The 55969-nt window shown below is 60.5% G+C and carries 53 protein-coding genes and 1 tRNA gene (1 of these 54 only partly in view); 16 read left to right on the top strand and 38 right to left on the bottom strand.

Translation table 11 applies throughout. From position 1 onward, the window contains the following. Both AB3X39_RS08505 and AB3X39_RS08510 read right to left on the bottom strand, forming a co-directional pair. On the bottom strand, nucleotides 1–1060 hold a 1060-nt coding region (locus tag AB3X39_RS08505), incomplete at its 3' end, for a tetratricopeptide repeat protein (RefSeq protein ID WP_369416935.1). Then, complete coding sequence (locus tag AB3X39_RS08510; protein ID WP_369416936.1) at nucleotides 1032–2366, bottom strand: hypothetical protein; 1335 nt, start codon at nucleotides 2364–2366, stop codon at nucleotides 1032–1034. The genes AB3X39_RS08505 and AB3X39_RS08510, both read right to left, overlap by 29 nt. A gap of 107 nt (nucleotides 2367–2473) precedes the next feature. Here AB3X39_RS08510 and AB3X39_RS08515 point away from each other — a divergent pair, with 107 nt between their 5' ends. Beyond that, nucleotides 2474–2935 (top strand): YidB family protein, encoded by a 462-nt coding sequence (locus tag AB3X39_RS08515; RefSeq protein WP_369416937.1) that lies wholly within the window; start codon nucleotides 2474–2476, stop codon nucleotides 2933–2935. A gap of 5 nt (nucleotides 2936–2940) precedes the next feature. Here AB3X39_RS08515 and AB3X39_RS08520 read toward each other — a convergent pair whose 3' ends face one another. From AB3X39_RS08520 to AB3X39_RS08550, 7 genes are all read right to left on the bottom strand, one after another. After that, on the bottom strand, nucleotides 2941–3660 hold the full coding sequence (locus tag AB3X39_RS08520) for a sulfite exporter TauE/SafE family protein (protein ID WP_369416938.1): 720 nt from the start codon (nucleotides 3658–3660) through the stop codon (nucleotides 2941–2943). A 20-nt stretch (nucleotides 3661–3680) separates the two neighbouring features. Beyond that, nucleotides 3681–6890, bottom strand: coding sequence for a PAS domain S-box protein (locus tag AB3X39_RS08525; protein WP_369416939.1), 3210 nt, complete (start codon nucleotides 6888–6890; stop codon nucleotides 3681–3683). Nucleotides 6891–6896: 6 nt separating this feature from the next. Further along, entirely contained in the window at nucleotides 6897–8027 is a 1131-nt protein-coding gene (locus tag AB3X39_RS08530; RefSeq protein ID WP_369416940.1) for an HD domain-containing phosphohydrolase, read from the bottom strand. A 30-nt stretch (nucleotides 8028–8057) separates the two neighbouring features. Continuing rightward, nucleotides 8058–9383: a TAXI family TRAP transporter solute-binding subunit gene (locus tag AB3X39_RS08535; RefSeq protein ID WP_369416941.1), complete on the bottom strand. Its 1326-nt coding sequence runs from the start codon at nucleotides 9381–9383 to the stop codon at nucleotides 8058–8060. 16 nt (nucleotides 9384–9399) lie between these two features. Beyond that, complete coding sequence (locus AB3X39_RS08540; protein WP_369417015.1) at nucleotides 9400–10782, bottom strand: TAXI family TRAP transporter solute-binding subunit; 1383 nt, start codon at nucleotides 10780–10782, stop codon at nucleotides 9400–9402. Nucleotides 10783–10876: 94 nt separating this feature from the next. After that, complete coding sequence (locus AB3X39_RS08545) at nucleotides 10877–11905, bottom strand: MBL fold metallo-hydrolase (RefSeq protein ID WP_369416942.1); 1029 nt, start codon at nucleotides 11903–11905, stop codon at nucleotides 10877–10879. Nucleotides 11906–11977: 72 nt separating this feature from the next. Continuing rightward, entirely contained in the window at nucleotides 11978–12559 is a 582-nt protein-coding gene (locus tag AB3X39_RS08550) for a phasin family protein (protein WP_369416943.1), read from the bottom strand. A 156-nt stretch (nucleotides 12560–12715) separates the two neighbouring features. On the opposite strand from AB3X39_RS08550, the gene AB3X39_RS08555 reads away from it, so the two are divergent. Beyond that, nucleotides 12716–13237, top strand: coding sequence for a DUF1993 domain-containing protein (locus AB3X39_RS08555; protein ID WP_369416944.1), 522 nt, complete (start codon nucleotides 12716–12718; stop codon nucleotides 13235–13237). Nucleotides 13238–13247: 10 nt separating this feature from the next. On the opposite strand, the gene AB3X39_RS08560 is transcribed toward AB3X39_RS08555, so the two are convergent. Beyond that, nucleotides 13248–14060, bottom strand: a complete 813-nt coding sequence (locus tag AB3X39_RS08560; protein WP_369416945.1) for a ChaN family lipoprotein — start codon at nucleotides 14058–14060, stop codon at nucleotides 13248–13250. A gap of 117 nt (nucleotides 14061–14177) precedes the next feature. On the opposite strand from AB3X39_RS08560, the gene AB3X39_RS08565 reads away from it, so the two are divergent. Further along, on the top strand, nucleotides 14178–14780 hold the full coding sequence (locus tag AB3X39_RS08565; RefSeq protein ID WP_369416946.1) for a Crp/Fnr family transcriptional regulator: 603 nt from the start codon (nucleotides 14178–14180) through the stop codon (nucleotides 14778–14780). A 21-nt stretch (nucleotides 14781–14801) separates the two neighbouring features. Here AB3X39_RS08565 and AB3X39_RS08570 read toward each other — a convergent pair whose 3' ends face one another. The 10 genes from AB3X39_RS08570 to AB3X39_RS08615 form a co-directional block, all read right to left on the bottom strand. Next, nucleotides 14802–15305 carry a copper chaperone PCu(A)C gene (locus AB3X39_RS08570; protein ID WP_369416947.1) on the bottom strand — a complete coding sequence of 168 codons (504 nt, stop codon included), beginning with the start codon at nucleotides 15303–15305 and terminating at the stop codon, nucleotides 14802–14804. A 15-nt stretch (nucleotides 15306–15320) separates the two neighbouring features. Further along, nucleotides 15321–15959 carry an SCO family protein gene (locus AB3X39_RS08575; RefSeq protein WP_369416948.1) on the bottom strand — a complete coding sequence of 213 codons (639 nt, stop codon included), beginning with the start codon at nucleotides 15957–15959 and terminating at the stop codon, nucleotides 15321–15323. Continuing rightward, on the bottom strand, nucleotides 15949–16464 hold the full coding sequence (locus AB3X39_RS08580) for a copper chaperone PCu(A)C (protein ID WP_369416949.1): 516 nt from the start codon (nucleotides 16462–16464) through the stop codon (nucleotides 15949–15951). Before AB3X39_RS08580 ends, AB3X39_RS08575 begins: the two co-directional genes overlap by 11 nt. Before the next feature lie 92 nt (nucleotides 16465–16556). Then, nucleotides 16557–17954 carry a fibronectin type III domain-containing protein gene (locus AB3X39_RS08585; RefSeq protein ID WP_369416950.1) on the bottom strand — a complete coding sequence of 466 codons (1398 nt, stop codon included), beginning with the start codon at nucleotides 17952–17954 and terminating at the stop codon, nucleotides 16557–16559. Nucleotides 17955–18074: 120 nt separating this feature from the next. After that, nucleotides 18075–20261, bottom strand: coding sequence for a TonB-dependent receptor (locus AB3X39_RS08590; protein ID WP_369416951.1), 2187 nt, complete (start codon nucleotides 20259–20261; stop codon nucleotides 18075–18077). After that, on the bottom strand, nucleotides 20261–21433 hold the full coding sequence (locus tag AB3X39_RS08595; protein ID WP_369416952.1) for an MbnH family di-heme enzyme: 1173 nt from the start codon (nucleotides 21431–21433) through the stop codon (nucleotides 20261–20263). The genes AB3X39_RS08590 and AB3X39_RS08595 overlap by 1 nt, the downstream gene beginning before the upstream one ends. 10 nt (nucleotides 21434–21443) lie before the next feature. Then, nucleotides 21444–23108, bottom strand: coding sequence for an MbnP family copper-binding protein (locus tag AB3X39_RS08600; protein ID WP_369416953.1), 1665 nt, complete (start codon nucleotides 23106–23108; stop codon nucleotides 21444–21446). A gap of 66 nt (nucleotides 23109–23174) precedes the next feature. Further along, nucleotides 23175–24050 carry a hypothetical protein gene (locus AB3X39_RS08605; RefSeq protein ID WP_369416954.1) on the bottom strand — a complete coding sequence of 292 codons (876 nt, stop codon included), beginning with the start codon at nucleotides 24048–24050 and terminating at the stop codon, nucleotides 23175–23177. Between the two features lie 96 nt (nucleotides 24051–24146). After that, the gene (locus AB3X39_RS08610) at nucleotides 24147–24521 is read right to left on the bottom strand and encodes a DUF2946 family protein (protein WP_369416955.1); all 375 of its coding nucleotides are present in this window, start codon (nucleotides 24519–24521) and stop codon (nucleotides 24147–24149) included. Between the two features lie 229 nt (nucleotides 24522–24750). After that, the gene (locus AB3X39_RS08615; protein ID WP_369416956.1) at nucleotides 24751–25323 is read right to left on the bottom strand and encodes a phasin family protein; all 573 of its coding nucleotides are present in this window, start codon (nucleotides 25321–25323) and stop codon (nucleotides 24751–24753) included. Nucleotides 25324–25455: 132 nt separating this feature from the next. On the opposite strand from AB3X39_RS08615, the gene AB3X39_RS08620 reads away from it, so the two are divergent. Together AB3X39_RS08620 and AB3X39_RS08625 are read left to right on the top strand one after the other, a co-directional pair. Next, the gene (locus AB3X39_RS08620; protein WP_369416957.1) at nucleotides 25456–26166 is read left to right on the top strand and encodes a nitroreductase; all 711 of its coding nucleotides are present in this window, start codon (nucleotides 25456–25458) and stop codon (nucleotides 26164–26166) included. Next, entirely contained in the window at nucleotides 26138–27163 is a 1026-nt protein-coding gene (locus AB3X39_RS08625; RefSeq protein WP_369416958.1) for a 2-hydroxyacid dehydrogenase, read from the top strand. Before AB3X39_RS08620 ends, AB3X39_RS08625 begins: the two co-directional genes overlap by 29 nt. Here AB3X39_RS08625 and AB3X39_RS08630 read toward each other — a convergent pair. Continuing rightward, nucleotides 27102–28562: a DEAD/DEAH box helicase gene (locus tag AB3X39_RS08630; RefSeq protein ID WP_369416959.1), complete on the bottom strand. Its 1461-nt coding sequence runs from the start codon at nucleotides 28560–28562 to the stop codon at nucleotides 27102–27104. The genes AB3X39_RS08625 and AB3X39_RS08630 overlap by 62 nt on opposite strands. A 361-nt stretch (nucleotides 28563–28923) precedes the next feature. Between AB3X39_RS08630 and AB3X39_RS08635 the strand changes: the two genes are divergently transcribed. Continuing rightward, the gene (locus AB3X39_RS08635; protein WP_369416960.1) at nucleotides 28924–30126 is read left to right on the top strand and encodes an ammonium transporter; all 1203 of its coding nucleotides are present in this window, start codon (nucleotides 28924–28926) and stop codon (nucleotides 30124–30126) included. 96 nt (nucleotides 30127–30222) lie between these two features. Continuing rightward, entirely contained in the window at nucleotides 30223–30786 is a 564-nt protein-coding gene (locus AB3X39_RS08640) for a cyclic nucleotide-binding domain-containing protein (protein ID WP_369416961.1), read from the top strand. Here AB3X39_RS08640 and AB3X39_RS08645 read toward each other — a convergent pair. The 5 genes from AB3X39_RS08645 to AB3X39_RS08665 form a co-directional block, all read right to left on the bottom strand. Next, complete coding sequence (locus tag AB3X39_RS08645) at nucleotides 30706–31116, bottom strand: DUF6691 family protein (RefSeq protein WP_369416962.1); 411 nt, start codon at nucleotides 31114–31116, stop codon at nucleotides 30706–30708. The genes AB3X39_RS08640 and AB3X39_RS08645 overlap by 81 nt on opposite strands. A 28-nt stretch (nucleotides 31117–31144) precedes the next feature. Further along, the gene (locus tag AB3X39_RS08650; RefSeq protein WP_369417016.1) at nucleotides 31145–31588 is read right to left on the bottom strand and encodes a YeeE/YedE family protein; all 444 of its coding nucleotides are present in this window, start codon (nucleotides 31586–31588) and stop codon (nucleotides 31145–31147) included. Between the two features lie 116 nt (nucleotides 31589–31704). After that, nucleotides 31705–33012: a sensor histidine kinase gene (locus AB3X39_RS08655; protein ID WP_369417017.1), complete on the bottom strand. Its 1308-nt coding sequence runs from the start codon at nucleotides 33010–33012 to the stop codon at nucleotides 31705–31707. A 100-nt stretch (nucleotides 33013–33112) separates the two neighbouring features. Further along, nucleotides 33113–33847 carry an osmolarity response regulator transcription factor OmpR gene (ompR, locus tag AB3X39_RS08660; RefSeq protein WP_369416963.1) on the bottom strand — a complete coding sequence of 245 codons (735 nt, stop codon included), beginning with the start codon at nucleotides 33845–33847 and terminating at the stop codon, nucleotides 33113–33115. Between the two features lie 155 nt (nucleotides 33848–34002). After that, entirely contained in the window at nucleotides 34003–34773 is a 771-nt protein-coding gene (locus tag AB3X39_RS08665; protein ID WP_369416964.1) for a 3-hydroxybutyrate dehydrogenase, read from the bottom strand. A gap of 105 nt (nucleotides 34774–34878) precedes the next feature. Between AB3X39_RS08665 and AB3X39_RS08670 the strand changes: the two genes are divergently transcribed. The 4 genes from AB3X39_RS08670 to phaR all read left to right on the top strand — a co-directional run bounded on the left by AB3X39_RS08670 (nucleotide 34879) and on the right by phaR (nucleotide 38766). Further along, nucleotides 34879–35766, top strand: a complete 888-nt coding sequence (locus AB3X39_RS08670) for an alpha/beta fold hydrolase (RefSeq protein ID WP_369416965.1) — start codon at nucleotides 34879–34881, stop codon at nucleotides 35764–35766. A 17-nt stretch (nucleotides 35767–35783) separates the two neighbouring features. Further along, on the top strand, nucleotides 35784–38012 hold the full coding sequence (locus AB3X39_RS08675) for a RelA/SpoT family protein (RefSeq protein WP_407069609.1): 2229 nt from the start codon (nucleotides 35784–35786) through the stop codon (nucleotides 38010–38012). A 68-nt stretch (nucleotides 38013–38080) separates the two neighbouring features. After that, a tRNA-Val gene (locus AB3X39_RS08680) sits at nucleotides 38081–38157 on the top strand. 99 nt (nucleotides 38158–38256) lie between these two features. Beyond that, the gene (gene phaR, locus AB3X39_RS08685; RefSeq protein WP_369416966.1) at nucleotides 38257–38766 is read left to right on the top strand and encodes a polyhydroxyalkanoate synthesis repressor PhaR; all 510 of its coding nucleotides are present in this window, start codon (nucleotides 38257–38259) and stop codon (nucleotides 38764–38766) included. Here the strand turns inward: phaR and AB3X39_RS08690 are convergent. Then, a complete protein-coding gene (locus tag AB3X39_RS08690) occupies nucleotides 38723–39466 on the bottom strand; it encodes an arylesterase (protein WP_369416967.1) in 744 nt (247 codons plus the stop codon). The two genes, phaR and AB3X39_RS08690, sit on opposite strands and share 44 nt — an antisense overlap. Here AB3X39_RS08690 and AB3X39_RS08695 point away from each other — a divergent pair. The 4 genes from AB3X39_RS08695 to AB3X39_RS08710 are packed head-to-tail and all read left to right on the top strand — an operon-like array spanning nucleotide 39465 to nucleotide 42484. Next, nucleotides 39465–40163, top strand: a complete 699-nt coding sequence (locus AB3X39_RS08695; RefSeq protein WP_369417019.1) for an ABC transporter ATP-binding protein — start codon at nucleotides 39465–39467, stop codon at nucleotides 40161–40163. The two genes, AB3X39_RS08690 and AB3X39_RS08695, sit on opposite strands and share 2 nt — an antisense overlap. Nucleotides 40164–40206: 43 nt before the next feature. Then, nucleotides 40207–40983, top strand: coding sequence for a 23S rRNA (guanosine(2251)-2'-O)-methyltransferase RlmB (rlmB, locus tag AB3X39_RS08700; protein ID WP_369416968.1), 777 nt, complete (start codon nucleotides 40207–40209; stop codon nucleotides 40981–40983). 17 nt (nucleotides 40984–41000) lie between these two features. Then, nucleotides 41001–41348 carry a hypothetical protein gene (locus AB3X39_RS08705; RefSeq protein ID WP_369417020.1) on the top strand — a complete coding sequence of 116 codons (348 nt, stop codon included), beginning with the start codon at nucleotides 41001–41003 and terminating at the stop codon, nucleotides 41346–41348. A 2-nt stretch (nucleotides 41349–41350) separates the two neighbouring features. Next, nucleotides 41351–42484 (top strand): MFS transporter, encoded by a 1134-nt coding sequence (locus AB3X39_RS08710; RefSeq protein WP_369416969.1) that lies wholly within the window; start codon nucleotides 41351–41353, stop codon nucleotides 42482–42484. Nucleotides 42485–42506: 22 nt separating this feature from the next. Here the strand turns inward: AB3X39_RS08710 and AB3X39_RS08715 are convergent, their stop codons facing one another. The 11 genes from AB3X39_RS08715 to AB3X39_RS08765 form a co-directional block, all read right to left on the bottom strand. Continuing rightward, entirely contained in the window at nucleotides 42507–43148 is a 642-nt protein-coding gene (locus tag AB3X39_RS08715; RefSeq protein WP_369416970.1) for a cytochrome b/b6 domain-containing protein, read from the bottom strand. After that, nucleotides 43120–43629: a diheme cytochrome c gene (locus AB3X39_RS08720; protein WP_369416971.1), complete on the bottom strand. Its 510-nt coding sequence runs from the start codon at nucleotides 43627–43629 to the stop codon at nucleotides 43120–43122. Before AB3X39_RS08720 ends, AB3X39_RS08715 begins: the two co-directional genes overlap by 29 nt. After that, entirely contained in the window at nucleotides 43626–43964 is a 339-nt protein-coding gene (locus tag AB3X39_RS08725; RefSeq protein ID WP_369416972.1) for a DUF1924 domain-containing protein, read from the bottom strand. Before AB3X39_RS08725 ends, AB3X39_RS08720 begins: the two co-directional genes overlap by 4 nt. A gap of 90 nt (nucleotides 43965–44054) precedes the next feature. Beyond that, nucleotides 44055–48059: an EAL domain-containing protein gene (locus tag AB3X39_RS08730; protein WP_369416973.1), complete on the bottom strand. Its 4005-nt coding sequence runs from the start codon at nucleotides 48057–48059 to the stop codon at nucleotides 44055–44057. A gap of 42 nt (nucleotides 48060–48101) precedes the next feature. After that, nucleotides 48102–49646: a DHA2 family efflux MFS transporter permease subunit gene (locus AB3X39_RS08735; RefSeq protein WP_369416974.1), complete on the bottom strand. Its 1545-nt coding sequence runs from the start codon at nucleotides 49644–49646 to the stop codon at nucleotides 48102–48104. Further along, nucleotides 49643–50737 carry an HlyD family secretion protein gene (locus AB3X39_RS08740; protein WP_369416975.1) on the bottom strand — a complete coding sequence of 365 codons (1095 nt, stop codon included), beginning with the start codon at nucleotides 50735–50737 and terminating at the stop codon, nucleotides 49643–49645. The genes AB3X39_RS08735 and AB3X39_RS08740 overlap by 4 nt, the downstream gene beginning before the upstream one ends. Then, entirely contained in the window at nucleotides 50734–52170 is a 1437-nt protein-coding gene (locus AB3X39_RS08745; RefSeq protein WP_369416976.1) for an efflux transporter outer membrane subunit, read from the bottom strand. The genes AB3X39_RS08740 and AB3X39_RS08745 overlap by 4 nt, the downstream gene beginning before the upstream one ends. Then, nucleotides 52167–52661, bottom strand: coding sequence for a MarR family winged helix-turn-helix transcriptional regulator (locus tag AB3X39_RS08750; RefSeq protein WP_369416977.1), 495 nt, complete (start codon nucleotides 52659–52661; stop codon nucleotides 52167–52169). Before AB3X39_RS08750 ends, AB3X39_RS08745 begins: the two co-directional genes overlap by 4 nt. A 112-nt stretch (nucleotides 52662–52773) precedes the next feature. Next, nucleotides 52774–53352 carry a YceI family protein gene (locus tag AB3X39_RS08755; protein WP_369416978.1) on the bottom strand — a complete coding sequence of 193 codons (579 nt, stop codon included), beginning with the start codon at nucleotides 53350–53352 and terminating at the stop codon, nucleotides 52774–52776. Nucleotides 53353–53391: 39 nt separating this feature from the next. Further along, on the bottom strand, nucleotides 53392–54018 hold the full coding sequence (locus AB3X39_RS08760; RefSeq protein ID WP_369416979.1) for a YceI family protein: 627 nt from the start codon (nucleotides 54016–54018) through the stop codon (nucleotides 53392–53394). A gap of 12 nt (nucleotides 54019–54030) precedes the next feature. Beyond that, nucleotides 54031–54564, bottom strand: coding sequence for a cytochrome b (locus AB3X39_RS08765; protein WP_369416980.1), 534 nt, complete (start codon nucleotides 54562–54564; stop codon nucleotides 54031–54033). Nucleotides 54565–54772: 208 nt separating this feature from the next. Between AB3X39_RS08765 and guaB the strand changes: the two genes are divergently transcribed. After that, nucleotides 54773–55969 carry the 5' portion of an IMP dehydrogenase gene (guaB, locus tag AB3X39_RS08770; RefSeq protein WP_369416981.1) on the top strand. 270 nt of this gene lie beyond the right edge of the window, so only the first 1197 of its 1467 coding nucleotides appear in the window; it begins with the start codon at nucleotides 54773–54775; the stop codon falls past the right edge of the window.

Consider the following 55969-nt stretch of genomic DNA (forward strand, 5'->3'; position numbering starts at 1 on the left):
GGCGTTCAGGGGTTCTACCAAAGTCAGCGACCAAGGAGCGAGTGAGCTGCTCGCTCTCGCGGTAGGCTTGTTGTGCTTCATCCAGCCGCCCTAACGCTTGGGCTACATTGCCCAGTTTTCCCATGGAAACCGACAGATCGCGCATGCGATCAGGCGACTTGCCAAAGTCAGTCATCAAGGTGCGGGTGAGCTGCTCGCTCTCGCGGTAGGCCTGTTGCGCTTCATCCAACCGTCCCATTGTTTGGGCCACATCGCCCAGTTTGTGCAGGGCAACCGCCAGATCGCGCATGCGCTCAGGCGACTTGCCAAATTCAGCGACCAAGGTGCGGGCGCGTTGGGCCGTTTCCTGTGCCATGGGCCAAGCTAGTTCGCTGTGACCGGAGGCCAAGGCTGCTTCAATGGCTTGCGCGGCATCCCACGGGGATACGGCCTGACCACGATCTTGGCCGGCTTGCCAGCGCAGCACTGCCGCAGGCAAATCGCGACTGGGAGGGCTGTGCAGGGCGGCTACTGGTGTTGAGACTGATGAGACCACTTGGACCGACGAAGGGGGCTGCTGCGCAAAGCCTTGCGTCTCTGGTGGTTCTAAATAGACCGAGGGTTGGCGGATCGTCCAAAGGTCTGGGGCCGCCTCGGCCGTTGGTTTGGTCCAATCCAGTGGCAACGCCAGAACGACGGTACGGCCGTGCTCACGGACGAGTGCAGCTCGCCGTTCATTGAGGCGGTGCAGAAATTCTCGTCTAGCCTCATCCCAGCTTGCCGCGCCGGGATGACCATCCAAGTCAAGCCACAAGGGCATGCCCACGTCAACGTGGACGCTGGCTGGGTTGATCGCAATGGGCAGTAAACACTGGATCAGATCGGTAGCTTGGCGTGCTTCAGGCCGTTGGAAGGGCCGAACCTGCGTTTGCATGAGGTCATTGGCCCGTTGGAACAGCGCCTGTTTGGCATCCCTGTCGCTACAGAAGACGAAGACAAGCCCAAATTCCTGAGCCCACTCCAAACTGCTGCGCAGCGTTTGCCAAGCCGCCTCAAGGGGCGGGAGTTTTGGGTGGTTCATCCAAGCGGTCAATCAAGGGCCAAAGCAGCGGGTGGATATCGAACCACTCTGCTCCATTGCGGTAGTTCAGGATCACGCGTGTATCAAAGAGGCGGGCCAACGTGCGCAAGGAATCGCCTCGGTCTGCCGCAATAGCGTTATGGCTGCGGGCGATGTCCGCCAGCAAAGGCCATTCGCTTTTCACGGTGAGGCGTTCGGTTTCGCCCTTGTTCTCATCCATGACCTGTTGAACCACAGGATCGTCAGCGCGCAACGGCAAACGATCCAAGGCAAACAGTGCCTTGCCGACCACGCCTGAAACCAAGCGCTGCATAAAGTGCCGAAGATCACCACCCGAGGCCTGTGCCAAGGCATCCAGTGCCGAGCTATCCAGCACCTGCGCCCAAGCCGCATAGCGCCGCTCAATCAGGCTGCGCATTTTCTCCAAACCTTCCGGACGGGGCTGGCGTCGATAGGCCGTCGGGGTGCCGTTCGCGATGGGTTTGGCATAGACCCGCACCGAAGCCAGTGCGTGGCAGGTCACGAAGTTGCGCACATCGGACAGCAGTGCCAAGTAGGGCGGTACGGAATACACGACGCTGGCACTTGGAATGCGCAGGCGGTCAAAGTCCCCAGCAAAGGTGGTGACCACGTGCTGGAACATGGCATCTTGATCGGCCCCGGACACCCCGCGTAGCCGTTCGAGCGAATCCACAATGACCACCACCCGTTCACGGCGAGTTTGCAGCCGGATGAATTCGACGATCTCACCGGCAAAGCTTTGGACCTTCTTGGTCCACTCTAGGGGGGTCGAAAGATCGCGAATCTTCTTGGCCACCGAGACCTGCTGCTCTTTGAGCTTGAGCTTGAGCCCATGGGCGGAGACTTCGCTGAGTTCGATGTCTGTTTGCAGCCATGCCGCAAAGCGCGTCCACGCGCTTGACGTCAAGAAATCTTTTTTGCACTTCTCATCCGCCCATGCCGCCAAGCCTGCGGTGACCAAGAGCAAGATGCTTTCAACCGGCACCTTTTCGGTTTCAGTGATGAAATCAAGGCTGTCAAACCGGATCACTTGAGCGTGTTCACCCAGCAGCATTTGCTCCAGCCTGCGAAGTTCCGTACTTTTGCCCGTGCCGCGTTGCCCGGTGAAGTAGAAAAGTTGGCTATCGAGGCGTGGGCGGGCCAGGATTTCTTCAAACAACGCACTGATGACATCTTCCTCAGGCGTTCCATGCAAATCGGGAACGTACCGCTGATCATCCGGAGTCATGGCGATATCCGTTTCGACCAATGCGGTGCGAAATTGTCGAAGTTGCTGTTTATCCATGGCGGCCATTGTCGTATACGGGCCAAGAGGTGGTCCACCAAGTGGGCCGTCTGCGCACCTGTTATGGTGCTCACCCACATTGACTTCACCAAATCAAGGAACTGACCATGGGACTTTTCGACGCTATCGCCTCGCAGGCCGTCGGCGCACTGACACAAGCTGCCGCGACCCATACATCCGCTGCTGCTGCACAGCCAGCGTCACCCGATCTGATGGGTGCCGTCATGGGCCTGATCGGTGGTGTGCAGGGTGGGGGTATCGCTGGGCTGGTGAGTGCTTTCCAGGCCCAAGGGCTGGGCAGCATCATCGCGTCATGGATGGGCGGTGGCGAGCATCTGCCAGTGTCGGCGCAGCAACTGCTGGCCGTGTTGGGCAACGAACAAGTGCAAGCCATCGCCCACAAATTGGGCCTGCCGCCACTGGATGCTTCGCAAGCCATGGCCAGCCTCTTGCCGTCGGTCATCAGCAGCTTGGCGCCCAGCTTGGCGGCTAACGGCACGTTGCCGGCCGGTGGCGATCTGCTCAGCCAAGGGTTGTCGATGCTGGGTGGGTTTGGCCACAAAGGCTGAGCCTTTCATCCACGCCCGAAAAACACCCCCGCCATCACCACCCCGGTGAGGATCACCACGCTGCGGACCACGGTGGTGGGGAGTTTTCGGGCTAGACGGGCACCGAAGAAGCCGCCGATGGTGGCGGCCAGCATCATGAGCAAGGCTTGGGGCCAAGCGATGGCACCTGCCCAAGCGAAGGCCATGACGGAGAGCAGGGATAGCACCAGCGAGTTGAGGTTTTTGAGGGCGTTGGCGGTGTGCAGGTCGCGCTCGCCGCTGAGGGTGTAGAGCGCCATCAGCAAGATGCCCAGCCCACCGTTGAAGTAGCCGCCGTAGATGGCCACCACCAGAAGGCCGAGCTGCCGCGCCAGCGGATGAGTGGCGCTGTTTTGACGCCGAGCAAGCAGTCGGGGTGCGATGGCAAAGAGCCCGGTGGCAAAGAGCAGTAGCCAAGGCACCACGGTGCTGAAGAGTTTGGCGGGGGTCACCAACAACGCGGCCGCACCCAGCAGGCCTCCCAACGCGCAGATCAATCCTTCTTGCACCAAGAGCCGTCGTGGCAGGCGGGCCAATTCGGCTTGGAAACCCAAGGCACTGCCCAAGTAACCGGGACTCACAGCCACCGCGCTGGTGGCGTTGGCCGTGATGGGGGCGATGCCGGTAAAAACCAAGGCTGGGAAGGTCAGAAAGCTGCCGCCTCCAGCCATGGCGTTGAGCACCCCCGCAGCGAAAGCCGCAGCCATGAGCAGTAAAACCTCCAAGATCACTCCGTGGGCTGTGCTCGGTGTTTGAGTTTGACCAACAACCGCAGCGCCGAGCCGTGGTCGAAAGCTTCGATCTTGCGCAGCAAGTCATCGACGTCCGAGCCCAGCGCTTGGCGCAGGGTGGGCGCTGCGGTGCGGATCAGCCGGTTGGCTTGGATATCGCCGGCTGTGAGCAAGTGCTCAAGCTGTTTCAACACGTCCCGAATGGGTATCCAGTTGACCTGCGGCGAGGCGCCTGGGACGAGATCAAGGGTGCTTGGGCGGGGGGCTGATGAGGTTGTTTGTGGGGATGGCGATCCTGATGATCCCAAGGGGGGCTGTGCGGCGGGGCGTGTCGAGGGCGTGGCGCTGGTCTCGATGGTGATGGCGTGTACAGCTTGAGCGAATTGGTGTTGTACCTGCTCAAAGTGAGCCAGTTGAGACAACAACACCGCCATCGGAGCTTGATCGCGAATGGCGTGGTTCAGGTCGGTGGTGATTTGATACAAATGGGTCAACGCCAAGGTGCCGGTGGCCCCTTTGAGGCTGTGGGCAACCCGTTCAGCGCTGGAGAGGTGGCCCTCGCTGAGATGGGTCCGCAGTCGTTCGGCGTCGGTGGCGTGGTGATCGACGTAGAGACGCAGCAACGCCGCGTAGCGCTCAGGTTTCCCTCGGGTGACTTTCAGGCCTGCTTTGAGATCAATGCCGGGCAGGGTGCTGAGTTGTGCGTGCAACACGTCTGTCTCACTGAGTTGAAGCATGGTGGGAGCGGGAGGCTGCTGGGTTGGCAGGGGCTTGAGCCATGTATCGAGTGCTTTGAACAAGGCTTGCGGCTCCACCGGCTTGGCCACGTGGTCATTCATGCCGGCATCCAAGCAGTGTTGGCGATCTTCGCCAAAGGCGTTGGCGGTCATGGCCAAGATCGGGAGCTGTGCGGTGTCGGGCAGGGCCCGAATTTGCCGGGTGGCCTCCAAACCATCCATCACGGGCATTTGCATGTCCATGAAGATCAAGTCATAGCGTTCGCGTTGCACGCATTCGACCGCCATGCGACCGTTATCGGCCAGATCGACGTTCAGACCCACGCTTCGCAACAGCTCCAAGGCCACTTCTTGATTGATGAGGTTGTCCTCGCACAGCAGAACTTTGTAGCCTTTGAAGCGTTGTTCGGGCTGCGAGCCATGGCTGCTGTAGGGCAGCGTCGAAGACGACAACCAAGGCGCCAATTCGGCGTGTTGCCGAGGCAGGCTCTGGGCGCGTGCCAATCTGGCGGTGAACCAGAACGTGCTGCCTATGCCGGGTTGACTGGTGGCCCCCGCTTGACCATGCATCAACTCGGCCAAACGTTGGGTGATGGTCAATCCCAAGCCCGTGCCACCATGGCGACGGGTGGTGCGTCGGTCCACTTGCTCAAAGGGTTGGAACAAACGGCTCAGATCTTCGGCGTTGATGCCGATGCCGGAATCTTGCACTTCGAAGTGCAGCAGCGCGTCGGTTTCCGTGATTTCTAGCGAACGGACCCGCAAGGTGACATGGCCTTTTTCAGTGAACTTGATGGCGTTGCCCACGTAGTTCAGCAAGGCCTGGGTGAGTCGGGTGGTGTCGCCGCGCAGGGGGGGCAGTCCGGCTTCGATGTCGGTCAGCAGCGTGAGTTTTTTGGCCTGAGCTTTTTCCCGCACCCAACCCATCACGTCGCGCAAGACATGCTCCAGATCCATGTCTGTTTCGCTGAGTTCGAACTTGCCCGCCTCAATCTTGGAGATGTCGAGCACATCGTTGATCACGGCCATCAGGTGCAGGGCCGAGTCGTTGATCTTGCGCAGTTTCTCTTGTTGATCGGCATCGATGCTGCTGCGCTGGAGCAAGTGAGTCAGGCCCACGATCGCATTCATGGGCGTGCGAATTTCATGGCTCATGTTGGCCAGAAAACTGCTTTTGGCTTGATTGGCCGCTTCGGCAAGGGTGTTGGCCTCAACCAGTTCGCGCGTGCGCTGATTGACCAGCTTTTCCAAATGGTGGCGGTATTGCTCCAACTCGCTGGCCAGTTGTTTGCGCCGGGTCACATCTTCCTTGACCGCCACGTAGTGGGTGATGTGGCCATTGGGTTGCCGGATCGGTGCGATATGCGCCAGCTCGGAGTAAATCTCGCCACATTTGCGCCGATTGATGAACTCACCCTTCCAAATCTCACCTCGGGCCAAGGTGGCCCAGAGATCTTGGTGAACCTCTGCGGGGGTGAGCCCTGACTGAAGCAGGCGCGGATTTTGGCCGACGGCCTCTTCACGGCTGTAGCCGGTGATATCGACAAAGGCTTGATTGACATACTCGATGCTGGGATCGAGATTGGTGATGACGATGCTGCTGGGGCTTTGCTCGACCGCCAAAGAGAGCTTGCGCAATTGCTCGTCGTTGCGCCGTTGCGCCGTGATGTCGCGTGCGATGGCCATCACCCCTGTGATGTGACCTTGGGCGTCATGCAGCGGGGTTTTCAGAACTTCGAGCAAGATCTGCTGCATGTGGGCGTTTTCAACCCAAGCTTCGTAGCGGATCGATGCTGACGTTGTGACGGCTGCCTGATCATGGTTTTTCAGGAAGTCCGCCAGCGATTGATTGTTCAAATCGTCGTCTTTGCGTCCGATCAGATCACCCCGTGTCAAACCGAGGACGCGCTCAAAACTCTGGTTGCAAGAAAGGTAGCTGCCCTCGGGGTTTTTGAGCCAGATCAGGTCCGTCAGGCTTTCCACCAAAGTGTCTAGGTGGGCCCGCTCATCGTCCAAGGCCATCTGGGTGCGTTTCGCGGTACTGATGTCGAACGTGATGCCCGCACTGCGCAGCGGTTTACCGTGGTCGTCCCGCACCATGATCTTGCCGCGCACGGCCATCCAGCGCCATTGCCCTTCCGGGCCTGTGCGCCGGTAGTCGATGGCGAAGCTTGGCAGTTCGTCTCGGAGCACCTTTTCAAGGTGCGCGATGGTGGGCTCCCGGTCATCCGGGTGCAAGCTGCTCATCCAATCGGCCAAGGTGCTCTGCGTACCATCATTCGCCCCATACCCCAACAGAGATCGCAGGGTGGGGCTGCGGTACATCCGGTCCAGTCGATGGTCGTAGGTCCATGTCCCCACCCCCAAGGATCCGAGCATGTCTTCCAGTTGGCCTTCGAAGTGGGAGGGTGTCTCCGCTGCTGCGGGGGGCACGTCGTTGGATGAGCGGGTGAAGTGATGGGCGGCCATGATGCGTTAGCAGCGCAGATTGATCTCGTTATCCGGGTCGGCGTAACGGGTTGCGATGACCGTGAATGCGTCAAACAGCACGACAAAAGCATCGACGATGTCGGGATCGAAATGGCTGCCCCGATGACTGACGATGATGTCACGCGCCTTTTCGAAGGACATGGGCTCTTTGTAGACCCGACGCGAAATCAAGGCGTCGAAGACATCGGCCAACGCCATCAAACGGGCCGGAATGGGAATCGCATCGCCGGCCAAGCCATCGGGGTAGCCCTGACCGTCCCACCTTTCGTGGTGCCAGTGGGCAATTTGTTTCGCCATCATGAGAAATTCCATCGGCTGCTCGCTGTCGCGCTCAGCCATTTCGATGGCTTCAGCGCCCAAGCGGGCATGCGTCTTCATGATGACCCATTCCGAGGGGGTGAGGGGGCCGGGCTTTTGCAGAATGTGGTCAGGGATGCCGACTTTGCCGATGTCATGCAAAGGGGCCGATTTGGCCAAGCGTTCGATGTTTTTGGGGGTCAGGAGCCAAGAAAAGCGCGGGTGATCAGACAGGTGCAGGGCCAGCGCCCGCACATACGCCTGCGTCCGACGAATGTGGTTGCCGGTATCGGAGTCGCGGGTTTCGGCCAAGCGGGCCAACGCATGGATGCTCACATCTTGGATGCGGCGGTTTTCGTCCATGCGTGCGGCCACTTCCGCTTCAAGCAAGGCATTTTTGTTGTGCAACCAGTCGCGGGCTTCTTTGAGGTCCAGTTGGGCCTTGACCCGTGCTTGCACGATGGGGGGTCGGATCGGTTTGGTGATGTAGTCCACCGCGCCCAGATCAAAGCCGCGTTGCTCGTCTTCGGTGGCATTCATGGCCGTCACAAAGATGACCGGAATGTCTGTGGTGGCAGCTTGGGAGCGTAGACGGCCAAGGACGGTGTAGCCATCCATGTCCGGCATCATCACATCCAGCAAGATCAAGTCCGGCTGGGGATCTGCGATGGCCAACTCCAAGGCACGGGCGCCTGAGTTGGCGACTTTGACCCGGTACAGCGGGGCAAGTAATTCGCCGAGCACAGCGAGATTTTCGGGGGTGTCATCCACCAACAAAATGGTAAGACGGGGACCTTCAGCAGCGAATGACGTCATCATGACGTGGGATTGTGGCCCATGCCGTCATGGCTAGGCATGAGCCATGCGTGCTTGAATGCTTCTTTGCACCAGTCCGATATGCGACTTCAGTGAATAAAACGCTGCTCTATTCCAAGACGGCATAGCGATTTCTGCCAATTGGTCTTCAAGACGGCGGGTTTTTTCGAGAAGATCTTCCAGTGCGGATCGGGGCAGAAGCTGATCGCTGGGGGTGGTGTTGAGTGTGTTGTCGATGGCATTGAGGACTTGGTAGCTTCTGTAGATGCGCCAACGCACCTCCAAGACGTAGATTTTTGGGCCGAACTTCAACAAAGGAACGACCACCAAAGCGATGGAAATCATGGCCAAGCCCATTCGGTCCATGAAAGTCGCCGCCCAGAAAGGTAGCCAGCGCTCCCAACGTGAGGGGCCATGACGGTAGACGTAGGCCGCGTCATCATCAAGGGGAAATTCACTGGTGCCAGGGTTAGGGAACTCTCCGCGTCGTTGAAACCAATCGGGGCCAGCGTGGATTTTTTGGGCTTCACGCACCAGCAAAGCTTGCAAGGCGGGATGCAAATCATTGCGCACCAGCAGTGATGCCGTGACGGCAATCAGATGCATTTCTTGGGGCGGAAGCTGTTGTTGCAGGTCGATCAACCCTGGGGGTATGGTGATCGGGACGATTTGTGGCAAACGACGTGAATAGGTTTCAGCATGGGCGAAGTCGAGGAGTCCGATACCGGGTGTATGGAGCAACTGCTGCACCAAAGGCGAGTTCTGATTTGACGCAAAGGCCATGGCATCGAGCTCACCCGCTTGAAGTCGGCGAGCAGCTTCTTCTTGTTTGAGCATCGAGATGTGCGGGTCTTTAGGATCCAAACCGCTGATGTCGAGCAAGCGCAGCATGAGGTTCCGTACGCCACTGCCTGGTGCGCCAATATTGAGTCGCCAGCCTTGAAGCTGGGTGATCAGGTTCAATTGAGTTTTGCCATGCACACGGTGGGCGGTGTCTTGGCGATAAAACACCCACAGAGGCTGCAAGAAAATGTTGCCTAGGCTGGTGATGTGTTGCAAGTTGGCGGTGTTGTCCGGATCACGCCCGCCGTTTTGAGCCAAGGCTGCATCGACTTGGCCAGCAGCCAGTAGGGCGATGTTTTCGGCGGAGCCTTCCGACGGGTGCAAAACGGTCTGGACCCCATCATTTGCCAACTGTGTGACGTAGCGTTGGCCGAAGATATGAAAAGCGGCCCCCGGTGCTCCCGTGGCTAAGCGCAGTTGCTTGGGCGGTATGGGATCAAGGATGAGCAAGAGGCCAACAAGTAAAAGTAGCAGGCCCAAGATCATGGGCAGCAAGGTTTGGAGGTATTTACGCATCACATCAACCCTGTTCTTAGGCTTGCGCAAGTGCTGGGGCTTGAGCTTGGGCCTGAGACGCTTGGATGTTTTTCTGCACCAAAGCGATGTGTGCACGCAAGGCATAGAGCGCTGCACTGTTCCACGAAGGCATCTCGATCATGGCCACACGTGCATCCAAGGCGTTCAGGCGCTGCATGAGCTCGTCGGGGGGTGTTTTGCCAGACACCAGTTCGTCGTCAATGGTTTGAAGTTTTCTGTACCAGCGAAAGATGCGCCAGCGTACTTGCAAGACGTAGATCGGTGGGATGCCTCGCATCAGCGGCATCACGATGATCACGATCGACAGCACAGCCAGCCACATCCGGTCGATCAAGTTTGCGGCCCAAAACGGCAACAGATGCTGCAGTCTGGGTGGCCCGTTGCGATAGAACTGAGCGGCTTCGCTATCGAGGGGGAAGTCGTCCGTTTCTGCTTTGGGGAATTCGTTGCGTTGTTGAACCCAGCTTGGAGGACTGTGGATGTGCTGGGCTGCTTGTGCGAGGAGTACTTGCAGGGCCGGGTGAGTATCGTCATGCACCAGCAAAGATCCTGTGGTGGCGATCAGGGGAATGTCATGAGAGGGTATATCACCATGTAAGTCGGCAATACCTCTGGGCAGCATCACGGCCCGCAGTTGAGGTATTTGACGAGCGTAGGCGGAAGCTTGTGAAAACTCGAACAAGCGGATGTTTGGGTCGGTCAGTAGATGTTGCACCAGCGGCAATTCCGGGATGGCCGTAAAGCCGATGGCATCCACTTGGCCGGCCAGCAAGTAGGCCGCTGCGGGACCGTACTCTTCTGCGCTTGCTTGAAAATCGGAGGCCTTCAAGCCCGCGCCCATCTTGAATACTTCGAGCAGGATTTCTCGCGAGGCACCCCCCATATGCCCGATGTTGAAACGCCAGCCCTTGAAATCACGCAGATCCTTCAGGGTGTCGGGGTGATTGCCTTGGTGGAGTTGGTGGAGGCCGAGGTTGTGGTGATAGCGCCGGGCCGCATCAGCGCGGTAGAAAATCCATAGGGGTTGGACCAACAAAGTGCCCAAGCTGGTGACTTCTTTTGACGCGGTCAAGAGGGGCTTGACTTCGGGTGATTCTTTGGCTGTGGGGCTGAGTGTCGAAAAGAAGGCCGCATCGACCTGATGGGTCTGAAGGAGCCGTAGATTTTCAATGGCACCTTTCGAAGGGATGAGTTCCACTTCAATGCCCACATGCTTCAATTGTTCTTGATAGCGTGGACCAAATATCTCGTGATACGACCCCGAAGTCGAGCCAGTGGCCAAGCGTAAATGCCTTGGTGGTATGGGATCAATCATCCAGAACACGAATCCAAGAAGTATCACGCCCAACGCTGCATAAGGCCCGATGATGCCCACCATGGAGCGCCAAGTTCCGTTGAACTTACCCACGAATCATCTCCTCCTTTTTTTAGGACATAGGGCCCGATCGGCGGCGGTGTTCAGGACATGCAATTCAGTTTGAGGCCCGTGCTCGAAATGACGATGGGGACGCCTTCTGCGTAGAACTCTCATCGGCTTTTTGGCGTTGCCAGATGGCCAGCCCTTGAGCATTGAGGGCGATGTCATGGCGAAGCAGCGCCGCTGCTGTGGCCTCGTTCAAGGTTGCTCCGTGGCTGCGGGCGCTGGTGATCAGGGTGTGGCGCATGCCTTGGAGGAGGTCGTTCTCTGCTTGGGTGCTGGCCAAAGTGGCGTACGCATCGGTCAAGTCCAGCAATTGCATCGCCAATCGACTGGTGTGATCCAGATGCCCCCCGACACGGCCAAAGTGCGTCAAATAGAACCAATGGGGACCGAATCCCATCATGCGTTCGATCGAGGCTTTGAGTGCTGGAGGATCGAACTGTACCGGCGTGGCACTGGGAAAGATCCATGCACTGTGGGGTCCTTGTGGACCGTCAAATTCCCGATAACTGATGCCCAACGTATCGCCACTGAACCAACCGTGCGAACGAGCATCCCACACGCAGTGGTGATGACGGGCGTGGCCCGGTGTGTCGATGAGCAGCAGGGGCCGACTACCGCCCAGCACCACCTCCATGCCATCGTGACTGGCCAAGACGCGCTCGGCCGATACCGGGACCACCGTGCCATACGTCTTCTGCACGACCTCGGCACCGTAAACGCCTTCGGCCCCAGCGATCAACGCACTGGGATCGATGAGATGGCGCACACCACGGGGATGGATCAGCACTTGGGCATGGGGAAGGTGCTGCATCAACAGGCCAACACCCCCGGCATGATCCAAGTGCACATGGGTCGGAATGACCCAATCGACCGCATCCACGCTCAGACCGACATGCTCCAGCGCCGCTAGCAATCGGGGCACGGCAGCGTTGTGTCCGGTATCGATAAAGGCTGCGCGACCTTCTTGGACGATCAGGTAAGCTGCATCAAAGCCCGGTCTTTCAAAACCAGTATCGATGGCATAAATGCCGTGGGAAAGGGGCAGGAGGAATGCGGGAAGAGGGTGATGGGTACGCATGGCGTGACATCATGCCCATAAAAAAGCCCCGCCGGTTTACCCGGCGGGGCTTTTTACTTTTCGCAAAAAGGATCAGGCCTTCTTGGCGCGCGAAGCGGTCTTGGCGCCTTGAGCAACGGTTTGAGCGGCGCTTTGAACGGCCTTGGTGGCGTTGGCGCTCAGGGTCTGGAAGTTGGCTTCAGCGGTGCTGATCGCTTGCTTGCCAGCCTTTTGGGCGTTTTCAAAGGCAGCGGTCGAAGCGGCCACGGCTTGTTGGAACATGGCCACAGCGCCTTCGCTACCCGCCGGAGCGCTCTTGGCAGCGGTTTCAACCAGCGATTGCAGCTTGGTTTGAGCTTCAGCAACTTGGGCTTCAACCAGCTTGGTCACTTCAGCTTGAGCGGTGGTGACGATGTCTTGCACTTGACGGCCGTAAGCGGTGGCCTTGTCGGCGGCCGGTTGCAGCAGGCCCGATTGCAGAGCCACAACTTCTTGCGGATCCTTGGCCGACAGCAAAGCCTTGGTGTGAGCAGCGGACTCTTCCAAGACCGAGCGAGCGGCTTCGAGGTTCAGGTTAGCCAGCTTTTCAACGTTGGCGAAAGCACGTTGGCTCATTTCGACCATAGCGGTCAGGTTGGCTTGTTGGGCGGCGGCGAATTGTTCGGGGGTCATCATGGTGGTGCTCCTGTTAAAAAGGATGCTGCAATGCAGCAATGGAGCGAAGTATAGGCGGTCTTTTGATCGATGTGCAAAAAATTTGTTGCGGTGCAGCATTTAACGTGATCAAGCACAATCCAGTCTCCTTAGTGCCACTGTTCTTCAGGAGTTGTCATGACTGTCTTGTCCTTGTCTTCCCAAAGTTTGCCGGCCTTGCAAGGGATGCTCACCACGCTGAGCCTGTGTCTGGAAAAAGCGGCCACCGATGCGGCTGTGCGCAAGTTCAATCCAGATGTGCTGCTTCAAAGTCGTTTGGCCCCGGACATGCTGCCCTTGGCCTCGCAAATTCGCATTGCGTGCGATACGGCCAAATACGGCGCTGCTCGACTCGCGGGTGTGGAGGCGCCGCGTCACGAAGATACCGAAGCAACGTTGGTGGAATTGCAAGCCCGCATCGCTTCGACCCAAGCCTTTTTGGGGGGCCTGTCGGCTGAGGCCATCGATGCGAGCGTGGGTCGCGACATCACCTTCCCGGTCGGGCGTGACCGCACACCCAAGACCATGGAGGCGGTGGCTTACTTGAATCAGTGGGTGTTGCCCAATTTCTATTTCCACGTGGTCACGGCGTATGCCTTGTTGCGCCATAACGGCGTGCCCATGGGCAAATCGGACTACCTCACGGGCGTGCTGCGCTGAGCACAACCGATCACTCGCACGGGTCCGGTCGTGGCGTGACGGTGGCATGAAGGCGTTCGTCGAGGGGGAGATCGCCGTCATTGAAGCCCACGCTATGGATGTCTTGAGGGGTAATCCCTCGTCGCATCAGATGCTGTGGGACGCCTCGGTCTGAGGCGACATGTTGTTCTCCGGCCAACAAAAGCACCGTGCTTTTGGGCTGCTGCGGTGCTTCGGCCATCAGCGTTTGGGCCATCGTGTCATCCCGCGCAATTTGGATGCGCACCATCCGTGTGACGGCTTCGGGGGGCAGGCTGCGGCAATGGCTGGTGCTGACAGCTTCGGCAATCAGGGCGTGAACTTGAGGGGTCACAAGGTTGTCAAGGCGACTCTCGTTGGCGGCGATTTTCTGTTCGGCCTTAGGAAGGTTGCCGCCCACCACAGGGATGCCCGCGCGAACCGCTGTCATCACCACCGGGCCATAGTGGGACCATGGCCAGCCGGTTTCGTGCCAGTGCAGGCGTTGCTGGACGTCAGATTCTTCAGCATCCGTGGGCAGTCCGATCGTGTTGCGTCCGCGTTCCGCCATCTCCAGCACCACGGCTTGGAGATGGTGCGTTTTGGCTTGCTGGGCGATGGTTAGCGCGACTTGGGTTTTCTGATCGATTTGGTCGTGTTGCTCGCCAAAGAGCACGAAGCGCTTGGGCGATTGCGCACAACCGCTCGCCATGACGACAAGCATCAGTCCCGTCATCACCAGCAGCGTGCGTTGCTTGAGCGATCGTGACCCATCTTCCCGGTTAGGATGCGCGCCGTTGTTGTTGATGTTGAGCAGTTCGGTCATACGACCATGATGACATTGAATATCCCCGGGCTTGAGCCTCCTGCCGTTTCTTGGCCTGATCGTGATCCAGCGGCCTTGACCCTTCAGCCCTGTCCACCTCGCAAGGGACGTTGCCAGATGGGGTCGCGCCGCTTGCGCCCGCGAGGCTCCTTGATCTACGAGGTGGGGGATCGTTGTGGCTTGATGATGTTGCTGGAAGGATTCGTGCTGGTCGAATCGGGCAACAGCGGGCATGGCGATGTGGCTTGCTTGGCCCTGCCCGGTGACTTGCTGGCGGTGGAAGCCTTGCTTGGATTGACACAGCGTGGCCGTTCTCGGGCACTGGTTCCCTGTGTGGTGGCGGAGATCCAAGGGTGTGACACGGCGGGTTGGGCCGATGTGTTGGCGCGCTCGCAAGTGACCCAACAACAACGCTTGGCCGATACGGCGCGGTTGTTGCAAGGTTCGGCCGGTGAGCGGGTTCGTCATCTGCTCACGTTGCTCTGTACCGGCAGTCCCAATCAGGGCGAAGCTTGCCGCTGCGAGCTACCTGTCTTGGCCGACATGGCCCGACTCATCAACACCGCCCCAGAGACCGTTTCCCGCGTTTTGGGGCAGTTCCGTCGCGCTGGGCTGGTGGAAAGCCTGAGCGAGCGCGAACTGAAAGTCTCGATGCGGCTGATCACCGGTGCGCCCCTGCCCGAAGGGCTGACACGCAGCCGGATCAACGATCCGCAGTGATCAATGTCAATTGTCAATTGATCAGTGATGGTGGTGTTGGTGGGCCTCATCGCCCATAGACGCCTTGGGTGCACCTGGGGCGCCGGCCATGGCCCGCACAGTGGCCTTGATGTCGATGGTTTCGCGTGTTTTGTCCTTGCCTTCGACCACCAAGGTCAGGGGCACGGTTTCACCTGTTTTGAGTCCGTGATGCAAGTCAAGCAGCATGATGTGATAGCTGCCGGGCTTGAGTTCAACCGTCTTGCCAGCGGGCAGATCGACGCCGTTGGGCACAGCGCGCATTCTCATGACGTTGTTGTCCATCGTCATTTCGTGCACTTCGACCGCTCCCGCCACGGTTGAACGAGCTTCGATCAACCGGGTATCGCTTTTGGCCGTCAGTTGCATAAAGGCGCCTGTGGCTTTTTGCTCGGCCACGGTGGCACGCACCCAAGGGTCCTTGACGCTGACCTCAGCATGGGCGGTGATTGCCATGCTGAACAAGACGGTGCTTAGCGCGCTCAAGGGGATCAGGCGAGATTTCATCAAAACTCCAAAGACTCAAGAAGAGGTGGTTTCGTTCAGCAATTCACGCACGTCGCGGGCCAGCTGATCGGCCGGCTGATCATGCCTGATGGCCAACCGAATGTGGCCCTTCAGGTCGTAGACATAGCTCAAGGCCGTGTGATCCATCGTGTAAGACGACCCTGTAGGCACTTTTTTGTAGGTGATCTTGAAGGCTTGGGCCAAGGCGGGTAGCTCAGCCAGCGGGCAACTCAGCCCGAGAAATGCGGGATCAAAAGCGGCGGTGTAGTTCTTCAGCAGCGCTGCGGTATCGCGTTCCGGGTCGAGGGTGACGAAGATCACCGCCAACTTGTCGGCATCGGGCCCCAGGATTTGCTTGACCAGCGCCGCGCGGGTGAGGGCGGTGGGGCAAACGTCGGGGCATTGCGTAAAACCAAAGAACAGCAGCACGACCTTGCCTTTGAACTCTGCCAGCGTGCGGGTTTTGCCCTCGGGATCTTGCAGGCTGAAGGCTTGAGCGTAGTTGGCTCCGGTGATGTTGAGACCGTGGAAACTTGGTTGTGCTTTTTTGGCATCACAGCCGCTCAAAAGCAGGGCCAAACTCCCCCCGAGCATCATGGCGCGACGACTGAGATCCCCGCCCAAGGATGGCTCTTGGATCGACTCAATGGACATGCGCTGCCCCTTCATCGCCTCGACGCCGGGGTGTCTGGACCCAGACCATCACTTCTTTTTCGCCGCCGCGCTCAAAGCGCAGCACGAGCGGGAAACGTGCGCCATCTTTCAGCGGTTGTTTGAGATCGAGCAGCATCACATGCACCGGTCCACCTTGTTTGAGTTCAAGCGACTGACCCGCAGGGAGGTCAAGGGCTGGGATGGCTCGCATACGCATCACATCGCCATCCATGGCCATGCGGTGAATCTCCACCGCACGCGCCACTGGGGTGCTGGCGCTGATCAGACGATCTGCCTTGTCACCGCCATTGCTGAGATGACGGATATACACGGCCACCGTTTTTTGCTCCATCACCGTGGGGGTGGCGTAGGGGTGATCGATGGTGATGTCGCCGGCCTTGAAGTCGTGGGCATGGGCCCCCGCAGCGGCCAGCAAACATGCGCCTACGGCTGCTGAGGCCAGCGCGTGTAGGTGTCGAAGGGTTGAGATTGATGAGAAAGTCATCTGGGAGTCTCCAAGGCTGCGGGCGGGACGGGGCAGACTCTAAGCGATAAGTGGGCTCAGCCAAGAAAAATACGGCGGGCTCGGGGCGCAGATCATGGAATGAAGCGTCGAGACACGACCTGCTCGACGGGGTAACCGCCCATCGTCCCTCCGCTGGCCGTGCCGGTCATGCAGGCCGCACCCATCATGCCGCCCTGAGCGCAGTCACCGTAGGCCAGACGACTGACTTGGGATGCGTTGAGGCTTTGAGTGGGGCGGTTCGGATCGATGTCAAGGGTCACGAAGGAGTTGGCGGTCGCTGCGTTCCAAACGGCTGGAAAACCGTGGTAGATCCCGTTGGTCGTGTCAGCAAAGCCGCTCGGGCTGAAGGTGTCGATGGTGTTGAGTGCGAAGCTCGAGGCGAGCAAACCCCCTGCGCCGTTGCTGACCGATGAGAGCTGATGGGTCAGCGCAATCAGCGTCATCGGCGTCGAACCATTGGCCGAGCCGGTCATCGACTCGCTGAGTGTGCCGGCCAGCCCAGAGACCGCGCGGGTGGTCGAGTTCAGCGTGAAGGTGCCGACGAAGATCGAGTCGTTCGGCTGCGTGTCGGGCTCGAAGAAACGTGCTCGCACATCAAAGGTGGTGATGACCTCCGCTGTGGCCGAGGCCGGGCCGTCGCCGCTGGCGTTACGGGCGCTCAGGCTGAAGGCATAGCCGGCGCAGCTCAATGGGCAAGTCACCGTGATGGGGCCTGATGCGGAGCTGGCGCTGAGTCCGGCGGGCACCGATGCGACGGTGTACGCCGTGATCGGGCTGCCGCCGGCATCGCTTAGCCCGGCGTAGCTGACGATCACGGTGTCATCGGTGCTGCCTAGGGTGGCTGAAACGCCTTGGGGCGCACTCGGAACGCCAAGGGTACCGGCACTCCCGCCAACGCTCAGGGTCGTGCTTACGGGCGGAGCTGCATCGTGATGGGCATCGCCAGCCTGGGTGGCCACGATCACGCAGCTGCCGGTGGCTTGGGCTGTGATCAGGCCGGTCTGGGCGTTGACCTGACAGATCAGCGGTGTCGTGGTGTTGAAACTGACTGCTAAGCCCGAACTGGCCGAGGCTGCGATGGTGGCTGAGCCATAGACGCTCAAGGATGGTGAGGGCGAAAAGCTGATCGTTTGCGCGCGGTTGACCTGCACGACCAGCGTCAGCTTGGTCACGGGGGCCGGGGCGTAGTGCGAGTTGCCGTCCTGATTGGCAACGATCTGGCAGGTGCCCAAGGTGAGGGCGGTGATGACGCCTGAGTCTCCCCCGACGCTACAGATCGCCGGCGTGAGGCTGGTGTAGCTGACCGGCAGGCCTGAGCTGGCGCTCGCCGTCAGCGTGGCGTTGCTGCCGAGTTGCAGCGTGGGCGTGGGTTGCTGGAAAGCGATGGACTGTGGCACGGCGTCCAAGGCTGGGCCGTCCCCGCCGCCGCAGCCGCTCAGCAAACTGCCGAAGGCACCCATCAGGGTCACGAGCAGTGCGGGACTTGCCCGGTTTGAGGGGCATGAGGTTCGACGAGGGTGCAAGGAAAACATGCGCTGCGGTCTCTTTCGGATCTTGTGGATCTTGTGAATCTTGCGGGGGCTTGGGGTTCACAGGCGGTAGCTCAGGGCCACATCGATGGAGCGGCCCCGGCCGGGCACCGTGATGCCCCAGGGCAGGCTGGTGGTGGACATCGAGGCACCTTGGCCGGCATAGGCCCCACCCAGCGGCAGGTCGTAGGCGCGGTTGAAGACGTTGTCGAGCGTCAGGTCGAGCCGCAACTGCTGGCGCTCAAAGCTGCTGCGTAGGCTGAGCAGCGCGTAGCCCGGCGTGGGCAGCTCATTGCGCACCTGCGAAACCGCCGTCTTGGCTGCCACGGCGCGGTACTCGGCGGTGTGGGTCCAAGCGGCCAAGCTTTCGGTCAGGGCGAGCTTCAGGTTCAGCGGCATCTGGTGATAGAGGTGATCGCCGGTGGTGGTATTGACCCCGTCCACATAGCTGGTCAGGGCATTCAGGCTGAAGCTGCCCCAGTCGGTGCTTTGACCAAGCTGTCGCCGGGCCGAGAGGTCGAAGCCTTGGAGTCGAGCGGACTGATTGAGGTAGCTGAGGTTGACGAAGCCGTTTCGAGTCTGGACGTTGGCGGCCCCACCGCACATCGGGCTGGCGCAGCGGACGGCGTCGATGTAGTCACTGACCTGGGTGGTGTAGCCCGTCAGTTTCAGGCTCCAAACCTGCTGCGGCGCGTCGTGCCAGTCGGCTGACAGACTCAGCGTGTGGGCGACTTCGGGGCGCAGATCGGGGTTGCCGATGTAGCCGTTGCCGTCGCCGACGAAGTTGTTCATGAGCGTGGCCATCGGCTGGGTGGACCAAGGGTAGAGCTCGTAGAGATTGGGTGAGCGGGTCTTGCGTGCCAGCCCGCCTTCCAGAGCGAGGTTCGAGCTGGCCTTCCAGGTGGCCAGGGCGCTCAAGTCCCAGTGCGGGTTGCTGCGCTGGCGATCTCGGGCGTTGAAGGCAGCGGCATCGTCGGCCCAGATCGACGTGGCGTTGTAGCCCTGCACTGGCCCGGCGTTGGCGGTCACTCGGTCATGGCGCAGACCCAGCAGCAACGTGCCGTCGGCGCTCCAGCGGTTTTCCCATTCGCCGTAGACGCCGATCCGGTTGCGGGTGCCGTAATCGATGTTCCAGAAAGTGTTGGGGGCCATCATGCCGATGCCCACCGGGGCCCACCAGTCGTAGAGCCAGTAACCCTGACCCTCGGCGCCGAGACGCATGGTTTGCGTCGGGTTCAGGTCGATGTCGGCGCTCACGCTGCCGCCTTGGGTCAGGCTGCGCGTGTCCATCGGCATGCCGGTGCCGTAGGTGGCGCGGTTTTCGCCCATGTCCATGCGGTGGCGCACTTGCTGTTGATAGGCGCGGGCCTTGAGTTCACCCCAGTCGTACTGGCCGCTGTAGCGCAGGTTGACTTGGGTGCTGTCGTTGCCGGTCATGTCCATGCGCTGGTTTGGGTACAGCTCGAAGGGAATGTGCTGGCGACCGAGTTGGAGTTGGATGAGGTGGGCTTTGGTGTGCAGCGCTAGGCTGGCATCGTCGTTGCGCGCCTGAAAGGCGGTCGAGCCCACCTCGTTGCCGTCGAGCCAAGCCTGACCCTGTGCGGCTGGGCCGGCCGGCTTGAAGTCGGCTCCAGCGCGGTAATTTTTCGACCGGGTGTAGGCGGTGCCGGCGCTCAAGGCCAGCGTGGATGAGGCCCAGTCGCCGCGTAGGTTCGTGCCCCAAGCTTGGCCGTTGCTGCGGGCATGGCTGGCAATGCGACCCGAGCTGATCGGCGCTTCACCTTCGGCGGCGAAATGGGGAGCCACCGAATCCATCTGGATGGTGCCGGCGATGCTGTCGCCGCCGGCGCTGACCGGGGTGATGCCGGCATAGACCCGGATCTGCCCGACTTGGCTGGCATCGATGTAGGACAGCGGCGAGTTCATATGGTTGGGGCACGACGCCATCAGATCCATGCCATCGACCTGCACGCGGATGCGGTCATCGGCCAAGCCGCGCATCACCGGCAGGCTGGAGACGCCGCCGGCCTCGTAGACGTTCACGCCGGGTTGATCCGCCAGCAGTCGGGCGCTGTCGCTTTCAACGGTGCGCTGGCGGGGTAAGCCCCGCTCCGGGCGGTTGCCGGTGATGACCACCGACGGCAGAGCTGCAACCTCTTGGGCATGGAGAGTCGGCATCACGATGGCGAGCAACACTCCTGCGGTCAGGGGCCAAGCTTCATGGGTCAGGGCAAGCCGCAGATGCATCAATGACTTTCGGGGGCAAAGGGGTCGGCGTAACGCGGATTCGTCAGAAAAGACTCGTCGGTGAGCGTTTTCAGGAAGGCAACGATGTCGGCTCTGTCTTGGGCGCTGAGCTGAATCTTGTCGAGGCGGGTGTCCTTGAACGGATTTTTGCGTCCATCCCCTTTGAGGGGTCCGCTGCTGATGTTGCGACCGTGGGCGGCGTAAACCGCCAGCACGTCTTCCAGCGTGGCGATCGAACCGTCGTGCATGTAGGGCGCTGTAACGGCAATGTTGCGCAGGCTGGGTACGCGGAACTGACCCATGTTCGAGGCTGGCTGTGGCATCACGCCGATCAGACCGGGGTTGTCGGCCGGGTAGGCACCTTGGCCATCGACGTTGTAGAGACCGGTGTTGTGGAACGGCTTTTCGACTCGGGTGGACTGGGCGTGCATCGTTTGGTCGGAGAAGTTGAAGCCGCTGTGGCAGGTGGAGCATTGCGCCTGCTCGCTGTAGAACAGCTGGCGGCCACGTTCCTCGGCGTTGGAGAGCGACCCTTCGCCCGTTTGGGCACGGTCGAACTTCGAGTCACCTGAGATCACGCCGCGCTCGAAGGCTGAGATCGCTTTGACGATGTTCATGAAGCTGATCGGCTCCGCCTCGTCCGGGAAAACGGCCTTGAAGCGCAGCCGGTCGTCCGGATTCTTCTGAAAGCGCGCCAGCACCTCGGTCTTGTTTTGCTCGTTGATGCCCAACTCGACGGCGAGGTTCTCGACGAACATCGGCACCACCGCTTGGATCTCCAGCGACGACTGCGAGGGGTTGGCCCAAGTCAGCGTCGGGTTGTAGGCGACGTTGGCGATGCTCATCGCACTGCGGGCGGTGAGGTCGCCGGTCGAGCCGGTGGCCAGCGCCTTGCCATCGGTGAAGGCCAAGCGCTGCAAGTGGCACGAGGCGCAGGCCATCGTGCCGTTGCCTGAGAGCCGCTTGTCGTAAAACAGGCGACGACCGAGCTGGAACTTCGCTTCCGACATCGGGTTGTCGGCCGGCACAAAGGGTTCCGGGAAGCCTTTGGGCAGCTTCCAAACCCAGGTGGTGCCGGTCGGGGCGGGTGAACGCCAGATGACGACGGTGACCGCCAGCGCCGCCAGCACGGCGGCACCGACCCCGAGAAGTTTCAGATCAGCCCGGTTCATCGTTATCTCTTTACTTGACGATGAACACGGTTTGCACGCCAGCACCGCTCAGTGTTTTGCCAGTGGCCAGATCAAGGCCTAAGGCCTTGAAGATCGGGGCGCAATCCGGATCGGTCGAACCTGACATGCAGCCCGGAGGAGCCGTGTACGTGAAATCCAGTTCGGCGTTCTGCAATAACTGTGCGATGTCGAGCACGATTTTTTGCGAGTTGGCGTTGAAGCCGTCGAACTTCAGGCCCAAGCGGTTCGGGTTGGTGCAGCTGGTCTCGTTACCGAGGGTTGGGTCGCCTGAGCAGCCGGTGGCACCGATATGCACGTTCCAGTCGGCAGTGGCCGAGGTGCCGTACAGCTTGGTGTTGGCGGCGTATGTGATCAGCGCTGCCGTCGGGCGGAACTGAATCTTGATGAACTTGCGGCCCGATTGCCACGACCAAGCCATGTCCGCGTTTTGCAAGGGGGTCGGTGACGTCGTGGCTGTGGCGTTGACGTGGTTCATCGGGGTCTTGAAGTCCGCCGAGCGGACTGGTACTCCAATCGTCATCGAGATACCGGTGTAGGTTCCGGGTGCAACCAAGCCGGTGATGGCGGTGTTGTAGGTGTTGGTGCAGGCGATCGGTGCTGTGGGCGCAGCGGTGTTGTGGCCAAAGTCAATCAGCGCCAGCCCTCCGGCCGCCGACTGACTGGCGTTGTCCGTCATGTACAGCGGGGTGCTGTTGCCCGCAGCATCTAGCAGCACGATGTTGGCCACGTAAAAGCGGGTGTCGGTGAGTTGGCCCGGCGTGGTTTGGGCCGTGGTGGTGGCCATCAGGGCTGGGGCAGCTGCCGGATTTGTCAGGTCATACAGCTTGGTGTTGGCCACCGTGATCGGGTCGCCGCAATGGACGGTGGTGCTGGCACCGTTGACCATGTCGAAGTTGATCGTCACGGCTTGGGTGGCTCCGGCGGCGGTGGCGGTCTGGGCGGCGATCTGTGCTCGCAGGGTGGCTGGGTCTTCACTGCCAACGGGTAGGGCCGCGTTCGGTGCGGCCCCTTGACTCATCAGGGCCTGTTTGGCCACCTCACCCAGGGTGATGGCCACTTGGGTGTCTTTGCCTGCATTGCCGGCCGTGACGCTGTCGTAGTTGGCCTTCAAGGAGTTGGCCACCACCCGAGCGGCGGTGTGGGCGTTGGTGTCGTTGCCCTTGACATAGTCGGCAAACACGTCCGTGGTGGTCGCTAGGCTGCTGACCGTGGCCTTGAGGTCGGCGGCGGCGGTATCGGACGTCTTGGTGCTGTCCTTGAGCATGGTTTGATGCACCAAGGTGGTGAGCGGGCTGATCACCGTCTTGCCGGCGGGCGTGCTCAGCACGAAGTTGCTGCCGACCGTCGTGGTCGGCGCATCCGAATCCACGGCGGTGCTTGGCACTTGGGCCACCAGCGGCGCGGCTGCTGCGTCGGCAGTGGTCACGCCGCTGATGGTGAAGGCGCCGTTGACATCGGTGGTGCCGGTGGGTTCACCCGCATCGCACTTGCCGTTCTTGTTGACATCGACGCAGACGGTGGCACCGGACAGGTAGCCGTCCACCACCGAGCCGCTGACCGAGGTGGTTGGCGTGGTGGTGGTGCTACCGCCGCAAGCGGTGAGTGCTGCTGCGATAGCGGCCAGTGCGAAGGAGGTTTGAGTCAAAGTTTTCATGGTGCAAAGATCCGTTGGCTGGATGAGAGGGCCGAGATGGGTCAAAGAAACGTGTTCGATGTGGGCTCAGGCGTTCAGCAAAGCTTGCTCAGCCCACCAGGTGGCGAACTCGATACCGCTGGCGGGGGCAATGCCCAGGTGCCCGCCGCCAAGGCTGTGCACGTTGACGCCAGGGGTGCCGTCGCTGAGGGTGTGGGCGCTGATGCTGTGAATGGCACTTGGCGTGAGTTGCAAGGTCATGCCGTCACCGCTGTAGTGCGGCTTGCTCACCAATCCGGAGCAACGGCGCGCTAGGTGGATCGGGCCGATGTAGCGATGCCGCACGTGATGACTGAGGAGGTCCAAGCTGAGCGCGTCATGGTCGTCGCGGCAACGCAGCAAGGTGCTGATCGACAGATGAAGGGGCGTTGATGACGATGAAACCTTGGCATCGCTATGGCCAGCGTCCGGCATGGATGCTTTCTTGGCGTGGTAGCGCAAGGATTCGATGACACCAGCGACGCGGCTTGGGTTGAGGACGGCGAGGGTCATGACGGGTTCACCCTCAGCATCGTTGAAACCGATGGTGAACGACCCGTCCAAAGTCTTGCTTTGCGATGCGTAACCGGCTCGGCCCCGCAAACCTTGTTGACGTCGCAGTTGAATCGCCTGTGCGCCTCCTGAGCAGAGCATCACGCGCTCAGCGTCGATGTCTACCCGGCTGACTTCCATCACGCTGGTGCAAACGCCCAAGCGATGAAACGTCGTCACGGCCAGCATGCCCCAGTGTGCGGCGTTGGCCAGCACCAAGGCGGGGTCCGCGTTCAGTGTCCACGTGGTCTGTGCCGGGCGGACCGTGACGACTGGATCGGGACGAACGGCGTGCGCGTTTGTAGAACGCGGCAGCGGTGGCCGCCGATGCGGCTGGGCAACGCGGCTCGAATGTGCGGTGGCTTGTGCCATGAAAGGCCCCTGCAAGCAAGAATCAAAAACCGATGTGGTGTGGCGTTCTGTCGTTGCGACGACAGGCCGACGACACCGCATCAACGCGGTTGAGATTCAGCAGCTGGCTGGGGGTGCCCGTGGATGGGCGGGGGGATAGAGCGCACGATCACGCGCAATGACTTGCTCGTGGGTGGGTGCTTGGCGTTGCAGGGTGCGTGTCGAAGGAACTTCTGCACGGCTGTCGGAGGGCAGCGCCGCCGACATGGGTGCATGGGCGCAGAACACGCAGTCCCCCATGGCGGCTGTGGAGCCACCATCGCCGTCTGGGCTGGCGCTGGCTGTGACGCACAGATCGGCCAAGGCATCCAAGCCCACGGCTTTGATGGAGCCACCGTGCATGGCATGCGACAACCCCGGCACGAGCGCGTTCAGCAAGATCAGGGCGATGCCGATCCAGCTGATGAGGCGCTGTGACAGGGTGCGTTTCATGGGGCGCTATTTTGAAGCGAAAAGCTTAGAACGCGCTTCAGAGAGTGTGGTTGGTCCGCAACAAAAAGAAAACCCGACAGAAATCTGTCGGGTTTGAATGTACCGAGCCCAAGGATGAGCGAGATACCAAGGAGACAACCTTCACGCAGAGAGGAGTCATCGCTGCGTAGAACCCTACATCGGGCGTTCTACGTGGGTTTCAAGCCCCGCTGCGCAAAAGCTTGAATCCTTAAGCTGCCTTCGACGGCTTCACAGCCTTCGGAATCACAACGGTTGCGGCCTTGGCCGCGTTGTTTGCTGTTTGAGCAGCAGCTTGGATGTTGGCTTCAACCACACCAGCGGCTTGCTTGGCCGACTTCTGGATGGTTTCGATGGCGTTGTTGGCGGCGGTCATGGCCGACTTGAACATGGCCGTCGCGTTTTCGCTGCCGGCAGGCGCGTTTTGCAGGGCGCCGTCCATCAGGGACATGAACTGGCCTTGCGCTTGAGCGATCTGGCCTTCGAACAACTTGCTCACATCGGCGTGGAAACCGGAAGCGATGTCATAGACTTGGCGGCCGTAAGCGGTGGCCTTGTCAGCAGCCGGTTGAGCCAAGCTGGTGTGCAGGGCCAACAGTTCCTGAGCATCCTTGACCGACATCACGGCCTTGGCCGCGTCAGCCGAGTCGTCCAGCGAGGCGCGCACGGTTTGCAGATTCAACTCAACCAGCTTTTCAACGCTTTCGAAAGCTTTTTGACCCACTTCCAGCAGGGTTTCAACGTGGGCCTTGCCGGTGGATGCGAATTGGTCAGCAGTGATCATGGTGAGCTCCTGAGAAAGAAAAGAGTGGATGGTTGGTCGAGAAACAAGTTTTGCTGCGGTGCAGCATTTGAGGCAAGTATACGGAGAACAACGTTGAATGCAAGCTCTTTTTGTTGCGACGCAGCAAATTCTATGGCCGATGCGACGGCCGCCGTCGATGCCGCGTTGCGCTCGCGCCGCTCCATCCGCGCTTTTCTCTCCACCCCCGTGACCCAGGAGCAGCTCGAAGCCATTTTGGCCGTGGCTGCACGGGCTCCTTCGGGCACCAACACCCAGCCTTGGCGGGTGCATGTGCTGACTGGCTCCAGCCGTCAGGTCTTGAGTGCGCGCATCTTGGCCGCCTTCAACGATCCGGCCCAAGCGGCCGAGCATGCCGAGGAATACGCCTATTACCCCAGCGAGTGGGTCTCGCCTTACATCGATCGTCGGCGCAAGGTTGGCTTTGATTTGTATGGTTTGCTGGCGATTGCCAAGGGTGATAAGGCCCGCATGCATGCCCAGCATGGGCGAAACTTTGATTTCTTTGGCGCGCCAGTCGGCCTGATTTTCACCATCGATCGGGTGATGCAGCAGGGCAGTTGGCTGGACTACGGCATGTTTTTGCAAAGCGTGATGATCGCAGCCCGGGCGCGGGGCTTGGACACCTGCGCGCAAGCCGCCTTTACGCCGTACCACCGCCTGATTGCCGAGCATTTGCATCTGCCGGCCAACGAGCAAGTGGTTTGTGGCATGGCTTTGGGCTATGCCGACCCGGCGGCCCCTGAAAACCGGCTCGTGACTGAACGAGCTGCGTTGAGCGACTTTGTTCAGTTTCATGGAGACAACGATGACCTTGCTGCGTGATCCCGGTGCCGCTGCCCCCCAGCGCCGCCGCGTGCTGGTGACCCGGGCGATCGATCCCGCCGTGATCGAGGTGCTGCGGGCGCACGTCGAGCTGAGCTTGAATTCGGACGATGCGGATTGGTCGCAGCTTGAGTTGATCGAGCGTCTTCAAGGTCATTGGGGCGCTTTGGTCACGGTGGGCGAGCGCATCGATGCGGCGTTGCTGGATGCCTGTCCTGAACTGCGGGCGGTGTGTTCTTTGGGGGTGGGCGTGAACAACATCGACATCGCGGCTTGTACGGCCCGTGGCGTGGTGGTGACCAACGCGCCCGATGTCCTGACCGAAACCACGGCCGATCTGGGCTTTGCGCTCATGATGGCCGCCGCGCGGCGCGTGGGGGAATCGGAGCGCTTTTTGCGTCAGGGCGCGTGGACGCGCTGGTCGTGCGACTTCTTCACCGGCATGGAGGTGCATGGCGCGACCTTGGGCATTTTGGGCATGGGCCGGATCGGCCAAGCTGTGGCGCGGCGCGGTGCCTTGGGTTTTGGCATGCCAGTGATCTATCACAACCGCAACCCTTTACCGGCCGAGATGGCTGAGCCCTTGGGGGCCCGCTGGGTGAGTTTCGACGCGCTGATGCAAGAAGCCGATCACCTCGTGATCGTGTTGCCCTACAGCGCCAACGTGCATCACATCGTCGATGCACGGGCCCTTGGGCTGATGAAGCCGAGTGCGACGCTCACCAACGTGGGCCGGGGCGGCTTGGTCGATGAGCTGGCGCTGGCCGATGCTTTGGGGGCCGGGCGCTTGGCGGCCGCAGCGCTGGATGTGTTCGAACACGAACCTGCGGTGCCACAGGCGCTGCTTGATCGACCCAACGCGGTGCTCACGCCCCACATTGGCAGTGCGACCCGCACGACCCGACGCGCCATGGCGCGCCTGGCCGCCGATAACCTTATCGCCCTGGCTGGCGGATCGGACCCCTTGACGGCCGTGAACCCCCAGGTCCTGGGCTGACGTCCTTGCGCGGACCGCCCGGACGTGGTGTGGCTGCCACCGGGCCACGCGGATGCGCGGTACTGGTGTTGGGGCCGGCCGGCTTCTTCGGAGCTTGGCCCTGAGGATGGCTTTGTGGGCGACGCGCACCGTGGCTGGCACCGGTGTTGTGACCGCCGTGACCCCCGCCACCGTTTCGGGCACCACCACCACCGCCACCAGGGGCACCGTTGAGCGTGCGGCGACCGATCTGGATCGGCTCAGCACGCTCACCGTGGGGGATTTCAAACCCGGCCACGGTTTCAGCCGGAATGGTGCGCTTGATGAGCTTTTCGATGTCGGCCAAGAAGCCCATTTCGTCCAAGCACACCATCGAGAGCGCTTCGCCCTGTGCGCCTGCACGGCCGGTGCGGCCAATGCGGTGCACGTAGTCTTCGGGCACGTTGGGTAGCTCGAAGTTGATCACGTGGGGCAGCTGATCGATGTCGATGCCGCGCGCTGCGATGTCGGTGGCCACCAGCACTTGCAAGTCGCCGGTCTTGAATTCCGCCAAGGCCTTGGTACGGGCCCCTTGGCTCTTGTTGCCGTGGATGGCCATGGCGCTGATGCCGCTCTTTTCCAAGAACTCGACCAGTCGGTTGGCGCCGTGTTTCATGCGTGTGAACACCAGCACTTGGTGCCACTGCTGGCTCTTGATCAGGTGAGCGAGCAAGTCTTTCTTACGTTCGCGGCCGACATGGATCACCCGTTGCGCGATGGTCTCGGCAGTGGTGTTGCGTCGCGCGACTTCGATCACTTGCGGCTTGTTCAGCAGACGGTCGGCCAAGGCCTTGATCTCGTCGCTGAAGGTGGCGCTGAAGAGCAAGCTTTGTTTGTTCTTCGGCACGATGGCCAAGACGCGTTTGATGTCGTGCACGAAGCCCATGTCGAGCATGCGGTCGGCTTCGTCAAGAACGAAAAACTGCACTTGGCTCAGGTCGAGCGTGCCTTGACCGTGGTGATCCAGCAGACGTCCCGGTGTGGCCACCAAGATGTCCACGCCCCGGCGCAGACGCTCGACTTGCGGGCCCATGCTCACGCCGCCAAACATCGCCATGCTGGTGAGCTTGAGGTACTTGCCGTAGGTGCGCACGCTTTCTTCGACTTGGGCGGCGAGTTCGCGGGTGGGGGTCAGGATGAGGGCGCGGATGGCGGGGCGGCCGTTCTTGCCCTTGACGGGTTCGCCAGCATCGAGCTTATGCAGCAGCGGCAGTGTGAAGCCGGCGGTCTTGCCGGTGCCGGTTTGGGCGCCGGCGAGCAAATCACCACCGGCCAGCACGGCCGGAATGGCCTGTTGCTGAATCGGTGTCGGAATGGTGTAGCCCTCTTCGTGCACGGCACGAAGAATCGGCTGGGCCAAGCCCAGATCGTCAAATGTCATGGATGAAGCCCGTGTTTCGGGCAGATGTTCGATGCTGCGAGTGCCGACCTTGAAATCGAGGATCGGTCGATAGAGCACCGGTAGAAGGGGATTAACGGTGTGTAGAGCGCGACATTCTAACGGTGAAGCAGCCCCCGCGCGGTGCTTGTCCTTGATGGATCAGAAATGCACCATGAAAGAGCAAAAAGTAGACATGAGCACAAATAAGGTGCGCATCTGCGAGTGTGTATGTTGTTGTGCCCGTTTTTGGTGCTTTTTGGCGTGGCGCCAAAAGTGAGCGCGCTATGGCACCAAGTTGGCACATGGATTGCTTGTTTCTGCTGCTTATTGGTGCACTGTTCTTGACTCTCAGAGGATGTGGATGGAAACGTTGAAACAAAGCTCGGATGCGCTGTTCATCCTGCTTGGAGCGATCATGGTCTTGGCCATGCACGCTGGGTTTGCCTTTTTGGAACTCGGTACTGTGCGCAAGAAGAACCAAGTCAATGCGTTGGTCAAGATCTTGGTCGATTTTTCGGTCTCAACCGTGGCTTACTTCTTCGTGGGTTACGTGGTAGCTTACGGTGTGAGCTTCATGACGGGCGCTGAAACCTTGGCCGCCAAGAATGGCTATGAACTGGTCAAGTTCTTCTTCTTGCTGACCTTTGCTGCCGCCATTCCGGCCATCATTTCTGGTGGCATCGCCGAGCGCGCACGCTTCGGCCCACAACTTTTGGCCACGGCCGTGATCGTGGGTTTCATTTATCCCTTGTCGGAAGGTGCGGCTTGGAATCAAGCGTTTGGCATCCAAGCGTGGTTGAAGTCGAACTTTGGCGAAGAGTTCCATGACTTTGCCGGCAGTGTGGTGGTGCACGCCTTGGGTGGCTGGATCGGTTTGGCCGCTGTCTTGCTGTTGGGTGCGCGCAGCAACCGCTATCGCAAAGATGGCGCCATGAGCGCGCATCCGCCGTCAAACATCCCCTTCTTGGCTCTGGGTGCTTGGATCTTGGCGGTGGGTTGGTTTGGCTTCAACGTGATGAGCGCCCAGACCATCGACAAGATCTCGGGGCTGGTGGCGGTCAATTCCCTCATGGCCATGGTGGGTGGCACGTTGGTGGCGGTGCTCATGGGCAAAAACGACCCGGGCTTTGTCTACAACGGTCCTTTGGCCGGTTTGGTGGCGGTGTGTGCTGGCTCAGACCTGATGCATCCGGCGGGTGCCTTGGTGGTTGGCGGTGTGGCTGGCGCCATCTTTGTCAGCTTGTTCACCCTGACGCAAAACCGCTGGAAGATCGACGACGTGCTGGGCGTGTGGCCGCTGCATGGTTTATGCGGTACTTGGGGCGGTATCGCTGCGGGTCTGTTCGGTCAGAAGGCGCTGGGCGGCTTGGGCGGCGTGAGTCTTGGGGCGCAGACCTTCGGGACCTTGATGATCGTCGCTTGGGCTTTGGCGTCGGGATTCTTGGTCTACGGCCTGATCAAAGCTTTGATCGGCTTGCGTTTGAGCCAAGAAGAGGAATACGAGGGTGCTGACCTCTCGATTCACAAAATTGGCGCCACGCCTGACCGTGAAGTGAGCTGGTAAGCCGTAAGCCCTATCGAACAAAGCGCCCAGAAAAAAGCGCCATCCCCAACGACAATGTCGCCTTGGGGCTCGGTGGCCCGAGGAGGGGATGGTTCCATGGCGCTTCATCGTTTGGATGAGCGGATCGCCCTGTTGCAGGGCATGCCGATCTTTGGGGCACTGCGGGCAGAGACCTTGGCGTTTCTGTTGGCGCGCGCCTGCACCCATCACTTCGATCCAGGGGTGTACTTGTTTCGTCAGGGTGATACGGCAGACACGATGTACGTCTTGGAGCGTGGGGCTGTGTCGGTGCTCAAATGCTGGGACAGCATTGAGATGACTTTGGTGACCTTGGGGCCGGGAGATTGCTTTGGCGAAATGGCTTTGCTCAATCTCTCGACCCGCAGTGCTTCTGTTCGGGCTGAGATCGCTTGCGAGGCGCTGGAAATCTCTTTGGCGGCCTTGTATGAACTGTTCGAGCACGATGCTGAACAGTTTGCCTTGATACAAATGAACATTGGCCGCGAAGTGGCTCGACGCTTGATCGTCACGGACGAACTGCTGTTTCGAGCCATGTTGCGTGAGTCAGGTCAAGACACTTTAGCGTTGCAGCCAACGGTCGTGGATCACCATGCCCGCCAGCATGGCGATGATGAAATAGAGCGCCGAACTGACGCCTGAGCTCATCGCAACCAACGCTGGACCTGGGCAAAAGCCACCCAAGCCCCAACCCGCACCAAACAGCACGCCGCCCAAAATCAAGCGGGTATCGATGGTGCGGTTGGTGGGCAATTCGATGTGTTCGCCTGTCCAGGAGCGTTCACGGCGTTTGGCGGCGGCAAAGGCAAAGACGCCCACGGCAATGGCGCCACTCATGACGAAACCGAGACTGGGATCCCACGTGCCGAAAAGATCCAGAAAATTCTGAATTTTGAGCGGATTGGTCATCCCGCCAGCGATCAGACCGATGCCGAAAATCAGGCCACTCAGCAAGGCTAAGAGGAGGTTCATCGTTATTCCTTGGTTTAGCTTGAATTCTTCAGATCAGGTGACGCAGCACGAACACGCTGACCACACCGGCCGCCATAAAGGCGATGACATTGGCGAGCGAGCGCACCGAAAAGCGCGATAAACCACAGACACCGTGACCGCTGGTGCAGCCGTTGCCCATGCGCACGCCCACACCGACCAGCAAGCCTGCTGCGATCACGGCCAACGGACCCACGCCCACTTGAACAGCGGGCAGCGGTGCGAATAAGCGCCACAGCCACGGGGCGACCATCAGACCTGTGAGAAAGACGAGTCTGGGCATTTCAGGGGTCAGGGTGCGGCCTGCCATCACGGCCCGCAAGGGGCTGGCGATGATGCCGGCGATACCGGCGATCCGGCCATTGCCGAGCAAAAAGAGCGCGGAAGCCAAGCCAATCAGCACGCCGCCCACCAAGGCCTGAACGGGGGTGAATTGGTCCCAAACAATTGTGATCATGGTTTGATGTACAGCAAAGACGAAGGCCTGCATTGAGCCACAGAACCTCGCCTCTTTCCTGTCACCAAGCTTATACCCCCGTGGGTTTATGGGGTTCCCCACGGAAGGTGGGTTCAACCGGCGCGACGAAGGCGGATATGCGCCACAAACCCGCTGTCTGGCGCGTTGGAGATATCGAACTGACCGCCCATGCGGGTCATGGTCTTGTCCACGATGGCCAAGCCCAAACCGGCACCGCCGGCATGCGTCCGTGCCGCATCCCCCCGGAAGAAGGGCGTGGTCAGCCGAGCCAACATGGCGGTCGGTACACCGGGTCCGTGATCGCGCACGCTGACGATGATCCAGTGCCCTGAGCGGGCGTAGGTCACCGAAACATGGGCCACGCCGTCGCTGGAGCGGCCGTAGCGGCGGGCGTTTTCGAACAGATTGGCAAAGACACGGGCCAGTTCGGTTTCATCAGCGATCACGCGAGCATCGATCGCCACACGCGACGTGATGCGAATGTGTTCGGTGTTGCGCACCGAGGCGATCACCCGGTCCACCAGCGGTGAAAGCATCACGGGGGCCAGCTTGACCTGGGTGGGTCGAGCGTAGTCCATGAACTTATCGATGATGGCGTCGAGCTGATCAATGTCCAAGGCCATGTTGCGCCGAGCCTCTTCGTCGGCCACGCTGATCTCGGTTTCCAAGCGCATGCGCGCCAGCGGCGTGCGCAAATCGTGGGAGATGCCGGCCAGCATCACAGCGCGGTCTTCCTCGATCTTGGCCAGTTCGCGCGCCATCCGATTGAAGCCGCGATTGAGTTCGCGGATTTCACGCGTCGAGGTCTCCTCATCCAAGCGTGAGCCGAATTCACCTTCGCGAATACGACTGGTGGCCACCGACAGTTGTCGCAGCGGTTGGTTGATGATGCCTGCGATCAGCGCCGAGCCGCCGAGCGTCAGCAACAAGGTCAAACCAATGACGGCCATGGTGGTCCGTCCGGTCATGGCGGACTGCACCCGGTTTTGATCGGCCTGCAACCAATAGTTGTCGGACTCGATCAAAAAGCCCACCCACAGTCCGGTGGTGCCGTTGACGCTGCTGGCGACGATGGTTTGTGGCCCCAACCGAGACCGCAGCTCAGCGCCGATCGTGCGCGTGAAACGATCGATTTCGAACGCCTCCCACTTATCTCCCGGTTCGCGCGGCTGCAAGCGCACCGCTTCTTGCTCAGCGATGTTTTTGACTAGGGAGAGCCGGTTGAGCTGATCGGTGTAGCGCAGCGCAGCTCGTGAGAGATTCACCAAGCTGGCGATTTGCTGCGCGGCTTGCACCCCGCGCGGCTCCAGTTCGAGATAGCGCAGGGTGTAAACCCAACCCAGAATGCCCGAACCGAGCATGACTGACAGCAACAAAAATGTGCGCCAGAACAGGCTCATCGGAAAACGCCGCAGGACAAAGCGCAAGAGCGACTCCGGCAAGCTCAGGGACGCAGAAGCAGACTCGTTTTTCACGGCGGATGCAGTGGACATCCGCACCTCAGGCTGCGCCGTCCGGCACAAAGACGTAGCCCACACCCCAGACGGTTTGGATATAGCGCGGTTGGGTCGGGTCGGGTTCGATCATCTTGCGCAGACGAGACACTTGCACATCCAAGCTGCGGTCAAAGGGCTCGAATTCACGCCCACGCGCCAGTTGGGCCAGTTTGTCGCGGCTCAGGGGTTGGCGTGGATGGCGCACCAAGGCTTTGAGCATCGAGAACTCGCCGGTGGTGAGTGAAATCACTTCGCCATTCTTGGTCAAGCGGCGCAGGGCCAGATCGAATTCGAAGGGGCCAAAGGTGACGCTTTGAGCTTCACGCGAGGGCGCGCCAGGGGCTTCTTGAGCCGGGCGGCGGCGCAGCACGGCGTGGATGCGTGCCAGCAGTTCGCGCGGGTTGAAGGGCTTGGGCAGGTAGTCATCCGCGCCGACTTCAAGGCCCACGATGCGATCCACGTCTTCGACCTTGGCCGTGAGCATGATGATCGGGGTCGAATCATTGGCCGCGCGCAGGCGGCGGCAGATCGACAGCCCGTCTTCCCCGGGGAGCATCAAATCGAGGACGATCAGGTCGATCGTTTCACGCGTGATGATGCGGTTGAGCGCTTTGGCATCCTCGGCAAGGAGAATTTCAAAGCCTTCTTGGGTCAGGTAGCGCCGCAGCAAATCGCGGATACGAGCGTCGTCATCGACCACGACAATGCGGTCGGTACGCTGGGGATTGGTGTTGGACATCGCGGCCTCCAAATATGTAACGGGGCCGATTGTCCGCAGCTGAGGCCCGAATCACGGGCATCTTGACCCCCTGTTACACATCTTGCGTCAGTGGGATCGAGCCCATCCACAAATGTAACAGGGGCGATGCTCCGAGGAGCCTGTGCGGGCCGAACTTATTGCGCGGTCCAGCCGCCGTCCATGTTCCAAGCCACGCCGCGCACGTTGTCAGCGGCCGCAGAACAGAGGAAAACAGCCAAGTCACCCAGTTGTTCCGGGGTGGTGAATTGCAGCGAGGGCTGCTTTTCGCCCAGCAAGCGGCGGGTGGCTTCTTGGATATCGACGCCTTCCTTGGCGGCGCGCATCTCGACTTGCTTTTGCACCAGGGGCGTCAGCACCCAGCCCGGGCAGATGGCGTTGCACGTCACGCCGGTGGTGGCATTTTCAAGCGCGACCACCTTGGTCAGGCCGATCACGCCGTGTTTGGCCGCCACGTAAGCGGCTTTTTGGGTCGAAGCCACCAAGCCGTGCACCGAAGCGACATTGAGCACGCGGCCCCAGTTTTTGGCCTTCATGCCGGGCAGCGCCAAGCGTGTGGTGTGGAAGGCCGAGCTGAGGTTGATGGCGATGATGGCGTCCCAGCGATCGACCGGGAAATCCTCGACCGCCGAGACGTGTTGGATGCCGGCGTTGTTGACCAAGATGTCCACGCCGCCGAACTCGGTTTGGGCGTAAGCCATCATGGCTTCGATCTCAGCAGCACGACTCATGTCGGCGCCGTGGTAGCCGACACGCACGCCCAGCGCCGCAACTTCAGCTTTTGGGCCTTCAGCGTCGCCAAAGCCGTTCAGAATCACGTCCGCGCCTTGACGCGCCAAGGCCAAGGCGATCCCTAAGCCGATGCCGCTGGTTGATCCGGTGACGAGTGCAGTTTTGCCTTTGAGCATGGTGAATCCTCTTATCTAATCAGAAGCTGTAGAAGCTAGAACCGTTCATTATCGACACCGGCCTTTCAGCCACCTTCCGTGCAACTTTCTTCCATTGATCGCCCCATGACCCATTTACAGCCCAGCTTGCGCCATGTCTCATGCCTCGATTCCAAAGGCCTGCACCGCATGGCGTATTGGGAATGGGGTGATCCGGAAAGCCCTCGGGTGGTGATGTGTGTGCACGGGCTATCCCGTCAGGGGCGCGATTTCGATGTCTTGGCCGGCGCTTTGGTGGCCGAAGGTTTTCGGGTGATCTGTCCCGACGTGGTGGGTCGAGGGCACTCCGACGGGTTGCGTGATCCGGCTGGTTATGTGGTCCCGACCTATGTGGCCGATATGGTGACCCTGATCGCCCGGCTCGATGTGCAGGAACTGGCGTGGGTGGGAACGTCGATGGGCGGGCTGATTGGTATGGCTTTGGCCTCACTGCCGGGTTCCCTCATCAGCAAGTTGGTGCTCAACGATATCGGTCCAGTGATTGAAGCGGTGGCCTTGCAACGCATCTCGGCTTACTTGGGTGATCCGACGCATTGGCCCAGCATCGAGGCGGCCGCCGAGGCTTTGTGGGAGGTTTCCAAGACCTTTGGGCCGCATACGCCGGCGCAGTGGTTGGAGCTATGTCGCCATCAACTCAAGCCCGTTGAAGGGGGTGGCTATCAGCTGCACTACGACCCGGCGATTGCTTTTCCGCTGCGCCACATGACGCTCGAAGCCGCGCAGCTCGGGACGGCCGCCCTTTGGTATGCCTACGATCAGATCAGCTGTCCAACCTTGTTGGTGCATGGGGTGGCGTCCGATTTGCTCTCGCCCGCCACCGTCATGGCGATGGGCCAGCGTGGGCCGCGTGCACGGGTGGTGGAGATTGAAGGGGTGGGACATGCCCCCACGTTGGTTCACTCCGACCAAGTGGAGGCGGTTCTTGCTTTTCTTCGCGACACCGTGACCGCCTAAACACCATGCATTTGCCCATGTCTACGCAAGAGGTACCGCTGCCGATCGTTGAGTTGATGGCCGATGGCCCCGAAACCGCCGTGCACTTGGCCAAGGCCCGCGCTTTTGCTGAACCGCTGTTGGCCAGTCGGCATTTTGATACCGATGAAGACGCCCTTGAGCATGCCGACGGTGTGGCCGACATCTTGCGCGCCATGGGGGCCGCACCGTCGTTGCAAGCGGCGGTCTATCTGGTCTATGCCGGGGAGTTTCTGAGTGATCCCGAAGACGTGGTGACCCAGGCCTTCGGGCCGTCTTACGGTCATTTGGTCAGCCACACCCGTAAGCTGGTGCAGGTCCAGCGCCATGCGCGTGGGGCCATGGCCGAAGATCCGGGGGCCCAAGGTCAGGCGGACCAGCTGGAGTTGGTGCGCAAGATGCTCTTGGCCTTCTCACGCGATCTGCGCGTGGTGTTGCTGCGACTGGCCTCTCGTTTGCAAACCTTGCGCCACTACGCGGCGACCAAAAAGCCGTGTCCGCCGATGTTGGCGCGTGAGGCCCAGCAGATCTTTGCGCCGCTGGCCAATCGACTGGGCATCTGGCAGATCAAGTGGGAAATGGAAGATTTGGCTTTCCGTTTCTTGGAGCCTGAACAGTACAAACGCATCGCCAGCTTGCTGGATGAAAAGCGTGTTGAGCGTGAGAGTCGCATTGAGGCTGTGCGCTGCCAACTCATCGAGACCTTGGCCCAAGGGGGGATCACGGCCCAAGTGCATGGCCGCCCGAAGCACATCTACAGCATCTGGAAAAAGATGCGTGGCAAGCAATTGGAGTTTGCGCGCGTGCTGGACGTGAGTGCGCTGCGGGTCATTGTGCGCAGCGTGGAGGAGTGTTATGCCGCTTTGGGGCGTGTGCATGAGCGCTGGCAGCCCTTGCCCGATGAGTTCGATGACTACATCGCCCGGCCCAAATCGAACGGCTATCAGTCCTTGCACACCGTGGTCTTGAGCGATCCGGTGGTGGGTGGGCCGGCTGCCGCGCCTGTCGAGATCCAAATCCGCACTCTAGTGATGCACGAGCATGCTGAGAGCGGCGTGGCGGCGCACTGGGCCTACAAGGAGGCGGGTACCAAAGGCTATGCCGGTGTGAGCGCGGCCGGTGACTTTGAGGACCGGGTCGCTTTGGCCCGTCGCGCCGTGCTGCATCAGCTCCTTGCCTGGGAGAGGGACGCCGTGCAGGCGGTGGCGGAGACGATTCCCGCCCAAGGCTTGTTCGAGGACCGGATCTACGTCTTTACCCCCCAAGGTAACATCGTTGAGCTGACCGCCGGGGCCACGCCGATCGACTTTGCCTACAGCTTGCACACCGATTTGGGGCATCGCTGCCGAGGTGCCAAGGTGGATGGGGTGATGGTGCCGCTGCAAACGGCCCTGCAAAGTGGGCAGACGGTGGAGGTCAGTGCCATCAAGGAAGGTGGGCCGTCGATGGACTGGCTCAACCCACAGCTCGGCTATCTGCGCAGTGCGCGGGCACGGACCAAAGTGCGCGCTTGGTTCAACGCGCGCGCGCAGCAAGAAACCATCGCCCGTGGGCGGGATGCGGTGGAACGCTTGCTCCAACGCGAAGGCCGCACGGCCTTGAAGCTTGATACCTTGGCTGAGCAATTGGGTTTTGAGCACGCGGATGCGCTGTTTGAGAAAGTCGGTAAAGACGAATACCCGCTGCGCAACATTGAAAACTTGCTGCGTCCCCCAGCGCCTCCCGAAGAGGAAAAAGAGGTGGTGATTCGGCGCTCTCGCATGGGCGATGGGAGCAGCGCTGGTGTCTTGGTGGTCGGCGTGCCTTCGCTGATGACACAGTTATCGCGTTGTTGTCGGCCTGCACCCCCGGATCCGATTCGAGGCTATGTCACTCGGGGCAAAGGTGTGGCGGTACACCGCGCCGATTGCCCGAGCTTTCGTCAAATGGCCTTGCAAGCCGCCGAGCGGGTTTTGGCGGTGACATGGGATGGCGAGGACCACGTGGCCGATGGCGTGCTTTATCCCGTCAATGTCTCGATCTTGGCTGCCGACCGTCAAGGCTTGTTGCGCGACATCTCAGAGGTTTTCACCAAGGAAAAAATCAATGTCACCGGCGTGCATACGCAAAGCGTCAAGGCAAGGGCTTGGATGACGTTTACCGTTGAAGTGGCTGATGTTGCGCGTTTGACCACCGTGTTGGAGCACGTTGCTCAGGTGCCGGGGGTCCACAGCGCTCGTCGGAAATGACTATTTTTCAAAAAAGTAGCGGATGCTATTGACGAAATTCATTTCCATGCTATAGTTCAAAGCTCTTCAGGCGCGTAGCTCAGCTGGTTAGAGCACCACCTTGACATGGTGGGGGTCGTTGGTTCGAGTCCAATCGCGCCTACCAAAATTGCTGAAGATCAAAACGGCACCTTGATTCAAGGTGCCGTTTTTTTGCCGTCCGTTCGTCTATTCGTTCATCGCGTTCAATGCTTGGAGCCTTTGCATGACGACTTCGAAGAGTTTGCGGGTCCTGAAAAAGTACCCGAATCGTCGGCTCTACGACACCCAAACCAGCAGCTATATCACCTTGGCTGATGTTAAGCAGATGGTGCTGGATGCCGAAAGTTTTGAAGTTCGTGACGCCAAGACCGGGGAAGAGATCACCCGCAGCATCCTGCTTCAGATCATTCTGGAAGCTGAGTCAGGTGGCACGCCGATCTTTACCGCCAATATGTTGGCGCAGGTGATCCGCTTTTATGGCAACACCATGCAGGGTTTGATGGGCACGTACCTTGAGAAAAATCTGCAAACCTTCATCGACTTCAACAAGAGCCTGACCGATCAAACCTTGGCTTTGCCGGAGGCTGCGGTGCCCGGTGCCAACCAAGAAGCGTGGACGCAGTTCATGACCATGCAAGCGCCGGTCATGCAGTCCCTGATGTCGAGCTACATGGCGGGCTTGCCGGGATTCACTTTGCCCGTGGTGCCGCCGAAGCGCCCAACCAAGGCTTGAGCGTCGGCCAGATCGTGGCCAAGATCTTGGGGTGCGCGGCTTGGACCGGATGAATCCGGTCGGCTTGAAACCAGCGTAGCGGCTCCGCATCGTCCGCAATCCCCGCCAAGAAAAACGGCACCAAGGCGGTGTGCTCGCTGCGTGCCACCTTGGCGTAAAGACCCGCAAAGGTCTCGGCGTAGCTGCGTCCATAGTTGGGCGGCACTTGCATGCCCAGCAGCATGACCTTGGCACCCGCTTGGCGGGCCATGCGGACCATGGCACTTAAGTTGTCCTCGGTTTGGGCCAGCGGCAAGCCGCGTAGGGCGTCATTGCCGCCCAGCTCCACGATCACATGGCTGGGCTTGTGGCGCTCCAGCAGCGCCGCCAACCGCGCCCGCCCGCCTGACGTGGTGTCGCCGCTGATGCTGGCGTTGATCACCTCCACCGAGCCCATCGATCCTGAGGGGTCCTCGCTTTCTTTGAGCTTTTGCCCCAGCAAGGCGACCCAGCCGGTGCCGCGCTCCAAGCCGTACTCGGCGGAGAGGCTGTCGCCGACCACCAACAAACGCTTGGCCGTGTGGGGTGTTGTCCCCGTTGGCGTGGCCGCTGTGGCCACGAGCGGTGACCTCAGTGCCAAGGCGCCGAGCAGCATCGCGATACAGTGCCGCCGACGCACCCCTGAGATAACGAGATAAGGCTGTTCCATCGTGTCCATCATGCAAGACAAGTTCATTTCCACGGCACCGCCCGCCGCTGCCATCGACGTTCGCCGGCTCAGCAAGCAGGTCGAAGATGCTGGCGGATGGCTGACCATCCTGCACGACATCGATTTTTCGGTGGCGGAGCGCGCCTCGGTGGCCATTGTCGGGGCATCGGGCTCAGGCAAGAGCACCTTGCTGGGTTTGTTGGCCGGGCTCGACACCCCCAGCCAGGGCGAAGTGCGCATCGGCGGCGTCGATCTGTTCAGCTTGGACGAGGATGCGCGTGCTGCGCTGCGCGGGGAGCGCATGGGTTTTGTGTTCCAGAGCTTTCAGCTCATGGGCCATCTCACAGCGTTGGAAAACGTCATGTTGCCGTTGGAATTGCGCGGCGAGCGCCAAGCGCGCCAACTGGCCACCGAGATGCTGGCGCGGGTGGGCTTGGGCGAGCGTTTGAGCCACTATCCCAAGGTGCTTTCGGGCGGTGAGCAGCAACGGGTGGCCTTGGCGCGCGCCTTTGTGGTCCAGCCGGCGGTCTTGCTGGCCGATGAACCCACAGGCAGCTTGGACCACGCCACGGGCGAGGCGGTGATGGCACTGATGTTTCGCATGAACCGTGAAATGGGCACCACCTTGGTGATGGTGACGCACGATCGGGACATCGCTGCCCGCTGTGATCACCAGATTCGCTTGGAAGCGGGACGGGTTGTCGTCTGACCGTCATCGGATCAACGTTGAAGAACCGCTACCATCGCGCCCCATGTCTGGAAATATTCTGTTCGGCTTTCATGCCGTGACGGTGCGCATCAAAACCGCACCGCAATCCATCCGCGAGATCCACATCGACGCCCATCGGCGCGATGCTCGCATGCGTCAACTGGTCGAGCGTATTCAGGCCGCGGGCCTGCGGCTGATCGACAGCGATGATCAGCGCCTGAGTCGCCTAGGCGGCTCAGATCGTCACCAAGGTGTGGTGGCCCGCGTCGAGCCCATCAAAGACAGCCGTACCTTGGATGAACGTCTTGATGACCTTCAAGAAGCGTCGGATGCGGTGCCGCTGCTCTTGGTGCTTGACGGCGTGACCGATCCGCACAACCTTGGCGCTTGTCTGCGGGTGGCCGACGGTGCGGGCGCTCAGGCCGTGATTGCCCCCAAGGACCACGCGGTGGGCTTGGGTGCCACGGTGTCCAAGGTTGCCAGCGGCGCGGCTGAGACTGTGCCGTACTTCATGGTGACCAATTTGGCCCGCACCTTGGGTGAGTTGAAGGATCGCAACATCTGGGTGATTGGCACCAGCGATGACGCGGAAAAGACCCTGTATGACATTGATTTGCGCGGGCCGGTGGCGTTGGTGCTGGGTGCCGAAGGCTCAGGGATGCGCCAGTTGACGCGCAAGACCTGCGATGAGCTGGTGCGCATCCCGATGCAAGGGGCGGTCGAGAGCTTGAATGTCTCGGTCGCTTCGGCGCTGTGTCTCTACGAAGCCCTGCGTCAGCGCCAAGCCAAACCGGCCACCAAGCCTGGAGCCAAATCATGAGTACCCCTATGCGATCGATGACATGGAGCCATGTGGGCGGCGCAGCCTTGGTCGCCTGCGCTTTGCTGCTGGGTGGTTGCACCCAAGAAAAGCAAAACGCCATCAAGCGCAGCATCCAGAACTGGACCGGCACCAACGGCATTTTGGAGGTTTATGCCGGTGACAAGCTGGTACGGCGCTTCATCAAGATCGACAAGATGAGCACCGCTTACGGCACCGAAGATGGCCAGCCTCGGCCCTATCGTTACGGCTACGGTGTGCTCGACGAGAACCTCAACAGCGTGGCCGACGACGGTGAAAAGCGGGTCTATTTCGAGATCAGCGATTACTCAACCTCCTACGTTTTCTTCGAGAGTCCACGCTGAGTTTGGGCCTGGCGGCGCTGTTCGCGTCCACGTTTTGTGAGCTTTGCGGGCTGTTCATGTTCGGCCCGCTGCTGCTTTTCACCCTGAAAGCGCGTGGGCTCGATACCGCTGAAGTGGGGTTGATCAGTGCCAGCCAATGGTTGGGCATGGTGTTGGCCACGCCGTTCACCGCCGGTTGGGTACGGCGTTTGGGGCCGCAAGGCGCCCTCCAAGCCAGTGGCGTGGTGCCGTTGCTGGCACTTTTGGGCATCACGTTGAGCACGTCCGCACCGCTGTGGGCCGGGCTTTATCTGATCGCCGGTGCAGCCGGTGCGCTGCGTTGGATCGTCGCTGAATCCACGGTGGCTGAGCTGGCCCCTGCGGCGTGGCGCGGTCGCATCGTGGGCCTCTATGAAACCATGGTCGGGGCCACCTTTGTGCTTGGTCCCGCTTTGCTGGCCCTGATCGGCACCGAAGGCGCTGGGGCTGAAACGTCCCGCTGGACGGCCCTGGCTTTGGTGGCTTTGGGGGTGCTGCTGACGGCGTTGGTGCCAAAGCGTGAACACCCGGCGGATGAGGATGTGCGCCTAGGCTGGCACGGCATTTTTGACGCCCTGCGCGCGGCACCCGCCGTGATGGTGGTGGGCTTTGTGGGGGGCTTTTTCGAAGCCGGCTTGGCCAGTTTGCTGCCCCTGTTTGGCCTCGCCCACGGTTTCCCGGTCGCCCAAGCGGCCTTGCTGGTGTCGGCCAGCGGTTTGGGCAGCGCCTTGATGATGGTGCCGGTGGGGTTGGCGGCCGATCGTTGGTCGCTGGAGCGCATCTGGCGCTGGTGTGCCCGCGTCAATCTGTGCGCCACGCTGCTCCTGCCGCTGGTGGGGCTGTTTCCGGCGGCCCATCCTTTGGCGTGGGGCATCGCCTTTGCTTGGGGCGGGGCTGGCGGGGCGCTCTACACCTTGGCCATGGTCGATATTGGGCATCGTCACCAAGGGGTGGCCTTGGTCAATGCCACCGCCGTGCTGGTGATGTCTTACACCTTGGGCGGCCTCTGCGCTCCGGCCTTTGGGGCCTCAGCGCTGCAATTTGCCCCCATCTGGGGCTTACCCATCCTGCTCAGTCTGGTGGCCGGGTTGGGCTTGAGAGCCTTGGTCAAACACTGATGGGGTCTGGATCGCGATCAACTTACCAAGGCCATGACCAATAAAGCAAAACGGTGATCAGCAGCAACATGGCGATCCCCGTGTGGTTGTGAGTCACCAGATCAGGCCCCGGACCAGGGATGCGCCCGCTGAACATGGTGGCAGCTTGGTGGGGGCCGCGAAGCCAGCTCAGCAGGGCGATCAGCCCCAAATGCAAACTCAACAGACCCAGCATGGCTTGGGCCAGCCACAGATGAATGTGATCCCAGCCCTTGGCCGCATCGTCGTAGGCCGCGTAGCCGCTCAGTGATAGCGGCACGGTCAGCAGCAACAGAGCGACGCCCGCGCTGGCCATCACCAAGTTTTGGCCGTGCCGAGCATGGAACTTGCCTTGGCGCAGCCCTTGAAACCAGATCGTCCAGCCGGCGAGTTTGTGGGCCAGCAAGCTCCAACGTGTTTGGCGTGGCCCCCACGTGCCCCACATCAGACGAAACACCAGCAGCCCCGCCAGCGTGTAGCCCAAAGTCAAATGCACGAGACGCCAGCGCTCTGAATCGCCCGTGAGGTACGCCCCGATGAAGCTCAGCGCGAACAGGCCATGAAACACGCGGGTGGGGGCGTCGGTGACGCGACGGCTGCGCGGGCTCATGGCGGCCTTAGCGCGGAATGCGGACACGATGTTCATCAAAGTCACCTTGGTCAGCGCCGCCATGGCAGGCGGTGCAGTTGCTGGGGCTTTTGATCGAAGCCCGTTTCCAGTAGGTCGCCGGCACTTCGTGGTGCGTGTGTTGGAACCATGCTGTTTGTGTGATTCGAACCTCGACCGGCGCGGCGGGCGCTGTGCGACCGTGCCGGTCGGTGTCGCGGCTTTCGGCGTGGGCTTGCAACCAGCGACTGATTTGCTTGGTGACGGCGGCATCGGGGGCCGCATCGGTGCCGAAATGCTTGCCCAGCGTCCCCATCAAACGCGTCCAAGACGCGGCAGGAAGCATGTTTGGCGGAAAAGCGATGTGACAGCTGCCGCATTCTTGCTGGTACGCCGGCAGCATGGTTGCGCTGCTGGTGCGGTGCTGACCCTCGTCATCATGGTCGTGATAGTCAGCCCAGGCCTGCGGACCCAAGCCCATGAGGGCCACAACCAGCAGTGTCGGGAGCATGTGGTTCATGGCTTGAGGCTTTGGAGGTAGGCCAGCACGTCCGCCTTTTCGGCAGCGCTGCATTCGCGATTCAGGACATCTTTGCAGTTGCGCCGAAACCATTTCTCAACTTTGGCCGCATCCGTCAGGCGTTTCGGGTTGAAAGCAGGTGCCAAGGGCTCGATGCTTTTGCCGGTGGTGGCGTGTTTGCCCTGACCCACCGGCGGGGTGCCGTGACAGGTCGCGCAGGACCAGGTGTCACCGTGTTGGCTGTTGAAAAAAAGGCGTCCACGTTCCACGACTTGAGCCTGCACACCGCCACCAAGACCGAGCGTGAACAGAGTCAGCAGAACCGGAATCGCCATCCGATGATGGCAAGGGTTTTCCATAGGTCGCCATTGTTGAGGAAAGAAGCTGTGACTTTCCTGAACACGGCGCCCACGGCCTCTCTCAACTCACATGGAGGCCTTGGCAAAGGTCTCGAACTGATCCACCGGCAGGGGCTTGCTGTGGTAGTAGCCCTGCACCTCATCGCAGCCTTGCTCGCGCAAAAAAGCGAGTTGTTCGGCGGTTTCCACGCCTTCCGCAATCGTTTGGAGACCCAAACTCTTGGACATCTGGATGATGGCGCTCACGATCGCCTTGTCCTCAGCATCGGTGCTGATGTCACGTACGAAGGACTGATCGATCTTGAGTTTGGTGACCTTGAATTTCTTCAAGTAGCTCAGCGATGAGTACCCGGTGCCGAAATCGTCGATCGCCAAGTACACCCCACGGTCATGCAGCTTGTTCATCACAGCGATGGCCCCTTGGGGATCGTTCATGGTGACGCGCTCGGTCAATTCCAGCGATAGGCAGCCGGGTGGCAGGTCGGCTTGATCGAGGATGCGGGTGATCAGCTCAGGCAGATCGGGGTGGCGGAACTGCACGGCCGAGAGGTTGACCGAGATCACCAGATCTTTCAGGTCGCCGTCATGCCAGATCTTGGCTTGACGCACCGCATCGCGCAGCACCCATTCACCGATGGGTAGGATCAAACCGCAGTCTTCAGCCACGGGGATGAACTCGGCCGGTGAGATGGCACCGAGCTGCGGATGCTGCCAGCGTAGCAGCGCTTCAGCACCCGTCAGCCGCCCATCGCCCAAGGCGATTTGGGGCTGGTAATGCAAGCTGAACTCTCTGCGGTCCAAGGCGTGGCGCAAAGCGTTGATCAGTTGCAAATCCCGGGCTGAGCGGGCCTGCATTTCGCGGGTAAAGAAACAGTAGCCGTTGCGGCCATCTTGTTTGGCGCGATACATCGCCGCATCCGCATTGCGTGAGAGTGTTTCGAGGTCTGAGCCATCTTCTGGATAAATGGCCACACCCATGGACGCTGTCACGTTGAGGTCATAGGCCTCGATTTGATAGGCCTGCGTGACCACTTGCAGCAGTTTCTTGGCCACACGTTCGGCGCCTTGGGCATCGGTGCCGGGTAGCAAGACGATGAACTCATCACCGCCTAGGCGCGAAACGGTGTCCTCGTCGCGCAGGCTGCTGCGCAAACGCCGCGCAAGCTCCACCAGCAAGGTGTCGCCGACGCTGTGACCGAGCGTATCGTTGATGTCTTTGAAGCGGTCCAAGTCCAAAAACATCAGCGCCAGTTGACCGTTGCCATGTTTGGCCAAAGCGAGCGAGTAGCGCAGCCGTTCCTTGAGTTGGGTGCGATTGGGCAGGCCGGTCAGTGCATCAAAGCGCGCCAAGAAGTCCATGCGCTCTTCGTCGCGCTTGCGCTCGGTGATGTCGTGGACGATGCCCAGGGCCGAGCGCCACTGCCCATCCGCATCAAAACTGATTTCTGCCCGCTCTTCCATCCAGCGGACTTCGCCATGGACCACGATGCGGTGTTCGATGTGATACATCCCCCCCGCCATCGCGGTTTGCCAAGCTGCATGCACGGTGTCCCTGTCATCGGGGTGAACCTGACTCAGGAAATCGAGGTAGGTGATCGTTTGTCCCTGCGGCACACCAAAAATGCGGTAGGTTCCTTCGGACCACTCAAGGGTGTTGTGACCGGCCTCGATGTACCAGCTGCCAATTTGGGCCACGGCTTGAGCCCGGCGCAAGATGGCCTCACTGCGCTGCAAGGCCCATTCGGTGCGTTTTTGCTCGGTGATGTCTTCGTAGATGCCGAGCACCCCGATGGTCTCGTTGTTCGGGTTACGCAGCGGCACTTTTGATGTTTTAAGCCACAGGGTGCGGCCGTCAGGCGTGGTCTGCGGTTCCTCGTAAGCCAGTTTGGCTTGGCCAGACTGAATAACGGCTCGATCGTCTTGTTGATAGATCTCGGCTTGAGCGTGCCAGCTCAGCTGGGTGTCGTCGTGACCGATCACCTCCGTGGGTGAGTTTTTGTCAGCATCTCGGGCAAAAGCGGGGTTGCAGCCCAAGTAATTCAAATGCTTGTCTTTCCAGAAAATCCGCAGTGGTGCGGTATCGATGATGGTTTGGAGCAAATTGCGCGACTCGGCCAAGGCTTCTTGGGTTTTCTTGCGTTCGGTGATGTCCGAGAAAAAAGCTGCCATGCGGCGCGGGGCGGTCTGGAAGGCATGGACCTCGAAAGCGCCTTGGATATGGCCTTCGTCGTAAACGATTTGTTCGGTATGAAAGCGTTCACCCGTCAGGGCCACGCGCCGATAAACCGTGGGGACTTCGGTTTCGATCAATCCTGGAAACGCCTCTTCGATGGTCTGGCCGATGAATTGCTGGCTATCCACGCCCAAAATCCTATCGGCAGCATGGTTGGTGTCGATGAAGATGAGGCGTCCATCGGTTTGGAGTTCGTAGAGATGGGCGCCGAACGGGGCGTTGTCGATGATGTTGCGCAGCGACCTCTCGGCCAGCTTGCGTTCGGTGATGTCGCGGGAAATACAAATAAAAGAAGGGTTGTGGGTGCCGTGATTCTCTTTTTTGGCCACCGACAGCTCGAACCACCGCATGCCACTGGGCAGTGAAATCTCCATCTGACGCCCGTTGGAGAAGCCTTGTTGATGAGCTTCGCGAAGGGCGCCCATGGTGGTTTCTACGATCGTTGGCGGCATGATTTCAGCCACAGTTTTACCGAGAAAGAACGCCGGATCTACGGCCAAAAGATCGGTGCGTGGTGAGTGAAAGTCAAGGTAACGACCTTCCAGGCTCAACTCGAAAAGCAGATCAGGAAAGGCATCCAGCGTGGCTTGAAGCTTGTTGCGCGTGGCCAAGATGTCCATCTCTGCCAGCTTGCGAGCATGGATGCTCATGGACGTGCCCACCAACCGACGCGGTCGTCCATCGGCATCGCGCTCCACCACGCCACCGCGAATTTGCATCCATGTCCATTCGTTGCGGTGATGGCTGATGCGGTACTCGCAGTCCAGCAATCGATCGCCGGGTTCAAGAACGGCTTGGTAGCTTTTTAAAACCGCCGGACGGTCCTCTTCATGGATGCGGTTCAACCATTCGGGCATGCTGCGCGGTACCTTGTCGCTGCTGACACCCAGCAGCCGCAGCAGGGTTTCGCTATGCAGGTGCAAGCGCTGCGAAGGCAGCTCCAACTCCCAAAAGCCCAAGCCGGTCGCTTCAACCGCCATGAGCAGGTGGCGTTCGGCCACCCGTTGTTCGCTTTCGGCCTGATCTTGGAGGCGCAGGGCCTGTTCATGTTCCAGCACCGGGGCCAAGCGCTCCATGAGACGGTGCAAGGTGATGGTGCCCATGATGTGGTCATCGTCTCCCACCACGACCAGATGTCGGATGTGTTCCGACTGCATCAGCCGCGTCACATCCGAGATATGGGCCCCACGGTGAATGGTTTTGACGGGGGCGTGCATCACCTCCCGCAAGGGCTGGGTGTGCACCTTGTTGTCCGGGGAGGTCTGAGCGAGCAGGGCGGTGATGTCACGCTCGGTCAGGATGCCCACAGGACGGTTGTGTTCGGCCACCAAAACATAGGTGCTGCGTTCGTGCAGCATCAGTTGCAACGCTTGCCCCACGCTGTGCTGGGGCCCCAGCATGGGCAGCTCCCGGTCCATCACGCCTTCGAGATCGACGAGTTGGCTGAGCACATTCATGCCCACGTGGCGGCGGAAATCAGTTTCACTGACCAGTCCGAGTGCTTTGTGGGCTTGGTCGATCACCACCAAGTGGCGGATATGGTGACTGAGAGCGAGCTTGTGGGCGGTGGCAAAAGGGGTGTCTTCACGCACCGTAAGCACGGGGGTACTCATGATCTGACCGACCGGCGTGCTCTTGTCGGTTTGATCGTTCAACTGTTGCAGGATGTCGCGTTCAGTCAGGATGCCGTTGATATGGTCCCCGACCATGATCAGCAGCGACGAAATCCGCTGATCCGTCATCAAGTGCGCTGCCTCGCCCAAGCTTACATTGGGGGCGATATGGCACACCGAGCGACTCATGATGTCGGCGACGGTCAGATCAAGAAGGGCATGCATGTTGAAGATCGTATCAAGAAGTACTGCGATCGCCGTATAAAGTCAGCCCCCAGATTTAAGGTGTTGTTTCGGTTTTGTTAACCAGACTAGCCCAATCAAGCCGAGAAACAAACCCGAGGAGAGAAAGAAAAGATCGGTGACAGCCATGGTGGCGGCTTGCTGATCAACCAAGCGATTCAGGCTGGCCGCAGCCTGTTCGGCGCTGAGTCCAGAGCCAGATAGTTGCGTCAAGGCTTGGACCGCGCTGAGGTTGCTCGGGCTGACGGCCTCGCTCAAGTGCGCGTGATGCAGGGCACTGCGGCTTTCCCAGAGCGTGGTGAACATCGAGGTGCCGACCGCGCCAGCGGTGATGCGCACAAAGTTTGACAACCCAGAAGCGCTGGGGAGCTGATCCGGTGTCAGGCCGCTGAAGATGATGGCTTGCAAGGGGATGAAGAAAAACGCCACGGCCACACCTTGGAGGATGGTCGGGATCAGGATCACCATCACTGTGGCATCGGTGTTGAAGTTGGAGCGCATCCACAGCACCAGTGCAAAACCAAGAAAGGCGAAGGTGGCGAGCTTGCGCGGGTCGATCTTGTTGACGTTCTTGCCCACCCAAGGTGAAAAGACAATCGCCAGCAACCCCACCGGGGCCGTGACCATCCCCGCCCACGTGGCGGTGTAGCCCATCCATTGCTGGAGCCAAAGGGGCAGCAACACCACGTTGCCAAAGAACAGGCCGTAGGCCACCGATAAAGCCAAACAGGCCATCAGGTAATTGCGTCGCGCAAACAAGCGCAAGTTGACGATCGGATGGATGTCCGTCAGCTCCCACGCCAAGAAAAAGACAAAACCCGCAGCGGCCACGGCGGCCAGCGCCATGATCTCGCCCGAGTGGAACCAATCCAGCTCCTTGCCCTTGTCGATCATGATCTGCATCGAACCGACAAAAAGCACCAACAGCGCCAGCCCCACCCAGTCCAGCGGGATGCGGCGCGGTCCGGGGTCGCGTGAGCGGTAGATCGACCACGTGATCGACGCTGCAAGCAGCCCCACCGGGACATTGATGTAGAAAATCCACGGCCAGGCAACGTTGTCGGTGATCCAGCCACCCAGCAAGGGGCCCATCACCGGGGCCACCAAGGTGGTCATGCCCCACATGGCCATGGCGGTGCCGGCCATGGCGGCGGGATAGCTGGCCAACAGCAAGGTTTGGGAGAGTGGAATCATCGGTCCGGCGACCAGACCTTGAAGGACGCGAAAGAAGATCAGCGACTCGATGTTGGGTGCCAGCCCGCACAGCCAAGAGGCCAGCACAAAGAGCAGCACGCTGGCGGTGAAGAGCCGCACTTGCCCAAAGCGCTGCGTGAGCCAGCCCGTGAGCGGCACCGCAATCGCGTTGGCCACCGCAAAGGAGGTGATCACCCATGTTCCTTGGGCCGGGCTCACGCCCATATCGCCCGCAATGGCCGGCAAAGAGACATTGGCGATGGACGAGTCCAGCACGTTCATGAACGTGGCCAAGGAAAGGGCCACGGTGCCGATGACCCGCTCACCCCCTTCGAGCGGCGCAAAAACCGGCCGAGCCGGTGCGGCTTGACTCATGGCTGCACTTTCAGCGGGCCGACATCCACGCTGACTTCCATCGACAAGCCCACCCGCAGCGGATGCTCAAGCAGTTCTTTGGGCTCCAAAGCGATGCGCACTGGCACGCGCTGCACCACTTTGATCCAGTTGCCGGTGGCGTTTTGACTGGGCAGCAGGGCAAAGGCCGCGCCCGTGCCGGCGCCCAAACCCACCACCTTGCCGTGGTATTCGACCGGGTTGCCGTAGAGGTCTGAGCGCAGGTGCACGGGCTGGCCGAGGCGCATTTGGCGCAGTTGCACTTCCTTGAAGTTGGCTTCGACCCAGACCTGATCCAGCGGAATCACCGCCATCAAGGGGGCACCGGCAGCGATGCGCTGGCCGAGTTGGACGGTGCGCTTGGCGACTTGGCCTGTGACGGGAGCCGTCAGTTCGGTGCGCTGCAAGGCCAGCTTGGCTTCTTCAACCGCTGCCCGGGCGCGTTCGACTTGGGGGTGCTTGTCCAACGGCGTGCCATCGGTCAACACGCGGTTGCTGGCTGCTTGTTCACGGGCTGCTGAGAGGGCGGATTGCGCGCTGACCAAGGCGCTGCGGGCGCTGTTCAACGCGGCTTCAGCGTGCTTGAGTTCTTCAGCGCTGACCGCGCCGGTCGCGACCAAGGGCTGGCGGCGACTCACATCGTCAGCGGCGCGGGCCACGTCGGCTTGCATGCGGCTGACTTCGGCTTCGCGCAGCTTGATGTTGGCGGTGAAGGCGGCGTTGTTGGTGCTGAGGGCGCCGAGTTCGCGGATGGTTTGGGCCAGCTGAGCCTCGGCTCGGCCCAGCGCCAGCTTGGCGTCGGTGGCGTCGAGCTTGACCAACACTTGGCCGGCTTGAACTTGGGCGGTGTCTTCCACCAGCACGGCCACGACGGTGCCCGCGACTTGCGGCGTGATTTGCACGATTGGAGCTTGGACGTAGGCGTTGTCGGTGGACTCGACATGGCGTTCAAACATCGTCCAGTACAAGCCGTAGCCCAGCGCAGCGACCAAGGTCAAGCCGGTGGCTGCCAGCAGGGCGGGTTTGCGTTTTTGGGTCATGGCGGTGGACGGGGAAGCAGAAGGTGCGTTCATGGCTGGGCGGCTGTGGGAGCCGTGGAAGAAAGTTGATAACCGCCGCCGAGTGCGCGGCTCAAAGCGACCGAGGCGCTGAGTTGCCGGGCTTTGACTTCGGCCAAGGCGCGACGTTGGTTCAGGACGTTGGTTTGCACGTTCAGGACCGTGATGAAACTGCCTAGACCGGCCTGATAACGTTGCATGGCCAAGCTTTGAGCGGCTTCAGCCGCTTGCGTGGCTTGGATTTGGGCCTGACTTTGCTGCTCCAGCGACTGCAAGCTGCCAAGTTCGTCGGCGACTTCGCGCAAGGCCCGCAACAAGGTGGCGTTGTAGGCCTCGGTGGCCGCATCGACTTCAGCCTGTCGGCTGCTGAGGTTGGCGCGCAGCCGTCCGCCGTCAAAGATGGGCAGGCGCAAAGCCGGCCCAGCACCGTAGGTGAGTGAGCCCGCTTGCACAAAGTGATCCAAGCCGAGACTCGACAAGCCGACAAACGCCATCAAGTTGACGTTCGGATAGAACTGCGCGCGCGCAGCCTCCACCTCATGTCCTGCTGCTTCAACGCGCCAGCGTTGCGCGACCAGATCGGCGCGCCGACCCAGCAAATCGGCCGGCAATCCGGCGGGGCCTTGGGGCAAGGGCGGCGCTTGCAAGGTGCTCAAACGGGGATGAAGTGAGGCCAAGCGATCAGGGCCCAAACCACAGAGTTCGGCCAAGGCATGTCGGCTCCGCTGAGCCGATTCATCAAGTTGAGCGATCTCGACCCGGGTTTGGGCGATCAGACCTTCGGTTTGGCGCCATTCCACGTCGGTATCTAGGCCCGCTTTCAGGCGCTGGCGAACCAAAGCCAACATCTGCTCTCGTTGATGAAGGCCTTCTTCGCTCAGTTCCAGCAAGGTCAAGATGCGTGCCAGTTGCAGGTATTGCTGGGTGACTTGGCTGACGAGCAGCACTTGCGCAGCTTGGGCCTCAGCTTGGGCAGCGCGTTGCTGGCCCAGACTGGCTTCAAGGGCCGCACTTTGGCGACCGAAGAGATCCCACTCCCAGCCCAAACCGATCTGGGCGTTGTTGTTCCATTGGATGGTACCTGCCAAGGGCTTGGGAACCAGCCCGTTCTCGCTGTAGCGCTGATCGATCATGTCGAGCGAAGCGTTGACTTGAAGGCCGCCCACGGCCCGCGAGCCATCCACTGCGGCTTGGGCTTGCTGTAAACGTGCTTCGACCCAGCGCAAGTTCGGCTGATGGGCCAAGGCTTGATCGATGAGGCGATTCAGCTCGTTGTCGCCGTAGCCCTGCCACCAGCGAGCTTCAGGCCAAGGCATGGTTGCCGCAGCCTCGGCCATGCCCAGGGTCTCCGGCGATCGCAAACTCGAACGGGCGGCGGGTGTTTCGCCGACGCTGGCGCAGCCCACGAGGCTGATGGCCAAGGCGATGAGGGTCAAAGAGTGTTTCATGGGGTGGATTTGTCTTGCTGCAAAGCTTGGCCGTTGCTGTTCATGCGGCCAATCAGACTGCGCAGTTGCAGCCAATCGGCTTCGGAGAAGCCCGCCAGAAAATCGTTGTTCACAGCGGCCAGCACATGGGGAACGTGCGCAACCACCGCCTCGCCATGGGCGGTGAGCCGCAGGTGGATCAGTCGTCGATCAGCCTCTGAGCGGACACGAGTGACCAAATCCTTGGTTTCAAGCCGATCGATGAGACGGGTCATGGCCCCCGCGTCCATGCACATCTCGCGAGCCAAGGACATCAAAGAGTCGGCGCGGCCATTTTTAAGCAACCACAGCGGGCGCCACTGAGCTTCGGTCAGCCCTTCTTGGCTCATGCGCGATTGGATGTCGCGACGCATCAGGTTCATCAACAGGTAGAGCTGATGACCCACGCTGGCGGTGACGTCATAGCGATCGCCGTTGTAAGGAGGGAAGGGTGGATCTGGGGGTGTGTTCATGACTGTAAATGTTGCTTAGGCAAATATTGCCACAACAAAACAAGCCATGAATCGACCATGAAAAAAGCCCTGCCTATGCGGGCAGGGCTTGGGCAGCGTGAGCGCTATGGGTTTACTGATGCACAGCTTCGACTTGGATCACCAGATCCATGGCATCAGAGAAACCGTAGGCTATGCCGTAATCCACGCCCCATTGGCTGCGCTTGATGGTGGCGCGGAAGTCGCCGCCACAGACTTCACGCTTCATCATCGGATGCTGATAGCAGTTGAAGTTGCTGGCCTTGAGCGTGATCGGGTTGGTCTTGCCCAACAGGGTGAGTTGACCGCTGACTTCCGAGACCTTGTCGCCGTTGAAGGTGAACTTGTCGCCGATGAAGGTGGCCTTGGGGAAGGCTTCGGTCTTGAGGATTTCTTCGCTACGCAGGTGCTTGTCGAACTGCGCGGAGCCGGTGTTGATCGAGCCAACGTCAAAGGTCACTTCGACCTTGCCTTTTTTGGCGGCGCGGTCAAGTTGCACGGTGCCTTCCTTCTTGTCGAAACGGCCCCGGTTGGTGGTGGTGCCGAAGTGACCGATTTCGAAGGTCACATACGTGTGGTTCGGCTCGATGGTGTAGCTGGCAGATTCGGCTTGAGCCGCGCCACCGATCAAGGTGGCAGCGGTAGCGAGGGTCGCGATCAGGGTCTTTTTCATGGAGTTTCCTCAGTGCGTTACAGGGTGAAAAGAGCTTTTTTAGAGAGCGGGCATGCCACTAAGGCTGAGCTTGAATTTGATTTGAACATCGTTGGCGACCATGGATGTATCAGCCCACTCGCCGTCGCCGATCTTGAAGTCCAACCGTTTGATCGAGAAGGTGCCGGTGGCGGTGGTGATCAAGTTCGCACCTGCACCACCTTGGCTCAGCGTGACCGGAACCACGACATCTTGGTTGCTGCCTTTGATGCTCAGCTTGCCGCCGATGTCATAGCGCCCCGACCCGAGCGCCTTGATCACGCTCGATTGAAACGTCGCTTGTGGAAAGGCTGAGGCGTTGAACCACGTTTTCTTCGGCATCTCGCCATCCGCTTCCGGGGTGCCCAAGGTGGCGCTGGCTGTTTCGATGCTCAGGCTGATTTTGCCGGCCGCCGGTTTCTTCGGATCAAAGCTGACTTGGGCATCGAACTTGCGAAAACGACCTTCAACCGGCACACCCATTTGCTTGCTGACGAAGAGCACCTCGCTCTTGGAGGCGTCGAGTTTGGCGCTGGGTCCTGCGGCTTGGGCATGGACGCCGCCGGGAAGGCCGAGGGATAACCCCAAAAATACACCGCAGAGCGTGCGTGGAGACGGCAGAAAAGGTCGCGACAACAAGGGATTCATGGTTCAAACCTCTCAAAAACGCATCCGGCTCAGCAGGCCGTCACGATCGATGAATTGGTGTTTCAGGGCTGCCCCCACATGCATGATCACCAAGCCAGCCAAGGTCAAGGCACTGAGCTTATGCATGAACTTGAGCATGTCCGCCAGAGCCTTGTCGGGGCCGACAAAATCTGGCAGTGGCAGCACGCCAAACCAGACGATGGGGAAACCAGCGGCTGAACTGTAGGCCCAGCCCAGCAAGGGCATGGCCAAAAAGAGGACATACATCAGGTGATGGGTGCCGTGATAAGCCGCTTTTTGCCAAGCGGGCATGGCGCTTTGAAGAGCGGTGGGCAAGGCCGGTGGGCGATGACGCATGCGCCAAACAAGCCGAAACACCGATAACAACAAGATCGTCACACCGGCCCATTTGTGCCAGTTGTAGAGCTTGAGACGTTGCGGCGAGAAGGGTAAATCCGCCATGTAGATGCCAACCATGAACGTTCCGATCAGCCCAACGGCCAACAGCCAATGCAAGGTGATGGCTGTGCTTGTATAGCGATGCATGGTGCGGAGCTTGGTCATGAGGGTTACTGACTGATCAGACAGGGTGGCAATGTAGGTGTTCTGAATCAACGCTGCCAAGCTTAGGGGCATCGGGATGGGGCAGAGTTCAGGCCCCTTGTTCTGAGCATTGGAAAATGCTGAAGGGGATCCTCGGCATAGAGCATGGCCGCTCGCTTATAATCGTATTTTGCGCCCGGAGCATTATTTCATGCGCCTTCTCGGTAAAGCGCTGACCTTCGACGACGTTCTGCTGGTCCCCGCCTATTCAAAGATCTTGCCGCGCGACACGGTGTTATCCACCCGCTTGTCACGCAACATCACCCTGAACCTGCCACTGGTGTCCGCTGCCATGGACACGGTGACCGAAGCTCGCCTAGCGATTGCGATCGCTCAGGAGGGTGGTATGGGTATCGTTCACAAAAACCTAACCCCGAAGCAGCAGGCCGCTGAAGTGGCGCGCGTCAAGCGCTACGAATCGGGTTTGCTCAAGGATCCAATCACCATCGCTCCGGATATGCCGGTTCGTCAGGTGATTGAGCTGTCACGCCATCACGGCATCTCCGGTTTTCCGGTGGTGGACGCGGGCTGCGTGGTCGGCATTGTCACCGGCCGCGACTTGCGTTTCGAGACCCGTCTCGATGCGCCGGTGCGCGAGATCATGACCACGCGTGATCGCTTGATCACGGTGCCGGAAGGTACCTCGTTGGCTGACGCCAAGGCCCTGATGCATCAGCACAAGCTTGAGCGTGTGGTGGTCGTCAATGCCGCCAACGAACTGCGCGGCTTGTTCACGGTCAAGGACATCACCAAACAGACCAACTTCCCCAACGCTGCACGCGACGCCCAAGGCAAGCTGCGCGTCGGTGCTGCGGTCGGTGTGGGTGAGGGCACCGAAGAGCGGGTGGAGTTGCTGGCTCGGGCCGGTGTGGACGCCATCGTCGTCGATACCGCCCACGGTCACAGCCAAGGCGTGCTCGACCGCGTGCGTTGGGTCAAGCAAAACTATCCGCAGATCGATGTCATCGGCGGCAACATCGCCACCGGTGCTGCCGCGCTGGCGTTGGTCGAAGCCGGTGCCGATGGTGTCAAGGTCGGTATCGGCCCGGGCTCAATTTGCACCACCCGCATCGTGGCTGGTGTGGGCGTGCCCCAAATCACCGCCATCGACAACGTCGCCACCGCTTTGCGCGGCACCGGCGTGCCGTTGATCGCTGACGGTGGCGTGCGCTACTCGGGTGACATCGCTAAGGCGATTGCGGCCGGGGCCAACACCATCATGATGGGTGGCATGTTCGCCGGGACCGAAGAGGCTCCGGGTGAAGTGGTGCTCTTCCAAGGCCGTAGCTACAAGAGCTACCGCGGCATGGGCTCGATCGGCGCGATGAAAGCCGGTTCGGCGGATCGT

This window comes from Leptothrix ochracea, from assembly GCF_041083635.1.
Taxonomy (GTDB): Bacteria; Pseudomonadota; Gammaproteobacteria; order Burkholderiales; family Burkholderiaceae_C; genus Sphaerotilus; species Sphaerotilus ochraceus.

Bases quoted from the DNA above. Each gene is read 5' to 3' on its own strand.
- AB3X39_RS08730 (WP_369416973.1), bottom strand. From the start codon at position 48,059: ATGCATGCCCTTCTTGATCTGACCGTCGCCGACATCATGAGTCGCTCG.
- AB3X39_RS08705 (WP_369417020.1), top strand. From the start codon at position 41,001: ATGACATGGAGCCATGTGGGCGGCGCAGCCTTGGTCGCCTGCGCTTTG.
- AB3X39_RS08755 (WP_369416978.1), bottom strand. From the start codon at position 53,352: ATGAAAAAGACCCTGATCGCGACCCTCGCTACCGCTGCCACCTTGATC.
- AB3X39_RS08690 (WP_369416967.1), bottom strand. From the start codon at position 39,466: ATGATGGACACGATGGAACAGCCTTATCTCGTTATCTCAGGGGTGCGT.
- AB3X39_RS08595 (WP_369416952.1), bottom strand. From the start codon at position 21,433: ATGAACCGGGCTGATCTGAAACTTCTCGGGGTCGGTGCCGCCGTGCTG.
- AB3X39_RS08750 (WP_369416977.1), bottom strand. From the start codon at position 52,661: ATGAACACACCCCCAGATCCACCCTTCCCTCCTTACAACGGCGATCGC.
- AB3X39_RS08630 (WP_369416959.1), bottom strand. From the start codon at position 28,562: ATGACATTTGACGATCTGGGCTTGGCCCAGCCGATTCTTCGTGCCGTG.
- AB3X39_RS08645 (WP_369416962.1), bottom strand. From the start codon at position 31,116: ATGAACCTCCTCTTAGCCTTGCTGAGTGGCCTGATTTTCGGCATCGGT.
- AB3X39_RS08555 (WP_369416944.1), top strand. From the start codon at position 12,716: ATGACTGTCTTGTCCTTGTCTTCCCAAAGTTTGCCGGCCTTGCAAGGG.
- AB3X39_RS08605 (WP_369416954.1), bottom strand. From the start codon at position 24,050: ATGGCACAAGCCACCGCACATTCGAGCCGCGTTGCCCAGCCGCATCGG.
- AB3X39_RS08525 (WP_369416939.1), bottom strand. From the start codon at position 6,890: ATGGCCGCCCATCACTTCACCCGCTCATCCAACGACGTGCCCCCCGCA.
- AB3X39_RS08600 (WP_369416953.1), bottom strand. From the start codon at position 23,108: ATGAAAACTTTGACTCAAACCTCCTTCGCACTGGCCGCTATCGCAGCA.
- AB3X39_RS08745 (WP_369416976.1), bottom strand. From the start codon at position 52,170: ATGAAACACTCTTTGACCCTCATCGCCTTGGCCATCAGCCTCGTGGGC.
- AB3X39_RS08670 (WP_369416965.1), top strand. From the start codon at position 34,879: ATGACCCATTTACAGCCCAGCTTGCGCCATGTCTCATGCCTCGATTCC.
- AB3X39_RS08535 (WP_369416941.1), bottom strand. From the start codon at position 9,383: ATGCGTAAATACCTCCAAACCTTGCTGCCCATGATCTTGGGCCTGCTA.
- ompR (WP_369416963.1), bottom strand. From the start codon at position 33,847: ATGTCCAACACCAATCCCCAGCGTACCGACCGCATTGTCGTGGTCGAT.
- AB3X39_RS08570 (WP_369416947.1), bottom strand. From the start codon at position 15,305: ATGAAATCTCGCCTGATCCCCTTGAGCGCGCTAAGCACCGTCTTGTTC.
- AB3X39_RS08715 (WP_369416970.1), bottom strand. From the start codon at position 43,148: ATGAACATCGTGTCCGCATTCCGCGCTAAGGCCGCCATGAGCCCGCGC.
- AB3X39_RS08560 (WP_369416945.1), bottom strand. From the start codon at position 14,060: ATGACCGAACTGCTCAACATCAACAACAACGGCGCGCATCCTAACCGG.
- AB3X39_RS08765 (WP_369416980.1), bottom strand. From the start codon at position 54,564: ATGCATCGCTATACAAGCACAGCCATCACCTTGCATTGGCTGTTGGCC.
- AB3X39_RS08610 (WP_369416955.1), bottom strand. From the start codon at position 24,521: ATGAAACGCACCCTGTCACAGCGCCTCATCAGCTGGATCGGCATCGCC.
- AB3X39_RS08575 (WP_369416948.1), bottom strand. From the start codon at position 15,959: ATGTCCATTGAGTCGATCCAAGAGCCATCCTTGGGCGGGGATCTCAGT.
- AB3X39_RS08565 (WP_369416946.1), top strand. From the start codon at position 14,178: ATGGGGTCGCGCCGCTTGCGCCCGCGAGGCTCCTTGATCTACGAGGTG.
- AB3X39_RS08615 (WP_369416956.1), bottom strand. From the start codon at position 25,323: ATGATCACTGCTGACCAATTCGCATCCACCGGCAAGGCCCACGTTGAA.
- rlmB (WP_369416968.1), top strand. From the start codon at position 40,207: ATGTCTGGAAATATTCTGTTCGGCTTTCATGCCGTGACGGTGCGCATC.
- AB3X39_RS08590 (WP_369416951.1), bottom strand. From the start codon at position 20,261: ATGCATCTGCGGCTTGCCCTGACCCATGAAGCTTGGCCCCTGACCGCA.
- AB3X39_RS08695 (WP_369417019.1), top strand. From the start codon at position 39,465: ATGCAAGACAAGTTCATTTCCACGGCACCGCCCGCCGCTGCCATCGAC.
- phaR (WP_369416966.1), top strand. From the start codon at position 38,257: ATGACGACTTCGAAGAGTTTGCGGGTCCTGAAAAAGTACCCGAATCGT.
- AB3X39_RS08735 (WP_369416974.1), bottom strand. From the start codon at position 49,646: ATGAGTCAAGCCGCACCGGCTCGGCCGGTTTTTGCGCCGCTCGAAGGG.
- AB3X39_RS08540 (WP_369417015.1), bottom strand. From the start codon at position 10,782: ATGGTGGGCATCATCGGGCCTTATGCAGCGTTGGGCGTGATACTTCTT.
- AB3X39_RS08620 (WP_369416957.1), top strand. From the start codon at position 25,456: ATGGCCGATGCGACGGCCGCCGTCGATGCCGCGTTGCGCTCGCGCCGC.
- AB3X39_RS08675 (WP_407069609.1), top strand. From the start codon at position 35,784: ATGTCTACGCAAGAGGTACCGCTGCCGATCGTTGAGTTGATGGCCGAT.
- AB3X39_RS08760 (WP_369416979.1), bottom strand. From the start codon at position 54,018: ATGAATCCCTTGTTGTCGCGACCTTTTCTGCCGTCTCCACGCACGCTC.
- AB3X39_RS08640 (WP_369416961.1), top strand. From the start codon at position 30,223: ATGGCGCTTCATCGTTTGGATGAGCGGATCGCCCTGTTGCAGGGCATG.
- AB3X39_RS08720 (WP_369416971.1), bottom strand. From the start codon at position 43,629: ATGAACCACATGCTCCCGACACTGCTGGTTGTGGCCCTCATGGGCTTG.
- AB3X39_RS08550 (WP_369416943.1), bottom strand. From the start codon at position 12,559: ATGATGACCCCCGAACAATTCGCCGCCGCCCAACAAGCCAACCTGACC.
- AB3X39_RS08740 (WP_369416975.1), bottom strand. From the start codon at position 50,737: ATGAACGCACCTTCTGCTTCCCCGTCCACCGCCATGACCCAAAAACGC.
- AB3X39_RS08545 (WP_369416942.1), bottom strand. From the start codon at position 11,905: ATGCGTACCCATCACCCTCTTCCCGCATTCCTCCTGCCCCTTTCCCAC.
- AB3X39_RS08725 (WP_369416972.1), bottom strand. From the start codon at position 43,964: ATGGCGATTCCGGTTCTGCTGACTCTGTTCACGCTCGGTCTTGGTGGC.
- AB3X39_RS08655 (WP_369417017.1), bottom strand. From the start codon at position 33,012: ATGAGCCTGTTCTGGCGCACATTTTTGTTGCTGTCAGTCATGCTCGGT.
- AB3X39_RS08635 (WP_369416960.1), top strand. From the start codon at position 28,924: ATGGAAACGTTGAAACAAAGCTCGGATGCGCTGTTCATCCTGCTTGGA.
- AB3X39_RS08580 (WP_369416949.1), bottom strand. From the start codon at position 16,464: ATGACTTTCTCATCAATCTCAACCCTTCGACACCTACACGCGCTGGCC.
- AB3X39_RS08515 (WP_369416937.1), top strand. From the start codon at position 2,474: ATGGGACTTTTCGACGCTATCGCCTCGCAGGCCGTCGGCGCACTGACA.
- AB3X39_RS08510 (WP_369416936.1), bottom strand. From the start codon at position 2,366: ATGGATAAACAGCAACTTCGACAATTTCGCACCGCATTGGTCGAAACG.
- AB3X39_RS08665 (WP_369416964.1), bottom strand. From the start codon at position 34,773: ATGCTCAAAGGCAAAACTGCACTCGTCACCGGATCAACCAGCGGCATC.
- AB3X39_RS08530 (WP_369416940.1), bottom strand. From the start codon at position 8,027: ATGATGACGTCATTCGCTGCTGAAGGTCCCCGTCTTACCATTTTGTTG.
- AB3X39_RS08520 (WP_369416938.1), bottom strand. From the start codon at position 3,660: ATGGCTGCGGCTTTCGCTGCGGGGGTGCTCAACGCCATGGCTGGAGGC.
- AB3X39_RS08625 (WP_369416958.1), top strand. From the start codon at position 26,138: ATGGAGACAACGATGACCTTGCTGCGTGATCCCGGTGCCGCTGCCCCC.